The sequence below is a fragment of the Belliella filtrata genome (assembly GCF_022549775.1).
Taxonomy (GTDB): domain Bacteria; phylum Bacteroidota; class Bacteroidia; order Cytophagales; family Cyclobacteriaceae; genus Belliella; species Belliella filtrata.
Map to the genome: position 1 here is coordinate 1 of NZ_JAKZGP010000006.1, position 57671 is coordinate 57671.

At 37.1% G+C, this 57671-nt stretch carries 48 protein-coding genes (1 of these 48 running past the window's edge); 19 read left to right on the forward strand and 29 right to left on the reverse strand.

The features are described 5' to 3' along the window. The first annotated feature begins 376 nt into the window (after positions 1 to 376). The 4 genes from MM239_RS03965 to MM239_RS03980 all read left to right on the forward strand — a co-directional run bounded on the left by MM239_RS03965 (position 377) and on the right by MM239_RS03980 (position 3117). Entirely contained in the window at positions 377 to 1300 is a 924-nt protein-coding gene (locus tag MM239_RS03965; RefSeq protein ID WP_241346776.1) for a universal stress protein, read from the forward strand. 405 nt (positions 1301 to 1705) lie between these two features. Further along, a complete protein-coding gene (locus tag MM239_RS03970) occupies positions 1706 to 2254 on the forward strand; it encodes an RNA polymerase sigma factor (protein WP_241346778.1) in 549 nt (182 codons plus the stop codon). A gap of 32 nt (positions 2255 to 2286) precedes the next feature. Further along, the gene (locus MM239_RS03975) at positions 2287 to 2655 is read left to right on the forward strand and encodes a hypothetical protein (RefSeq protein ID WP_241346780.1); all 369 of its coding nucleotides are present in this window, start codon (positions 2287 to 2289) and stop codon (positions 2653 to 2655) included. Positions 2656 to 2667: 12 nt separating this feature from the next. Continuing rightward, positions 2668 to 3117 carry a hypothetical protein gene (locus tag MM239_RS03980; RefSeq protein WP_241346782.1) on the forward strand — a complete coding sequence of 150 codons (450 nt, stop codon included), beginning with the start codon at positions 2668 to 2670 and terminating at the stop codon, positions 3115 to 3117. Between the two features lie 176 nt (positions 3118 to 3293). On the opposite strand, the gene mscL is transcribed toward MM239_RS03980, so the two are convergent. Continuing rightward, on the reverse strand, positions 3294 to 3710 hold the full coding sequence (gene mscL, locus MM239_RS03985; protein WP_241346783.1) for a large-conductance mechanosensitive channel protein MscL: 417 nt from the start codon (positions 3708 to 3710) through the stop codon (positions 3294 to 3296). A gap of 237 nt (positions 3711 to 3947) precedes the next feature. Here mscL and MM239_RS03990 point away from each other — a divergent pair, with 237 nt between their 5' ends. Both MM239_RS03990 and pfkA read left to right on the forward strand, forming a co-directional pair. Then, a complete protein-coding gene (locus tag MM239_RS03990; protein ID WP_241346784.1) occupies positions 3948 to 4343 on the forward strand; it encodes a methylglyoxal synthase in 396 nt (131 codons plus the stop codon). Further along, entirely contained in the window at positions 4325 to 5311 is a 987-nt protein-coding gene (gene pfkA / locus MM239_RS03995; protein ID WP_241346785.1) for a 6-phosphofructokinase, read from the forward strand. The genes MM239_RS03990 and pfkA overlap by 19 nt, the downstream gene beginning before the upstream one ends. A gap of 120 nt (positions 5312 to 5431) precedes the next feature. Here the strand turns inward: pfkA and MM239_RS04000 are convergent, their stop codons facing one another. From MM239_RS04000 to MM239_RS04015, 4 genes are all read right to left on the reverse strand, one after another. Further along, entirely contained in the window at positions 5432 to 6982 is a 1551-nt protein-coding gene (locus MM239_RS04000) for an alpha-amylase family glycosyl hydrolase (RefSeq protein ID WP_241346786.1), read from the reverse strand. Between the two features lie 83 nt (positions 6983 to 7065). Further along, on the reverse strand, positions 7066 to 8127 hold the full coding sequence (gene fbaA, locus MM239_RS04005; RefSeq protein WP_241346788.1) for a class II fructose-bisphosphate aldolase: 1062 nt from the start codon (positions 8125 to 8127) through the stop codon (positions 7066 to 7068). Between the two features lie 21 nt (positions 8128 to 8148). Next, complete coding sequence (locus tag MM239_RS04010; RefSeq protein WP_241346790.1) at positions 8149 to 10944, reverse strand: alpha-amylase family glycosyl hydrolase; 2796 nt, start codon at positions 10942 to 10944, stop codon at positions 8149 to 8151. A 102-nt stretch (positions 10945 to 11046) separates the two neighbouring features. Next, complete coding sequence (locus MM239_RS04015; protein WP_241346792.1) at positions 11047 to 12096, reverse strand: SusE domain-containing protein; 1050 nt, start codon at positions 12094 to 12096, stop codon at positions 11047 to 11049. 350 nt (positions 12097 to 12446) lie between these two features. On the opposite strand from MM239_RS04015, the gene MM239_RS04020 reads away from it, so the two are divergent. The 3 genes from MM239_RS04020 (at position 12447) to MM239_RS04030 (ending at position 17481) form a co-directional block, all read left to right on the forward strand. Next, entirely contained in the window at positions 12447 to 13475 is a 1029-nt protein-coding gene (locus MM239_RS04020; RefSeq protein ID WP_241346794.1) for a LacI family DNA-binding transcriptional regulator, read from the forward strand. Between the two features lie 220 nt (positions 13476 to 13695). Beyond that, positions 13696 to 16113, forward strand: a complete 2418-nt coding sequence (locus MM239_RS04025; RefSeq protein ID WP_241346796.1) for a glycoside hydrolase family 31 protein — start codon at positions 13696 to 13698, stop codon at positions 16111 to 16113. 84 nt (positions 16114 to 16197) lie between these two features. Next, positions 16198 to 17481 carry an MFS transporter gene (locus MM239_RS04030; protein WP_241346797.1) on the forward strand — a complete coding sequence of 428 codons (1284 nt, stop codon included), beginning with the start codon at positions 16198 to 16200 and terminating at the stop codon, positions 17479 to 17481. Between the two features lie 164 nt (positions 17482 to 17645). On the opposite strand, the gene MM239_RS04035 is transcribed toward MM239_RS04030, so the two are convergent. Then, the gene (locus tag MM239_RS04035; RefSeq protein ID WP_241346799.1) at positions 17646 to 18605 is read right to left on the reverse strand and encodes a hypothetical protein; all 960 of its coding nucleotides are present in this window, start codon (positions 18603 to 18605) and stop codon (positions 17646 to 17648) included. 269 nt (positions 18606 to 18874) lie between these two features. Between MM239_RS04035 and MM239_RS04040 the strand changes: the two genes are divergently transcribed. Beyond that, positions 18875 to 19732: a type 2 periplasmic-binding domain-containing protein gene (locus tag MM239_RS04040; RefSeq protein WP_241346801.1), complete on the forward strand. Its 858-nt coding sequence runs from the start codon at positions 18875 to 18877 to the stop codon at positions 19730 to 19732. A gap of 35 nt (positions 19733 to 19767) precedes the next feature. Here MM239_RS04040 and MM239_RS04045 read toward each other — a convergent pair whose 3' ends face one another. The 7 genes from MM239_RS04045 to dnaG all read right to left on the reverse strand — a co-directional run bounded on the left by MM239_RS04045 (position 19768) and on the right by dnaG (position 27294). Beyond that, on the reverse strand, positions 19768 to 20766 hold the full coding sequence (locus MM239_RS04045; protein WP_241346803.1) for a hypothetical protein: 999 nt from the start codon (positions 20764 to 20766) through the stop codon (positions 19768 to 19770). 29 nt (positions 20767 to 20795) lie between these two features. After that, positions 20796 to 21935, reverse strand: coding sequence for a DUF4221 family protein (locus MM239_RS04050; RefSeq protein WP_241346805.1), 1140 nt, complete (start codon positions 21933 to 21935; stop codon positions 20796 to 20798). Positions 21936 to 21988: 53 nt separating this feature from the next. Then, positions 21989 to 22177, reverse strand: a complete 189-nt coding sequence (locus MM239_RS04055) for a hypothetical protein (RefSeq protein ID WP_241346808.1) — start codon at positions 22175 to 22177, stop codon at positions 21989 to 21991. A gap of 281 nt (positions 22178 to 22458) precedes the next feature. Then, positions 22459 to 23241 carry a 5'/3'-nucleotidase SurE gene (gene surE / locus MM239_RS04060; RefSeq protein ID WP_241346810.1) on the reverse strand — a complete coding sequence of 261 codons (783 nt, stop codon included), beginning with the start codon at positions 23239 to 23241 and terminating at the stop codon, positions 22459 to 22461. A gap of 5 nt (positions 23242 to 23246) precedes the next feature. After that, positions 23247 to 23879: a hypothetical protein gene (locus MM239_RS04065; protein ID WP_241346812.1), complete on the reverse strand. Its 633-nt coding sequence runs from the start codon at positions 23877 to 23879 to the stop codon at positions 23247 to 23249. Positions 23880 to 24041: 162 nt separating this feature from the next. Beyond that, positions 24042 to 25262, reverse strand: coding sequence for a bifunctional 3,4-dihydroxy-2-butanone-4-phosphate synthase/GTP cyclohydrolase II (locus MM239_RS04070; RefSeq protein ID WP_241346814.1), 1221 nt, complete (start codon positions 25260 to 25262; stop codon positions 24042 to 24044). A 79-nt stretch (positions 25263 to 25341) separates the two neighbouring features. Continuing rightward, positions 25342 to 27294, reverse strand: a complete 1953-nt coding sequence (gene dnaG / locus MM239_RS04075) for a DNA primase (RefSeq protein ID WP_241346816.1) — start codon at positions 27292 to 27294, stop codon at positions 25342 to 25344. Between the two features lie 386 nt (positions 27295 to 27680). Between dnaG and MM239_RS04080 the strand changes: the two genes are divergently transcribed. The 6 genes from MM239_RS04080 to MM239_RS04105 all read left to right on the forward strand — a co-directional run bounded on the left by MM239_RS04080 (position 27681) and on the right by MM239_RS04105 (position 35171). Then, the gene (locus tag MM239_RS04080; RefSeq protein WP_241346934.1) at positions 27681 to 28775 is read left to right on the forward strand and encodes an Mrp/NBP35 family ATP-binding protein; all 1095 of its coding nucleotides are present in this window, start codon (positions 27681 to 27683) and stop codon (positions 28773 to 28775) included. Between the two features lie 46 nt (positions 28776 to 28821). Next, positions 28822 to 29064 (forward strand): NifU family protein, encoded by a 243-nt coding sequence (locus MM239_RS04085; protein ID WP_241346818.1) that lies wholly within the window; start codon positions 28822 to 28824, stop codon positions 29062 to 29064. Positions 29065 to 29082: 18 nt separating this feature from the next. Continuing rightward, the gene (locus MM239_RS04090; RefSeq protein ID WP_241346820.1) at positions 29083 to 32154 is read left to right on the forward strand and encodes a T9SS-dependent choice-of-anchor J family protein; all 3072 of its coding nucleotides are present in this window, start codon (positions 29083 to 29085) and stop codon (positions 32152 to 32154) included. 103 nt (positions 32155 to 32257) lie between these two features. Next, entirely contained in the window at positions 32258 to 33034 is a 777-nt protein-coding gene (locus MM239_RS04095; protein ID WP_241346822.1) for a PASTA domain-containing protein, read from the forward strand. Further along, the gene (locus MM239_RS04100; RefSeq protein ID WP_241346824.1) at positions 33031 to 34866 is read left to right on the forward strand and encodes a T9SS type A sorting domain-containing protein; all 1836 of its coding nucleotides are present in this window, start codon (positions 33031 to 33033) and stop codon (positions 34864 to 34866) included. Before MM239_RS04095 ends, MM239_RS04100 begins: the two co-directional genes overlap by 4 nt. Positions 34867 to 34868: 2 nt before the next feature. After that, complete coding sequence (locus MM239_RS04105) at positions 34869 to 35171, forward strand: rhodanese-like domain-containing protein (RefSeq protein WP_241346826.1); 303 nt, start codon at positions 34869 to 34871, stop codon at positions 35169 to 35171. 197 nt (positions 35172 to 35368) lie between these two features. Here MM239_RS04105 and MM239_RS04110 read toward each other — a convergent pair whose 3' ends face one another. The 8 genes from MM239_RS04110 to MM239_RS04145 all read right to left on the reverse strand — a co-directional run bounded on the left by MM239_RS04110 (position 35369) and on the right by MM239_RS04145 (position 41280). Next, positions 35369 to 35929 (reverse strand): 1-acyl-sn-glycerol-3-phosphate acyltransferase, encoded by a 561-nt coding sequence (locus MM239_RS04110; protein ID WP_241346827.1) that lies wholly within the window; start codon positions 35927 to 35929, stop codon positions 35369 to 35371. 11 nt (positions 35930 to 35940) lie between these two features. After that, positions 35941 to 36726, reverse strand: coding sequence for a patatin-like phospholipase family protein (locus MM239_RS04115; protein ID WP_241346828.1), 786 nt, complete (start codon positions 36724 to 36726; stop codon positions 35941 to 35943). Continuing rightward, positions 36716 to 37561, reverse strand: a complete 846-nt coding sequence (locus MM239_RS04120; RefSeq protein ID WP_241346829.1) for an MBL fold metallo-hydrolase — start codon at positions 37559 to 37561, stop codon at positions 36716 to 36718. The genes MM239_RS04115 and MM239_RS04120 overlap by 11 nt, the downstream gene beginning before the upstream one ends. Positions 37562 to 37655: 94 nt before the next feature. Continuing rightward, positions 37656 to 38603: an acetyl-CoA carboxylase carboxyltransferase subunit alpha gene (locus MM239_RS04125; protein WP_241346830.1), complete on the reverse strand. Its 948-nt coding sequence runs from the start codon at positions 38601 to 38603 to the stop codon at positions 37656 to 37658. A 187-nt stretch (positions 38604 to 38790) separates the two neighbouring features. Further along, the gene (locus tag MM239_RS04130; RefSeq protein WP_241346832.1) at positions 38791 to 39012 is read right to left on the reverse strand and encodes a hypothetical protein; all 222 of its coding nucleotides are present in this window, start codon (positions 39010 to 39012) and stop codon (positions 38791 to 38793) included. A 36-nt stretch (positions 39013 to 39048) separates the two neighbouring features. After that, a complete protein-coding gene (locus tag MM239_RS04135; RefSeq protein WP_241346834.1) occupies positions 39049 to 39612 on the reverse strand; it encodes a porin family protein in 564 nt (187 codons plus the stop codon). A 70-nt stretch (positions 39613 to 39682) separates the two neighbouring features. After that, positions 39683 to 40252, reverse strand: a complete 570-nt coding sequence (locus MM239_RS04140) for a Crp/Fnr family transcriptional regulator (protein ID WP_241346836.1) — start codon at positions 40250 to 40252, stop codon at positions 39683 to 39685. A 110-nt stretch (positions 40253 to 40362) separates the two neighbouring features. Beyond that, a complete protein-coding gene (locus tag MM239_RS04145; RefSeq protein WP_241346837.1) occupies positions 40363 to 41280 on the reverse strand; it encodes a LysR family transcriptional regulator in 918 nt (305 codons plus the stop codon). 102 nt (positions 41281 to 41382) lie between these two features. Between MM239_RS04145 and MM239_RS04150 the strand changes: the two genes are divergently transcribed. The 3 genes from MM239_RS04150 (at position 41383) to MM239_RS04160 (ending at position 43454) form a co-directional block, all read left to right on the forward strand. After that, a complete protein-coding gene (locus tag MM239_RS04150; RefSeq protein ID WP_241346839.1) occupies positions 41383 to 41673 on the forward strand; it encodes a hypothetical protein in 291 nt (96 codons plus the stop codon). 42 nt (positions 41674 to 41715) lie between these two features. Beyond that, positions 41716 to 42681 (forward strand): sodium-dependent bicarbonate transport family permease, encoded by a 966-nt coding sequence (locus tag MM239_RS04155; RefSeq protein ID WP_241346841.1) that lies wholly within the window; start codon positions 41716 to 41718, stop codon positions 42679 to 42681. Positions 42682 to 42749: 68 nt separating this feature from the next. After that, complete coding sequence (locus MM239_RS04160; protein WP_241346843.1) at positions 42750 to 43454, forward strand: DUF2490 domain-containing protein; 705 nt, start codon at positions 42750 to 42752, stop codon at positions 43452 to 43454. 136 nt (positions 43455 to 43590) lie between these two features. Here MM239_RS04160 and bglX read toward each other — a convergent pair whose 3' ends face one another. The 8 genes from bglX to MM239_RS04200 all read right to left on the reverse strand — a co-directional run. Continuing rightward, on the reverse strand, positions 43591 to 45882 hold the full coding sequence (gene bglX, locus MM239_RS04165; RefSeq protein WP_241346844.1) for a beta-glucosidase BglX: 2292 nt from the start codon (positions 45880 to 45882) through the stop codon (positions 43591 to 43593). Between the two features lie 33 nt (positions 45883 to 45915). Then, positions 45916 to 47670: a family 43 glycosylhydrolase gene (locus MM239_RS04170; protein ID WP_241346846.1), complete on the reverse strand. Its 1755-nt coding sequence runs from the start codon at positions 47668 to 47670 to the stop codon at positions 45916 to 45918. Between the two features lie 7 nt (positions 47671 to 47677). Next, positions 47678 to 49039, reverse strand: coding sequence for a glucoamylase family protein (locus tag MM239_RS04175; protein ID WP_241346849.1), 1362 nt, complete (start codon positions 49037 to 49039; stop codon positions 47678 to 47680). A 10-nt stretch (positions 49040 to 49049) separates the two neighbouring features. Next, positions 49050 to 51023 (reverse strand): glucoamylase family protein, encoded by a 1974-nt coding sequence (locus MM239_RS04180; RefSeq protein WP_241346851.1) that lies wholly within the window; start codon positions 51021 to 51023, stop codon positions 49050 to 49052. Positions 51024 to 51105: 82 nt separating this feature from the next. Next, entirely contained in the window at positions 51106 to 52188 is a 1083-nt protein-coding gene (locus MM239_RS04185; RefSeq protein ID WP_241346853.1) for a LamG domain-containing protein, read from the reverse strand. A 30-nt stretch (positions 52189 to 52218) separates the two neighbouring features. Further along, positions 52219 to 53763: a RagB/SusD family nutrient uptake outer membrane protein gene (locus tag MM239_RS04190; protein WP_241346855.1), complete on the reverse strand. Its 1545-nt coding sequence runs from the start codon at positions 53761 to 53763 to the stop codon at positions 52219 to 52221. A 15-nt stretch (positions 53764 to 53778) separates the two neighbouring features. Then, positions 53779 to 57138 carry a SusC/RagA family TonB-linked outer membrane protein gene (locus tag MM239_RS04195; RefSeq protein WP_241346856.1) on the reverse strand — a complete coding sequence of 1120 codons (3360 nt, stop codon included), beginning with the start codon at positions 57136 to 57138 and terminating at the stop codon, positions 53779 to 53781. Positions 57139 to 57287: 149 nt separating this feature from the next. Continuing rightward, positions 57288 to 57671, reverse strand: partial view of a FecR family protein gene (locus MM239_RS04200; protein WP_241346857.1) — the final stretch only. 639 nt of this gene lie beyond the right edge of the window; the window shows 384 of its 1023 coding nt (coding positions 640-1023); the start codon falls outside the window, past its right edge; its stop codon occupies positions 57288 to 57290.

The following is a 57671-nucleotide window of genomic DNA, read 5'->3' on the forward strand; positions in this document are numbered from 1 at the left end:
TTATAAAACCTGTCCAGATCCCGTTGAAGTGCTGTTTTGAATGACATGATAAAAAATATTAATTTCCTGAGTGATAATTTTCTTTCCCTTGAGAACACCCCCTTACGGCCGTCTTTTGAACGGCTAATAAATGCTTCGGTGTCGAGCTCATTGTCAATATGTTTAGTTAGTTTTAGCCTGTAATCTTCCTTTTTTTCAGAATTAGAGTTACCCCCTATATACCCCTATAATTTACACATTTTTTTTATTAATTTGCTTAACTAAACGACATTGAATTATAATCATAAAGAGTCTTTAAAAACAAAATAATATTTTTCAAACCACAAGATTTCATCAATTAATTCAATAATTTTGCAGGATAATATTTTCGTTTGTCATGTATCAAATCAAAAAACTCATAGTTTGCCTCGATCAAAGTGCTTTGGACGATACTTTGGTTCGTTTTGCCTCATTTGTTGCTCAGGTAAATCAGACTAAAAAAATCTACTTTACCAATGTGATTAGGAATATGAATATTCCGAAAGAAGTGTTGGAGGAGTTCCCTAATTTGATTCAGAATATGGTGGATGAGCGCAAAGGAAAAATGAAAGATTTGGTAGCCAAACATTTTGGTAAACAAGATGGAATTGAGTTTTCATTTGTGGTCAAAGAAGGTCAGCTATCCAAGAAAATATTGAAACTAGCTCATGAAAAGTCGGCTGACATGATCATGGTTGGTAGAAAGGTAGAGTTACCAGGCACAGGCGTGCTTTCTCAGAGGCTCGCTAGAAGAGCAAGCTGTAGCCTCTTGATCATTCCAGAGCATGCAGTACCAAAAATTGACAAACTACTTGTACCGAGTGATTTTTCGGACTATTCCAAAGATGCCATGGAGGAAGCTATCATGATTGCAGAAAAATATGGCGGCAAAGCCAAAATTTACTGTCAAAATGTATTTTCTATCCCTTCAGGATATCATTTTACAGGAAAATCATACGAAGAATTTGCATCTATCATGGAAATGCATGCAGAAATCAACTACAAGAAGTTCATCAGGAAAATAGATACCAAAGGTATTCATATCAAACCTCTCTATACCAAGGATGAAGATGATGATCCTGTTGAAGATATTCTTGGTAAAGCTGCAGAAATAAAAGCTGACGGCATCATCATTGGTGCCAAAGGAAGAACAGCTGCCACTGCCCTATTTATCGGCAGTCTGGCGGAGCGATTGATCCAAATGAACGATAGCATCCCACTTTTAGTCACACGACCTAAGGGAAAGAATGCTGGGATTTTGGATTATATTTTGGAGATTTGATAGTAGTCCCGATAGCTATCGAGATTAGATTTTAAATTTTAGAAATTGTTGATAGAAATCGGAAATAGATTATAGATTCAATTTTCTATTTTAGACCTGCTCGGTTTTTCATCAGATTGCGAATGTGCGAATTAACTACACTTTCCCAATACATAGGAAAAGCTTGGCAGGTCTTATGAGATTAAGTAAATACCCTTATTTTTTAATTGAGTGGAAATAGATTGATTTCATTTCAAGTATTCTCCATCTCATCAGGAATACAAAAACAATGTGTAACTATGTGCCTATGTGGTAAAAATCAAAATCGTTATCACAGCTACTAGTTTCAAGCCCTATTTGAGAGCGTAATTTCATTTTTTCACACGCATTTTTAAACTTATTGGTAACTTGGCTGTCTAACTACCAATGATGTCACTTAGCGATCTCACCATTCTTAACATGATCAAAGACCCTAATCAACGTGAAAAGGGTTATCGAGCACTGGTGGAAACCTACCAAAGACGAGTTTACAGCATCATTCGAAAGATGGTCATTATACATGAAGATGCTGATGATATCTTGCAAAACACCTTTATAAAGGCGTTTCGGAACATCAATTCTTTTCAAAGCAATTCTTCTCTTTATACTTGGTTATACAGGATTGCCGTCAATGAGAGTTTAAATTTCCTTGAAAAGAAAAAAAGAAGGTACTTCTTTCCTGTAGAAGATCATGAAGAAGCAATGAAAAGCTATATCGACCAATCACCCTTGATCGATGGAGATGAAATACAGAGGATCTTGCAAAAGTCGCTTCTAAAGTTACCCGAGAAGCAAAGGTTGGTCTTCAATTTAAAATATTATGAAGACTTGAGTTACGAAGAAATCAGTAAAATCACAAATACATCAGTAGGTGCACTCAAAGCGAGCTACCATCATGCTGTGAAAAAAATTGAAAGTGATTTGAAAATAGAATAAACCATTGAGCAAATCCATTGTCTAAAGCAATTATGATGAATAACATTCCCAAGCAAAACATCTATAAGGTTCCTGATGCTTACTTCGATAAGCTCACTGATGATATCTTATCTAAAAACAACGACAGAAAATCAAGAATGATTTGGGCTAGAAGCATGGCTGCTTCTACAGCACTCATCTTAAGTGTAGGTTTGTACCTTTTCAATAGTGACATCAATAGTCCTGAAAACTTCCAAGATAAAATGAATAGTGACATCAATCTTTATATCAATTCGGGTTATTGGTCTGCTGAAGATGCACTTTCACTTACTGAAAATCCAAATGATATTCTAGACCAAATCATTTCAGAGGAATGGAGTGCTTACTCAAATGATGATTTGGAAAGTGAATTCTGGTATTAAAACAAAATAAACATGAAGACTTCAAGATATCTATTGATCCTTATGATGCTATGTTTTTCAAGCTTAGCTTTAGCACAGAGAGATCAAAACCAAAGATTTGATAAAGAAAAGTTTGAAACTGCCCGTGTAGCATTCATCACAAATAGACTAGACTTGAAAACAGATCAAGCCGAAAAGTTTTGGCCTATTTTCAATAAATTCAACGACGATAGGGAAAGTATCATGACCAAATTGTCAGAAATAAGTAAAGAATCCGAAGGAAATATTTCTGAGAATGATGCCAAAAGCCTCATTAATAAAAGACTTGAACTACAAGAAGAGCTTTTGAAATTAGATCAGAAATTCATGTCTGAGGTTACAAAAGTCATCACGAACAAACAGGCTTTGGCCTTAGGTGGAATCAGTCGAGATTTTGCACGACAAATCTACCGCATGAATAATCAAAGGGGAAGAGGAAATTAATTCGGTTTTACTCTTTGAAACTGTTTTTGATTATAAAAAGTGCTCACTTTTTTAACAATGGTAAAGCCTTTCTTTTAATATCAGTAAATTCATAAATGAATGCTTTAGATATTCAAAGAAAGGCTTTTTGGCTATTCTTAAATAAGATAATTACCAGTTATTCTATGCTTTTTATCTTATTGCTTCTTAAGCAAATCACGAATTTCTTCAAGTAAGATTTCCGATTTTGGAGGTGTAACTGGAATTACTGGCACAGGTTCTTTTTTCTTTTTGGTCAAATTAATCCCTTTGATTACCAAAAAGATAACGAATGCAATAATAATAAAATCTACAACATGTTGTATAAAGTTACCATAACTTAATACAACTTCTGCCATTTCGCGTCCTTCTTCTGTGACATAAGCATCTCGCAAAACTACCGAAAGATCTTTGAAGTCAACCCCACCAATAAGCACTCCTATAGGAGGCATGATAATATCATTTACAAAGGAAGAAACGATCCTTCCAAAAGCGCCGCCTATGATAACAGCAATAGCTAAATCAAGGACATTTCCTCTTACAGCAAATTCCTTGAATTCTTTTAACATTCCCATAGAATAAATTGAATAGGTTGATAATTTTTAAATAATATTTCAAATATAATTTTTTTATACATCTATCTTCTGAAATTCTCAATTATTTTCAAAGAATGGAGATAATATTTTTATGCATCACATCACTAAAAAAAGTTATTTGACAACAATATGAAAAATGTAAAAATACATTCTTGTTAAATTTGAAATCCTTTTTACAAAATTTCATAACTTTGAAGCAAACCTATTAAATCACTTATGAAAATTGCATTGATTGCACATGATGGGAAAAAAGCCGACATGGTTCACTTCCTTTCTGGATTTAAAGAAGAATTACATCAAACCGAAATTAACCTGTTTGCCACAGGAACGACTGGTTCACATATAGAAAGAGCAGGCTTTAAAGTAACCAAACTGCTTTCAGGCCCATTGGGTGGTGATGCACAGATCGCTTCCATGGCGGCTCAAAAAGAGTTAGATTTGGTGATTTTTTTTAGAGATCCTTTAGATAAACACCCTCACGAACCGGATGTACAGATGCTAATGAGAATATGTGATGTGCACAATATTCCATTGGCGACCAATCCAGCTGCTGCTGAGATGATTTTTAAATATTTGACAAACTCAAAAGAGACATGGAACCAAAGACAATAAAAAGAATTGGAGTATTAACTTCTGGTGGTGATGCACCAGGAATGAATGCAGCGATAAGAGCTGTAGTAAGAGCTGGATTTTATTATAACCTTGAAATGTACGGTATCTACAGAGGATATGAAGGTATGATCAATGATGAAATCAAAAAGCTTGAAACAAAAAATATTGCACACGTTTTGGAAAGAGGTGGTACATTTCTAAAATCTGCAAGAAGTGCGGAGTTCAGGACACCAGAGGGTAGACAGAAAGCCTACGATAATCTTCAAAAGCATGGCATAGATGCCTTAGTAGTTATTGGTGGGGATGGTTCTTTGACAGGAGCCCATTTATTCTTTCAAGAATTTGGCATACCCGCTATAGGCCTACCAGGGACTATAGACAATGACCTTTCAGGAACTGACAGTACTATTGGTTTCGACACTGCATGTAATACGGCTATTCAAGCAATTGATAAAATTAGAGATACAGCTACTTCCCATGACAGATTATTCTTTGTAGAAGTAATGGGAAGAGATGCGGGCTTTATAGCCATCAATGCAGGAATTGGAAGTGCAGCGGCGGCTACATTGATCCCTGAAAAGAAAATGCCAATCGAAAGATTAGTTGAAAGATTGAAAGCAAGGAAGAAAGCAATGAAACAATCTAACATAGTGATCGTCGCTGAAGGTGGTAAAAGTGGTGGAGCTGCTGAGATTGCTGACAAAATCAAAAAACAGCTTCCTTCTTATGATATTAAGGTCACTATTCTTGGACACTTACAGCGTGGTGGTTCACCATCTTCTTTTGATAGGGTATTGGCAAGTAAGCTTGGTGTTGCAGCTGTGGAAGGATTGATGCAAGGCAAATACGATGTCATGGCTGGGGTGATAAACAATAAAATCGTCTATACTCCTATCACAAAAGCCATTGTAGATGATAAAGAAGTAGATGAGGATGATTTTAGAATTGCTAAGATTCTATCAACATAAAAAGTTTAGCTTAATTTAATTTGATAAGCTTTTATATTTCGAATTAAAATAAGGTGTATAAAAACAAAACCACTTCATGAGAAGTGGTTTTGTTTTTATAAGTGTGCTTACTCTACTCCACTATTTTGAAATTATTAATGTAGAATATCCGGGCAATCTCATTTGACCATTTTCTAAACTACCTGAAGCGTAACTATAAATCATATTTTCAAATTCTTCAGGTGCTTCCATTTTTTGTTCTTGATCACTTAGATTGTGAATTACAAGAAACCTTTCACCATCATGCTCTCTGTAATAAACCATCAACTCAGAAGGCACATCATTGTCAAAAAGATCCAGACTCCCAAGAGCAAGAGGCTTATTTGTATTTCTCAGCTTGATAATTTCTTTATAATGATTAAAATAGCTAGTGCTCATTGATTTTTGAATAGCCAAAGGAGTAACCATTTCATCAATAGCATATTTAGGCTCTATCCAAGTAGTTCTTCCTTTGTCATTAGCCTTGATATCCCAAAGAAATGGCTCTCTAATATGTTCATCTGGTTTATCTCCTAGCATTCCTATTTCTTCACCATAGTAAATGTACGGAGCTCCAGGCATTGTCATCAGTATGTTTATAGCTTGCTTGTATTTTTTAGGATTCTGATTTAAAGAGTTTAACAACCGAGGCTGATCATGATTTGAAGAGAATGTGGCATCGATAAAATCATCCGTAATACTTCCATAGAAGTCCAAAATACCCTTTTGCTTTTCCACAAGAAGCTTCCCATTTACTTTTTCATATGCTTCAAGTAAGGTATAATGGAAATCAAAGTTGAACAATGCTGGAAGACCAGGTAAATATGGAGCCACGACTTCCTGCATGTCATACACCTCTCCTACTAAATATATATCTGGTTTGATTTTGGTCATTTCTGCACGAAACTCTTTCCAAAACTCATGGTTATCTTCTGGCCTATCATCTGGAAATATATGCTTGGCAGCGTCCAACCTAAAGCCATCAACTCCAACTTCTTCAAGCCAAAACTTTCCAATATCATAAATCTCTTGACGCACTTTGGGGTTGTCAAAATTCAAATCTGGCATTCCACCGTAAAAAAATCCATAATAAAAATCATCACCATGCCCTGGATCGTGCCATTGCCTGATATTATCGCTATCTAAAGTAATCGTTTTCTTATTCAAAAATTCAGCAATTGTATCCTTCTGAGCCCATACATAATAGTCTCTGTAGGGGTTATCTCTTCCCTTTTGAGACTCTTGGAACCAAGGATGCTCTGTACTTGTGTGATTGATGATCATATCGATCACAATCTTGATGTCTTTTTTATGCGCTTCTTTGATTAATTTTTTGAAATCATCTAATGTACCATAGTCTGGATGGATTTCCTTATAATCAGTCACGTCATACTTATGATAGCTTGGAGAAGGCATGATCGGCATAAACCAGATTGCATTCGCTCCAAGTTCTTTCACATGCTCCAGTTTTTTGGTTACTCCAGCGATATCTCCAATACCATCACCATCTGAATCATAGAACGACTGAATAAAAATCTCATAAGTAATACCAGCATGTGGCCAATGATTTTCTAAAGAATTACTTGTCTCTGAAGTACAAGAAAATATAGTCATTAATAATAGTGAAATTGGAATTATGATATTGATCTTCATTGTAAACAATTTAAATAAAAACGCTTCAAAAAAAGAAAAAGTCACAACTTGGTGACTTTTCCCTGTTTTGAAGTAGATTATTATTAATTTCTATTGACAGCATTGAGCATATCAAAAGCAACTTCTAGTCTTTGAATAAAGTTTTCCTCACCTTTCCTCAACCAAACTCTTGGGTCATAGAATTTCTTATTTGGACTATCTTCTCCATTTGGATTCCCCAATTGACTTTGTAGGAATCCTTCGTTTGATTTGTAAAACTTCAGAATACCCTCCCAGAATGCCCACTGCATATCCGTGTCAATATTCATTTTGATAGATCCATAGCTATTAGCTTCTCTGATCTCTTCTACAGATGAACCTGATCCTCCATGGAATACAAAGAACAAAGGCTTACCTGAAGTTCCATATTTCTCATTGATGAAGTCTTGAGAATTTTTCAAAATCTCTGGTCTCAATGATACATTACCTGGCTTATATACTCCATGAACATTTCCAAATGCTGCTGCAATGGTAAACAAGTCACCTACTTGCTTCAAGTTTTCATATGCATACGCAACTTCTTCCGGCTGAGTGTAAAGTTTTGAGCTGTCTACATCCGAATTATCTACACCGTCTTCTTCACCACCAGTGACACCAAGCTCAATTTCAATAGCCATTTGAAGTTTATGGAATTCTTTGTAGTATTTCACGGAAGTTTCGATATTTTCTTCTAGAGACTCCTCTGAAAGATCTAGCATATGAGAGCTGTACAATGGTCTTTTGTATGCCTCATAGTATGCTTTTCCTTCAACTAACATGCCGTCTATCCATGGCAATAATTTCTTTGCAGCATGGTCTGTATGAAGTATCACTGGAACACCATAAGCTTCCGCCATTTTGTGCACGTGTAATGCGCCTGAAATAGCACCAGCTACACTGGCTTGTTGTTTGTCATTAGCGAGACCTTTACCTGCATAAAACTGTGCCCCTCCATTAGAAAACTGTATAATCACCGGAGAATTAACTTTTTTAGCAGTTTCTAAAACACCGTTAATCGTACTTGTATTTATTACGTTTACTGCTGGTAAAGCAAATTCATTTTCTTTAGCATAAGACAAAAGGTCTTTTAGCTCTTCACCATACTTAACTCCTGGTTTGAATTTCATCTTTTTGATTTAATGGTTTGTTTAATTTTTAATAAACCGTCTTCTAATGATCTGACGGCCATTATAAAGCTCAAAGATATAAAGACCTGCTTTAAAATCCCTTATTTCAAGCTCTAAAATATTCGAATCTACATCGGAAGCACCAGAAAGAAGCTCTTTACCAGTAACATCTACTACTCTAAAATCAAATTTTCCTACTTCAACTCCAGATTGAACAAATAATTTATCTGAACTTGGATTAGGATAAATATTACATTTCAAATCATTTATTGCTTCATTATCTATTGAGGTGATGATATCTTCCAAAATATCTCCTTCGGGCATCTCGATCTTTTGGTTAGTATACAGCAGGAACTGATTTGGCCTTAGGTTAGTATGGAATTCACCTGAACTTACCATGATTTCTTCACCAGTAAAATAATTATACCATGTGCCATTACTAGGAAAATTCAATGTTACATTATTTACGGAACTTGTCCCAAAATTCCCATAAAGTACCATTTGCATTTCTTCTCCTATAGAGGTAATTGACTTCACTGACTCCTCTAAACTCAAAGCAACTTCTATAGGTGTGTTAAACAGATCATGTTCCTGCTTTAAGTTCATCATTGCCTTGTAGAGGTTAAACAGCCGTGACCTGTGAGAATTATTTAGATATTCCCATCTAGTTGGTTTTATTCCCAACCTGTCATTGTTGAGTTCAAGATCGTATCCAAACTCCTCAAACTGCCAAAGCATTTTGGGACCAGGTATTGCAAAGAAAAAAGTAGCCATCAATTGATTCCTATTTACTGCATGATTGATTTGTCTAAAATCTATTGGAGACCTTCGACCATGGATCAATGATTCCCAAATGGTTCTTTCCTCATCATGACTTTCCATATAGCTGACCAAGTAATTCTTGTCCCAGCCCCTTGTTTGAAAATATCCCCAATCGAAATTCCTGGAGTTACCTTTAGCCATTTCTCTAAAATCATGGTTTAGATTTCCCCAGAACATCAAACCATGGTTTGCCAATTCTTTTTCCTCTTCATTATCAGCAAAGTGTTCCAAGATCACATATGCATCTGGAAAATCAGCCTTGATTTGATCATAGATATACTTCCAAATTGCAATTCTTGATTCATCTTTTTGACTCCAAAAACCAACATCATTGCCAGAGTTCACTTGTGTAAAACCTTTGCTCAAATCAAATCTGTAACCATCGAACTTATATTCAGACATCCAGTAATGATTAACAGTATCCACAAATGCCTTGGTATAAGTGCTTTCATGGTTGAAATCATACCCTACATTGAATGGATGCTTTGCTTCTCTATTGAACCATGGATTATCTAATGTAGGCGCTCCATAATCGCCATCATTATACAATCTCACCATAGGACTTTGACCAAAAGCATGATTGAGCACCATATCAAGAATGACCACCATGTCTCTTTTATGTGCCTCATCAATAAGCTCTTTTAACTCATTTTTGGTACCGTAATATTTATCGGGAGCAAAGAAAAATGATGGATTATATCCCCAAGAAAGATTTCCTTCAAACTCTTTGATAGGCATCAACTCTATAGCATTGATCCCTAAGCCTTTGAGATAATCCAAGCGCTCTATTACTGCTTGATAATTCCTTCTTTCATCAAAATCTCTAACTAATAGCTCGTAAACTATCAATTCTTCAGGCTTAGGTTTGTTATAATCTAGATATTTCCATTGATAGGGCTCTTGACCCGTCTGCAAATAAGAAGCTTGAAAGCTAGTCTTTTCCTGCGGATAAGGTAAAAGCCCTAGATACCTATTTTGATCTATAATCTCTTGGTCATGAAATGGGTCCGATACCTTGTCAGTATAAGGATCTCCAATTCTAAGCTTACCATCAACTAAGTATTGGAAAATATATTCCTTCCCTTTTTCCAAGCCTGTAATTCTTGCCCAAAACTTTTCCCTATCTGGTGTTTGGAACATTTGATAATCAGGATGTATTTGCCAATCATTGAAGTCTCCAATCACAAATACATTCCTCTTCAAGGGAGCTTCCAATACCAAAACTACTTCTGTGTCAGATATGTAATTGATACCCTTTAAGGCACCTGAAGGTAATGCAGCTAATGGACTTTGATCAACAACATTTATCAATAATTCTTTACTCACCTCCTCTGTTCCTAGTTCTGCCTTGGCTGTTATTGAAAACGAACCTACGGAATTGCCTTCAAATATATATGATAATTGATCTGCTTGGGTTGCTATAGCAACTACTTGGTCGTCTACTGAGATACTTAGACTTGCAATTTCTGAAGAAACTACAGTCACTTCTTGGCTATCGCCTAATTCTAAAAGAAGAGAAGAAACACTTGGGTTAGCTATAAAAACATCAAAACCTTGACTCAAATCTATAAAGAAATCACCATTGGTATCACTTTTCCCTTCTCTACTGCCATCCGCATTCCTAAATACCAGTCCTAAACGATAAATAACATCCTCTGAATCCTTCTCAAATAGGGTACTTGGGTTTAATTCCCATTCCCAAAGATCATCTTCTCCTTCCACCCTAGTCATTCTAGCATCAGGATTCGATGTACCCCACTGAAAAGGTACAATCTCCCATGTCGTAGAACTCGCACCCTGAATGACTGCTCCTATATGAATATATACTGCATCAGCACCTATCAGACCTGAGGTGCCTTGTGAAGCATCGTAGATGATCTTGATATTCTGATCTGCGCGGGGAAATGCTGGCTGCGTTGTGATTTGAGCAATGATCTGGTTTTGAAAACCAAAAAACAGTACAAAAAACAAAACTTGAGTAAACCTATTATACATTACATTTTGGAAATGAGGAGGTTGAAAGTGAACTACATTGGTGATGAATTAAAAAAAGAAAAGTACTGGATATACCAGTACTTTCTTTGAAGCGCTTTACCGCTAATTCTTTGTTATTGAATATCTAATTTCCCAAGGCGTCTTCATGTCAAGAATTATTGTATAGTTCCCCGCCTCAGCTACTGGAATATCATCCCCGTCAATTTCAAGGACACCGTCTTCATCTGTCATTCCAAAGTTATCATCCCAAGAAACATCTTCTGTTCTAAACTTAAAGTTCCCTACCGCTAGATCAATGGTAATAGTAAGCACATTTTCATCTCTATCAAAGGACATAGGCGTTTCTGTATTCCAGCCTCCTGGAGTAGCATCACCGATAATACCCCAAGTTCCTATTCTCTCAAGTTCATACGTTAGATTTTCCAAATCTGCTTTTACTCTGTAGGTTCCAAATCCATCTGCAATATCCAAATTTCCTCCTCCTTCTGCCAAAGAGTTTGCACTGGCTCCCAAACCATAATCAGGGAAATCATCCCAAGCAGGACCTGTAATAAATTTAAACTCTCCGGTTCCAGAAAGTATATGAACAAAGCCCTCATAAACATCATCAGATCCCTCAGAATAAATAATTGTGAAGTTATTTTCTGGATTCCAACCTTGATAATCCCCTGGTATTCTCAATGAAGGGAACTCTATTTGAGTTGGGTAAGTGGTAACTGAAATAGTAGTCACCGGCCCTGTAACACTGGGTAGGCTTTCACGAGCAGGGTCAGCTAAAACCCTAAACTCTAAATTACCAGCTACTTCTGGTTCAAGACCTTTAGCTACTGCTCTCCTATTCAAATCATTTATATTAACCTCAACTGTGGTCAAAGTATCAGATCCCACAGCCACTGGAGCAGCAAAATTATTCCCAACAGCATCTATTTGTATCGTATAGGTAACTAAACCTGCTTCAACTCCGAAGTCTCCTGGAGTAATATTAAAAACTAATACATCGTCCGAATTTTCACTCAAAAGTACCAAATTACTTGGCGGACTCGCCAAGGATGCTCCAGATTGGTTTATAAGCCTAGGCTCATCAATTGTTTCACAAGACCACATTAATGGTAATGTAAAAATGAATAACATTAGTTTGGTAATAATTCTCATTGGTAGATTGATTTTAGGTGTTTATTGTTAATTTCAACATTAATATATTAACATTTTGAATAAGTATAATGCAAACTCCTTGTTTGAAAAGAAAATCTAATCATAAGTACTCAATATGAAAACTTAACTATATTATACAAATTGGTATTACAGAACAAATATTATTTTTAAAAACTATCTTAATTATTTTATGCAATCGTCACCGCAAACGATTGCAATAAATATATTTTTATGAAAAGTTGAATATTCAGTATTGTCTTATCTCAAAATCATATGCAATTTTTATCTAAACATGGCATTTGAATTTTTGATTTTCATTACCTTTAAAATATTAGAATAATATAATTTTCATGAAACTAGGTCAAGCCACCATTAAGGATATAGCAAAAGCGCTAAATGTTTCCGCTTCTACTGTATCCAGAGCACTAAAAGATTACCCAGGAATTAGCAATGAAACCAAAAAGAAAGTAAAGGAACTTGCCGAGCACCTCAATTACCGACCAAATGCTGTAGCTCTTAGCCTAAGAAAGAGTAAATCAAATACCATTGGGGTAATTATACCAGAAGTGGTTCATTTCTTCTTTTCTACTGTAATCAGTGGAATTGAAGAAGTTGCATTTGCCAATGGATATAATGTGGTCTTATGTCAGACAAATGAAAAATTTGCAAGAGAACTCTCTAGCATCGAAACCATGCTCGATAATCAAATCGATGGTCTTTTGATTAGTTATTCCAAAGAAACTGAGGATTTCAATCATTTTCAAAAACTTATAGATTTAAATTTCCCAATAGTTTTTTTTGATAGAGTTCCAGAAATACCCAATACCGTAAATGTCATAGTAAATGATTTTCAAGGTGCATATGATGCTACAAAACACCTTATTGATCAAGGATATAAAAACTTTGCACACCTAGCTGGGCCAAAGAACCTTACCATTAGTAAGAAGAGAATGGAGGGATACAAAGAAGCTTTGGAAGATCATAAAATTGATATTAACCCAGAGTGGATGTTTCATTGTCCAGAGGGAAGTAAAGAAGAAAGTATTCGAATCATAAAAACGCTATATCAAAAAGGTGGGGAATTACCAGATGCTATTTTTGCTAGTAATGATATTGCCGCAGCAGGTGCCATGGTCGCCCTCAAAGATTTAGGCTATCAAATACCCGCTCAAGTTGGAGTTGTTGGGTTTTCAAATTGGCAATTTTGCTCCATGATAGACCCTCCCTTGTCCACAATAGCTCAGCCAGGATTCAAAATGGGAGAGATCGCTACTAGCCTTCTGTTGACTTGCATAGCTGAGAAAGACACCTCTAATAAAGAGGGTAAAACCGTCATTCTAGATACAGAACTACTCATCCGACAGTCCTCCCAAAAATAGGATATGATTTTTTTTAATATTTCTTGTACTAATTTATGCAAACGATTGAATACCGCTTGATTATCAAAATTAAAGGTTTGTTTGTACACTAAGTTGCTTTAAAAACACATACTACATTCACTGTACTTTTTTACTTTGATTTTCATTTATAAATTTATGAGAAATCAGTACTCAAACTAGATGCTGATTGCTCATAAATTCTAGCACTTAATCATTGCAAATGGAAAACTCTTCTAATCATTCCCAAAATGCTCACGTCGGTAATGTGAAAACTATCACTTACCAAAAAAATTCAATTTCAGGAACGACAGATACCGCATATTTTAAAATCTCAGTTTTTTCAACGGAAGTTATAAGGGTTCAAGTGAATAAGTTCTCACAATTTTATCCGAACCCATACAGTGTGATAAAAGATCAAAATATTGACACCAACATCGAAATCAAAAAATCTGATGGACAGTCGATTATTGCAACAGACAAATTAGAAGTTGTCATTAATCATCAACCTTTTCATATCAAATTCAATGATCAATCTGGCCAGATCCTCAATGAGGATGATGAATCCTTTTCTATTTCTTGGCTCGGAACTGAAGTCACCAACTATAAAAAACTACAACCAAATGAGAAATTTATAGGCCTTGGAGAAAAGACAGGCAACTTAGACAGATCTGGGGCAGCTTATACAAACTGGAATACTGATTATTTTGCTTACGGGGTTGGCGATGATCCTCTCTATATGTCTATCCCCTTTTACATGGGAGTATTAGAAAACCGTGCCTATGGAATATTTTTTGACAATACCCACAAATCCATTTTTAATTTTGGCGCTTCAAATAGGCGCTTCATGTACTACTCAGCAGATGATGGGGACATGGATTACTATTTTATTCATGATGATTCAGTAGCTGATATTATATCTCACTATACTTCTTTGACCGGACGCATGGAGTTGCCTCCAAAGTGGGCACTTGGATTTCAACAGTGTAGGTATTCTTACTACCCAGAATCAGAGGTATTGACGCTAGCCAATACGTTTAGAGATAAGAAAATGCCCGCTGATGTCATCTATTTGGATATTCATCATATGGAAAAATACAAGGTATTCACCTTTGATGGTGAGAAATTTCCAAATCCTCAACAAATGATTCAAAGTCTTAAAGAAAAAGGCTTTAGGGTAGTTGTAATTATGGACCCGGGCATCAAAGTTGAGAAAGGTTACGATCCATATGATGATGGTAAAGCTAACGACCTCTTTATTAAGTTTCCTGATGGAGAAGATTATGAAGGCCAAGTTTGGCCAGGATGGTGTACATTCCCAGATTTCACCATGGAGAAAACAAGAAAATGGTGGGGAGAAAAGATGAAATTCTACAAAGATGCAGGAGTAGACGGGTATTGGACCGATATGAATGAGCCCGCTTCATGGGGTCAATTTACTCCAAATCTTATAAATTTTGATTATGAAGGAGAACAAGTAAGTCATAGAAAGGCAAGAAATATCTACGGCATGCAAATGGCTAAAGCAGCAAAAGAAGGTAGCGAAAAGCAAAACCCTAAAGAAAGGCCTTTTGTCCTCACAAGAGCTGGTTTCTCTGGAGTTCAGCGGTATGCAGCGGCATGGACCGGTGACAATGTCTCCACTGATGCTCACATGCTAGCAGGCATCAGGTTAGTGAATAGTTTAGGAATAAGCGGTGTATCATTTGCAGGTTACGACATTGGAGGGTTTGCAGGTGAAGCAAGCAAGGGTTTGTTTGCCAGATGGATGAGTATCGCGGCATTTGCTCCACTTTTCAGGGCACATTCTATGATCAACTCAAATGATGCCGAGCCATGGGCATTTGGAGAAGAAGTAGAAGAAATTTCGAGAAATTACATGAAGCTTAGGTATCAACTTTTACCGACAATCTACAGTTATTTTTATAAAAGTGCCATGACAGGGCAATCAATTGCCACAAGTTTAGCTATTCCATATAGCTTTGATAAAAAAATATACTCAGGTGCTTACCAAAATCAATACCTATTTTGTGATAGCTTTCTTATCGCACCAGTAGAAAGCTTCAAAGAGATTACAAAAGTATATTTACCAGAGGGAGATTGGTATTACTTTTATGATGATAAAAAATATATAGGAAAAAATGAGATATATGTAGATTGTCCTTTAAGCTATTTACCAGTTTTTGTGAAAGCTGGAGCTGTCTTCACCATGCAATCTTCCATACAGCATACAGCAGATCAAAATGATGGTCACCTTCATGTTCATGTATATGCTGGAAAAGTTGAGCAAAATTTTGTGCATTATGAAGATGATGGCATTTCTTTATCACATTTGAAAGGTGAATATCTAAAAAGAAATATCATTTGGAACTCCGCAAAGAAAAAATTACACTTCGAATCAACAGAAGGAAATTACGTTTCAGATTTCCACACGATAGTGATTCATTTGCATGGATTCAGCGATAGCGATATCCAAATTGATCAACAATCCTATACAACTCATCTAGGTGATTTTGCTTTTTTAGACAAACTCACTGATTTTGACCCCCTACCTGATCATAGTCATCCACACTTGAAAATTAAAGAATTGATATCTTTTACAATTCCATATCAAGCTGAGGACTTCACTATTCAATTTTAGTTTACTCATAACAATTAACAACCCACCCAAAAGATGCATGTAGAAGGAAATAAACCAAAGCTTAGCTTTTGGCAAATTTGGAATATGAGTTTCGGGTTTCTGGGAATTCAATTTGGATTTGCCCTTCAAGGCGGATTTATGTCAAGGATATTCCAGACCCTTGGAGCTGAAAAAGATGCGATTCCCATGCTATGGATTGCTGCGCCACTGACAGGACTAATCGTACAACCGATCGTAGGCTATCTAAGTGATCGCACTTGGCATCCCATTCTTGGAAGACGAAGACCATTTTTCTTCATTGGTGCTGTACTTAGCACATTGGCTTTGTTTTTTGCACCTTATTCCAGTGCATTATGGATGGCCGTAGGCTCGCTATGGATACTTGATGCTTCCATCAATATCAGTATGGAACCATTTAGAGCCTTGGTGGCAGACAAGCTACCTGATAGTCAACGCTCTTATGGATTTGTAGTACAAACCTTAATTATTGGGATTGGTACTTGGATAGCAAGCAATTTGCCTTGGTTTATGACTCAGTTAGGAGTTTCAAATACTGCAGGCCCAGGTGTTATACCTGATTCTGTCAAGTTTGCATTTGGAATAGGTGCATTTGTATTGTTTTCAAGTATTTTGATTACCATTCTGACGACCAAAGAATACCCACCAGAGAACCTGGAAGCTTTTCAAGAAGAAAAAGAGAAAAATCGCGGATTTTTGTATGGAGTATTTGAAATTTTCAAGAATATCGTTAGCATGCCCAAAGTTATGTTCCAGTTGGGGCTTGTTCAATTCTTCTCATGGTTTGCCTTTTTTACCATGTGGAGTTTTGCAACTCCTGCCATTACCGAGCATATCTTTGGTGCCACAGACCCCACTTCCTTAGCTTACAATAATGCAGCAGACAGTGTTGGAAATTATCTTGGCACTTATGGTTTGACGTCTATGTTTTTTGCGCTGACCCTAGCCATGATTACGAGTAAAATCAAAATTAACCGAAAACTAGTCCATATGCTTAGTCTCATTGCTGGCGGGATTGGATTTATAAGTATATATTATGTAAAAGAAGCATGGATGCTTCACATAAGCTTCTCTTTAGTAGGTATTGCTTGGGCAAGTATACTTTCCATGCCTTATGCCATGCTCTCCAGCTCTGTAAATCCTAAAAAAATGGGTGTTTTCATGGGGATTTTTAACATGTTCATCGTACTTCCTCAGATTCTTGCTGCCTTAGGAGGTATCAATTTCTTATACAAACTTTTGTTTGGCGAAAATGTAGTATTTACGATGGTTTTGGCTGGTACATCTTTGTTCATAGCAGGTCTTTGTACCTTATTGATTACGAACAAAGCTGTGACTCATGATGGGTAAAAAGTCAACTACTAATGTTTAAAAAAATTATTTACACCCTTTGTGAAGGTTGAAAATCAGCATTCGGTCTTTAAATTTTGATTGTATGATACGTTAATGGTATGCTTAATTATAAACACGCCATTGACGTATCTATTTAAATAATAATATCCAATACATAAGTTTTAATCCTCTACTATTTCATCAATTTGATACATTCCTGTAGGACTAATCTCTATCCACCTACCTTCAATTTCCTTGATTTCAGAGGTACTTTTACTTTTAATGGTAAGCTTATAAGAAACTTTTCTTTTTCTCATTTCTATACTAGTCGAGAATACTGAGTTCCCAGCTGGAGCATCCAAAGTTGTAAGTTGATTTGACAAGTATGGTGCAGTAGCAGGTTCTTTACTGTAATTACTTTGAACCCCTGAAAAATAAATATTCCCTTCATGTATTTCTGATGGCACTTCCACTTCTATAGATTCACTTTCAAACCAAACAAAGGCATCGGGACTATCACTTTCAAAATACGAATTTATCAGAACATCCACCCCATTGAATGGAGAGACTTCAACTTGACGAGGTTCCAAAAAGTCAAAATAGTAGCGAAACAAATCATTTCTAATGTATAATGAATCCTCATCATTTTCGCCAAGATAAAACTCAATTTGCTCAAATTGATAACCTGCCGACACTTCTTGATCAACAAAAATCCTCCGATTTTGATTCTCATTTTTAAGTGTTACGATAAATCCAAAATGTTGACCAGAGGCATTTTCATTTAGCATAATTTCAAAGACACCAGGGGTTTCATGTCTTATTTCAAAGCCAACTTTTGATCCTGTAAAAACCACATAGCCAAGTCCATCTAAAGCTAACAGCCGGTTTTCTAACAAAATTTCATCATTTAAATCAAAAGCATCTCCAAAAAGCCTATGCATTCCATCTAAACTTTCGATACTCATGATTTTCCAACCTTCAGCCCCTAAATCCACTACTTCTATCCCTCCTTCACCTACATATTCAAGATGGACATCAGACACATCTTCTAATGATTCATCATCTGTAACACAAGCTGTAAGCATAAAAATAGTAATACAAATTACCTTAAGACTAAAAGGTATATAACGTAAATTTTTCATTTGAAAGAATTTTAGAGTTGGGAGGTATTGAAATGTAATTATACATAAAATTAAGATTAGTCAATAAATTCTATAAGTTTTTGATTATAATTAGACATAAAACTCATAATATTTAATATTTTTTCAATGTATTATTAAATTTATTAGAGTTACTTTTTGATTAAAGGTTCCTTTCCCAGTGATGTCAATTCATTGGTTAAACTGGTTGGTATTGATCAATTCCATCAGTTTCATTTTAAAATTTTGCAGAATTTGACTTAGATTTACACATGCAAAAAATCAAAATCACTGGAGTTCCTGAGCATTTTAATTATCCTTGGATCAAAGTTATAGAAGAGCAGCCTTTTTTGGATGAAGGTTTTGAACTTGAATGGATAGAAGAATCAAGAGGTTCAGGTGCGATGAACAAAGCATTGAGAGAGGGTAGTACAGACCTAGCATTGGTGCTCACAGAGAGCTTTATCAAGGATCGAATAGAAGGAAACCCAAGTAAAATCATAGGGCTGCACATTGCATCTCCCCTTACATGGGGAGTCCATATTTCTGCAAAATCTCAAGAAGAATCTCTCGTAGAGCTGAGTAATGCTCCCTTTCTCATCAGCCGATATGGATCAGGTTCACACCTGATGGCATTCCTATTGGCTCAGCGAGAAGCCTGGAATACTGACAAGCTAAATTTTGAAGTTATTGACAACCTTGAAGGTGCTAAGAAGGCTTTTGAAAATGAAGCGCCGAAAATGTTCCTTTGGGAAAAATATACAACCAAGCCACTTGTAGACGCCGGACTTTTCAAGAGAGTTGGGGAAATTCCCACACCATGGCCTTGTTTTGTAATTGTAGCTACTGAACATATCATAGAAAAACAACAGCACTTACTCATCAAGTTGAGGAATCTAGTTTATGCTTATGCGGACGAGATGGTTAAAAACCCTAATTTTGCTTCACTTATCGCCCAAAATTACGGGCTCCAAGAAGTAGATGTAGTCGCTTGGCTAAGTCAGACAAAATGGGCCACTAGCCCATCAATTGAAAAATCAGAACTTATACAGACTATGAAAATACTTTCTGATCTAAACCTTATTAGTGAACCGACAAGTTATGAGCAACTTGTAGCAGATTTATTGTAGAATCTATTTAGCACATGTAGAGCATTGTTTAAAAACTATAAAGGCCTAATAAAAAACTCATAATAATCATCTTCTATGGAGTACCCTATGATGTGCCCTTGACTGTCAAAACTAACTGGATATTTTGTTTGAAATTCAAAATAATCATTCTTGTTCTCACTGATACTTTGGACTAAATATGGGCTTTCGACATCGCTAGAAACAAGTTGACTTACAATGTTCCTAGAAACTTTATCAGCAAAGATTTGGATATGGCTGTCAGCAATAAATTCTGCTCTTTCTAATTTTGACAATTTTGAATATTCAAATCCTGAGCCCAAAAATTCCTTCGGTTTTTGATAGGTCCTGTTAATACTCTTTTCAAAACTCTCTATTTCGTAGTTTAAATTATTAAGATCCAAAACACCAAATTCATTTGAGTAAGGCATTAAAACATATAATTCGTTATTTCTCACATGAAATGCCAACCTATTAACGTTATCATCAGTACGGCCCACAAAGATTTCCATATATTTATCAGAACCAATTTTACCTTTGATTATTTTATACTCCTTTGGGCTTGTCTCCATTATAGAGGAACATGCAAAATAACAGGTGCCATTTTTATCCACAGAAATTGTTTTGCATCTGTATTTTTCAGGTAAAATATGTTTCAAGCTAATTTCATCAATTACCTCGCCCATATAACTATACTTCGCAAACAGCCCATTGTCTTTTGCCAAATAAAAATAATCTTGAAAAATAAAAATCTCTTCTGGTATTCCACCAATAATTGTTCTAGTATTAGGTTTAATCAACTCTTTTTGCCAAACTTCCTCATTCTCACTTATTATATACAAACTTTGACCTTCCAAGCTAAACTGATTTAATGCTATAAATTTCCCATTATTGTACTTTACTTTAGAAAATTTTCCAGAAATTTTATTCTTAGATACTTTGAGGGTTTTATCCACATTTTTATTGAGCTGTTCTTCTACAGAATTGCACGCAAATATTCCAATTAGGATGTAAATAAAAAGACTTGCTTTAATCATGAATTATTATTTTGCAGGTTTATAAAATTTTATCTTATCTGATACAATTCATATAAGATTTTATTTTCTTTTAAGTCAGGATTCAAACCATTTGAAAGAGGTAGATAAAATCCTTTTTCTCCTACAAAACTTTGGGTTGGTTTATACATTTTTGAGGGAAAGTATTTTTCAGAAATAACATTAAAATTTTTGTCCAACACCATAATTACAAATGGAAAGAAGTCAAATCTATGAATCCCTGGAATTTCTTCAACTTTAACTTTGGGTTTGACAAAATATATCCTGTAATAGCAGTCCCTATACTTATCATATTTTATGCTATAATATAGATTAGACCCCATAGCATCATTTGGAAATGAAAATTCAGCAAAATCCAATTTTGAAGGTCTCAACTTACTTTTGACGTAATAACTTTCTCTTGATTGGTGTTCAAAATCAAATACAAACAAAGAATCTAATAAGTCCCATGAATATACCCAATTATCATTTTCACCTAAAACTCTAGAAACTGAACAACTCGGACTATTCCATGTCTTATTCCAAAAGATTGGAGGAAAACCAGAAGCTTTTTCAAAAGAAATACTTAGACTATCTAATCCAAACCTACCAGCATGTAACACATTTTTGTGAAAATTATCTGGGTTCTGATTATCTTCAAGTGGATAACTTATAAAATGAAGCTTATTATTTTTAAAATAAGTCGGATTTTTAGGAATTGAAACATGGTTTACAAGGTCTTTTGCGGATTGCTCCTTTATCCCAGGGAAATAAGAATTTTGGACTTCACCAGAAGAATCTATCAATATTGAACCTCTAAAAGTCCCCCTCTTATACAGAAAAACAGAATCTGAATTGACATAAGTAAAACCTTGAACATAACCCAAGCCAAAAGGACCGTCCATTGGGATTGGAATAGTTTTAACCTTTTCACCGATGTCTAAATCATAGAAATCTAATGAGTTATTCACTTGGTTGATTACGGCCAAACACTCTTTATTTTGCCAGTTTACTACTTCATAATAATAAAAATTGTAATCTGTCTTATCATCCAAATTAATTACAAATTGTTCTTTCAGTATAAGTTCGCTTTCATAGTCAAGTTTTTCTTCGACATTTTTACAAGAAATAATCAATAGAAAAAGTAAACTAAAATTTTTGGGATTTAGCATTTTATTGAAACTAGAGGTAAGCGACAATAAATAGATATTGCCGCTTTAATAATTTAAACTGCAATTTTACAAGTAGTGCTACAATCTTTACAAGAACCATCACCTTGATCTTCTGAAAGTACAATAATATATCCATCATCATCAATATCACTCACTTCTTTGTAACCTGGACAAGCAGCATTTGCATAAAATCCAAAGCAAAATAAGCATGCCATCAAAACACTAAACATAATCTTTTTCATTACAATTTTTGTTTAATTAAATAATTGATTAATAAAACAATAAGAGTGCGTCCACTAATAAAGTCAATTATAAGTAATAAACAAGTTTTTAGTTGGAAAAATTTTATTTAGTTAAACAAAATAAATTGCTTTTCATAAAACATGGTATATCCATAATAACAAAGGTTGTCAGAAAAATTGGTGATTATTCATAGAAAAACAATTGTTAAATCAATTAAATTCAAGCTTGCAAAATCACCAATAAAACAAAAAAGACGAGCCTTTCGACCCGTCCTTTTGTTTTAGAACTTCTCCCAGTCCCAATCCTCATTCATCAGCTTTATAGCATGGTGAGCGGTCAAATCATACTGACAGGGAACAATGGATACAAAATTGTTGGCGATTGCCCATTCATCATTATCTTCTCCTTTATCAAAATTGACAAAGTTACCTGCCATCCAGAAATATTTTCGTCCATTTGGATCGTACCTTTCTGAGAATTCTTCTTGCCATTTGGCATGTGCTTGGCGGCAGATCTTCACTCCTTTGATAGGCTCATTTCTTTTTGGAGGAAAGTTGACATTCAATGCCACCCCTTTGGACATCCCATGATCCAGCACTTGTTTGGCTATTTTATAGACATATTCTTCTACATGACTGAAATCTGCATTGGAAGAGTAATCACAAAGGCTGAAACCAATAGAAGGATATCCTTCCAAAGCTCCCTCGATAGCAGCAGACATGGTTCCTGAATACAGTACAGAAATTGAAGTATTGCTTCCGTGGTTGATGCCACTGACGATCAAGTCTACTTTTCTGTCTTTAAGAACATAATGTTTGGCTAATTTAACACAATCTGCAGGGGTTCCACTTGATTTATATGCAAGTACATCGTCAAAAATATCTTCTTCAGATAGCCTAAGTGTTTCACCAATGGTAATGGCATGTCCCATTCCTGACTGAGGACTATCTGGTGCGACTACCACCACGTCCCCTAATTTTTTCATTACATTTACTAATACTCTTATTCCTTTAGAAGTGATTCCATCATCATTAGATACTAGAATCAAGGGTCTTTTTGACATAAAATTTATTTTATTTGATTGTAATAGGCTGTGATGCGAAGTAGGTCTCCTCGCTTATCATGGGCTAGCCTGTTTTTTCTCATATATAACTTTACTTCATCTTCTCTATCATCAAAAAAGTCCATCAAGTCCTTTTTCTTTTGAGAGTACTTTTGGATTTTACCATCCTTGAAAAAGAAAAAATTGAATGCTAAGCGATGACCTCCCATCATAGGACCACCCCACATTGGGTTCATCATCATGGGACCATACATGCCCATTCCTCTATTATCTGTAGCTATATACTCTCTACAAAGCAATGCAATATCATCACCTTGGGTCAGGACTTCAAAGAAAACAGGGGTCTCATAATCGGTGGTTTGTGCGTAGGGTAAGGAATAAAATGTCCTAATTCCTCCATATACTTCATCATAAATTTCAAATTGAGTCACATTCGAAGCACCAAAAGTCTGTACACTTTCTCTTTGCAGCTGCACCACGTTATTGTCCAAATCGTACATCAACAAGCCTGATACGGCCTGACCGTCTGTGGTAGAAATTTGACCCCTATGCCATACTTGGGAAGGAAACTTATTTTGTGCATTTACATAAATCGAAATCGCACAGCTTAAAAATAGAAGTATATATGCCTTTTTCATGATTGCTGTTACTTTGGTCTAACTTAAAGAATAACGAATTTCAATTGAATTTGGTTGAAATGAAATGCATAAAATTAATGTCCAAACTTAGAATAAAGAATTGAACCAGAAGCTAAATTAAAAAATCCCCTCATTTTCAGAGAGGATTTTTCATTCATTTCTTTATTTCTTAAGAATACTGTGCCCCATTTTATCTCTCTTAGTTTGGAGATACTTCTCGTTGTGAGGATTGGTTTGAATCTCAATCGGCAATTGCTCTACGATTTCTAAACCATAACCTAATAGGCCTACTCTTTTGGTTGGGTTATTAGTAATCAGCTTTATTTTGCTGATATTTAAATCTCTCAAAATCTGTGCACCGACTCCATAGTCTCTTTTATCTTCAGGGAAACCTAAAGCCAAGTTAGCTTGAACAGTATCCATGCCTTGCTCTTGCAGTTTATAAGCCTTCAGTTTGTTGATCAAGCCTATCCCTCTTCCTTCCTGATTCATGTAAAGTACAACTCCCTTTCCTTCTTTCTCTACCATTTCGAGTGCCCTATGCAACTGTGGGCCACAGTCGCATCTGCAAGAACCAAAAATATCTCCTGTCACACATGAAGAGTGAACGCGAACCATCACTGGCTCATCTGGTTCCCAAGTTCCTTTGATGAGTGCCATGTGAATATCCTCTGTATTGGTCTGACGAAAAGCAATCAGCTCAAAATCTCCAAAGGTCGTTGGCATAGCTACACCAATTTCTCTTTTGATTAGTGATTCGTTTTTAAGTCTATAAGCAATCAAATCTTTGATTGAAACCAATTTCAAATTAAATCTTTTGGCCACTTCAACAAGATCTGGAAGCCTTGCCATAGTTCCATCTTCATTCATGATTTCTACTAGCACTCCAGCAGGCTGTAGTCCTGCGAGCCTCGAAAAATCTATAGAAGCTTCCGTATGCCCCGCTCTCCTCAATACACCTCCCCTTTTAGCTTTAAGAGGAAAAATGTGACCTGGTTTACCTAATTCATCTGGATGTATAGAATCATCTACCAGTGCCCTGATTGTCTTGGCTCTATCACTTGCTGAAATACCAGTCGTACATCCATGACCTACTAAGTCAACAGAAACTGTAAATGGCGTTTCAAAAGCTGCTGTATTGCTACCAACCATCAACTGTAGTCCTAGTTTTTCGCAACGATCCTCTATCAATGGCGCACATATCAACCCTCTTCCATGAGTAGCCATAAAGTTGATGATTTCAGGGGTCACCTTCTCCGCAGCACAAACAAAGTCACCTTCGTTTTCTCTATCTTCATCATCTACTACGATGATCACTTCTCCATTTCTAATGGCTTCTATTGCTTCCTCAATGGAATCTAATTGGTAGGGTAAGGATGTCATTTTTGAAGTATACTTTCTTTCGGACTGCAAAATTACGAGATTTATCCCTGAAAAACGCCTTCTTTCTATTTTAAGTTTCTTAATTGCTGATTACAATGCCTAACTGTTTGTCTATCTCTACTTGATATCGCTTCAATTCCATGTAAACACGCAGCTTTTCATCCATTGCCCCTGCATCTTCATTTTGATCCTGTGCTGACTTTATTTTGATCCTTGCTTCTTCAAGCATCTTTTTCACTACTTTTTGCTTTAGTCTTAGGATATTATCATAGACAGATTTGGCAAGATCATCTGCTTCTGTCGTTGTGAAAATTTGAAAACGCTCTTGCCAAAGTTTCGAAATCTCATGCTTCTTGGTGATCATGTTGATCACTTCCTGCTTGACTTCTCTGTCGTTTGATTCTAGAAAATATTGAGGTTGGGGCAAGATCCCCTTAGAAAGTGCCTGTTTGTAAATCCCTAAAATTTTATTGAAAACAGGTATACTAAATTCCAAATCTTCAGTCTCTTGTAGTAAATACTCACACACACTTAGCTCATCAGAAACCATTTCAAAGCCATAGTTGACCAGCATCCTCATCATCTCACGCTCTTGTGCTTCAAGTTGGGTGGAATATGGTACTTTTTCCTCTTCTGTAGGAAGAAAAAGATCCACTGGTGGAGCAAAATCAGGTTGATCTTGCTGATCTCTTTGTTCTCTGAAATATTGATCTTTTTGAACCTTGAGTAAGATCTTATTCAATTCAACATGAATGATCTCCTCATCTATTTCAAGTAATTTGGATGATTGTCTTATGTAGACCGATCGAATGATTGAATCAGGGATTTTGGACAAGCTAAGAATTACCGAGCGAATCAACTCAGCCCTTTTTACTGGATCTGTTGCTGCTTCTTCTGCAAAAAGTGAAATTTTGAATGCAATAAAATCCTGAGCACTATCACTCAAATAACCCGCAAATACTTGAGAACCTACTTTTCGGGAATAACTGTCTGGATCATCTCCATTCGGAAAAACAACAGCCTTTACATTCAATCCCCCTTCCAAAAGCATGTCAATCCCTCTCAAAGACGCTTTAATCCCCGCAGCATCTCCATCAAAAAGTACAGTGACATTATCCGTGAATCTTTTGATGACTTTGATCTGATTTTCAGTCAAGGATGTTCCAGAAGAAGCAACCACATTTTCGATTCCCGCCAAATGCATCGAAATCACATCTGTGTAACCCTCTACCAAGTAGCAATTATCCTTCTCTCGTATGGATTTCTTTGCCTGAAACATACCGTAGAGGACATCACTCTTATGATATACTTCTGTCTCAGGTGAATTTATGTATTTAGGTTGCTTCTTATCTTGGGTCAAAATCCTAGCACCAAACCCAATGGGTTTTCCTCCAAGATTGTGAATTGTGAAAGTTACCCTACCTCTAAATCGATCATAAATCCGACTTGGATCTCCTTCTTTCTGCAAGACTAGGCCAGCTTTTAGTAAAATATCTTCAGAATGACCCGCTGCTTTGGCAGCTGTGAGCAAATGATCCCAACCATCCAAAGTATACCCAAGATCAAACTTATCAATGATAGCTTGATTGAATCCCCTCTCTTTAAAATAACTCAGTCCTATAGCTCGACCTTCTTCGGTCTGAAGGTTTTTCACAAAAAAATCCTTGGCATAATTCAGCACAATATAAAGACTCTCTCTTTCATTGTAAGCTTGTACATCTTCTGGAGTGACTGCCTTGTCTTCCTCTACTTCGATTCCATATTTTTGTGCAAGATGCCTGATCGCTTCGTTGAATCCCACTCCTTCGATATCCATCACAAACTGTATAGGATCACCAGCTTTCCCACAACCAAAGCATTTGTATATTTGCTTTGCAGGAGAGACTGAAAACGATGGAGACTTTTCATTGTGAAAAGGACAACAAGCCCATAAGTTTTGTCCTTTCTTTTTCAAAGGCACATAATCATTCACAACGTCTTCTATATCCGCTCTATCTCTTACTTTATCTGCTGTTGCTCTACTGACTACCATGCTTTACCCAATTCAAAGTTCAAATATAACAAGTATTCAGGCATAAGTGATGAGAAGGTTTGGGATTTTAGATTTTAGAAAGCATGAATGAAAAAGGATGAGGGAGGAATACACTAAAACCAAATAAAGTGGAAACATGCCTACAGCGCAAAGGAGGAAATATTCCACATATCCTGGGGGAACCTATCCATCATTCTTAGTTCTATGTGTCGCGTCTTTGTTTCTTGTTTCTAATTTCTCGTCTCTCATTTCTAATCTAGCTTTTCGTCTCTCGCTTCTCGTCTCCCGTCTCTTTTTTATTGAGTTTTGTTGAACCTTAATGCATGTTAAAGGTTTTATTTAGAACATTTATAGATTAACTTGCGCACAAATTGAAAAAGCAGTTCATGACGATTACAAAAGAGCAAATACTTAGTGCACTATCCAAAGTAGAAGATCCAGATTTGAAAAAAGATCTTGTGACTTTAGGAATGATTCAAAATATACAAATTGAAGGGAATAATGTAAGCTTCAAGGTGGTTTTGACAACCCCTGCTTGTCCACTCAAAGAAGTGATCAAAAACAATTGTGTAGAGGCGATTGAAGACGAAATTGGAAAGGATATTTCCCTTGACATTATCATGACATCTCAAGTGACTACCACCAGAGACAATACGCCTTTACTTCCTAATGTAAAAAACATTATTGCAATAGCATCTGGAAAAGGAGGAGTTGGTAAATCTACGACTGCTAGCAATCTAGCAGTAGCGCTTGCTAATTCTGGAGCAAAAGTTGGGTTAATAGATGCTGATATATCGGGTCCATCTGTACCTACAATGTTCAATGTGGAAGCCGAGCAACCTGCTGTCAAACAAGAAAATGGCAAAAACATCATCATTCCTATAGAGCAATATGGTGTTAAATTAATGTCTATTGGTTTTTTGACACCATCAGATTCCGCAGTAGTATGGAGAGGCCCAATGGCTAGCTCTGCCTTAAAGCAATTTATTGCTGATGTAGAATGGGGAGATTTGGATTATCTATTGATAGATTTACCTCCTGGTACATCCGATATTCACCTTACAATGGTACAAACAATACCAGTAACAGGTGCTGTAATTGTCACTACTCCACAGAAAGTGGCTTTAGCAGATGCTACCAAAGGACTATCGATGTTCAGACAGGCTCAAATAAATGTTCCTATCTTAGGTGTTGTTGAAAATATGGCTTATTTTACACCAGAAGAATTACCAAACAATAAGTATTATCTATTTGGTAAAGAAGGTGGCAGAAGGCTGGCTGATAAGTTTGAAGTTCCCTTTTTAGGCGAAATTCCAATCGTACAAAGTATCAGAGAAAGTGGTGATACTGGATTTCCGGCTGTGATGAAAGCTGGAATTACAGAAAAAGCTTTCTCGGAATTAGCAGAATCGGTAGCACGTCAAGTTGCCATACGAAATGCAGAAAAAAGTAAAACTACAGTAGTTCACGTTAATGAATAAAAAAATCATTATGCTTAATCAAAAGCATAATTGACAAAATAACAATATGGAAATGAATGATAAGATAGAACATGCTTTAGATAGTATTAGACCGTATCTTGAAGCTGATGGAGGTAATGTGAAAGTTGTAGAATTGACTGATGATATGGTTCTGAGGTTAGAGCTAACGGGAGCATGTAGCTCATGCCCTATGTCTTCAATGACATTAAAGGCAGGAGTTGAAGAAGCAATCAAAAAGGCTATTCCGGAGATTGTGAAGGTAGAAGCTATCAATATTACAATGGCTTAAGATTTATAAAAATTTCGCATGATAAGAACATCTAACCGAATGAGGGTAAACTTTTGTTTTACCCTTTTCTTCTTTATTTTAAGTTTTTCCATCAAGGCACAAAGTTTTTTTGGTCAGCCGCTTCAGCATATTCATGATGAAAAATGTGCTCATACCTATTTTGAAAAATTACAAGAAGAAGCACTCGGTGTGTATGGTTCTAAGGATTATTTCGAATCTTGGATCAATGGAAAGATCGAAGAGGTCGCAAAATCACCAAGAATTCAAAGCAGAACTCAAAATGACGTAAGGTTAATCCCTGTTGTAGTCCATGTAATACACAATGGCACACCAGTGGGGCAAGGCACCAACATTCCTGTTTCGCAGATTGAATCTCAAATCAGGATTCTAAATGAAGATTTCAGAAGACAAAATCTAGACAGAAACCAAACCCCTAGTGAGTTTCTGAATATAGCTGCTGATGCAAATATAGAGTTTGTGCTTGCCAAAGTTGATCCAAGAGGGCTTCCTACAGACGGTATTGTAAGGGTGCAAGGCACTAAGAGTGTATATGACCAAACAGATGCAGCATTGATTTCAGAGCTTTCTAGCTGGCCACAGGAAGACTACCTTAACATGTGGGTAATCCCTCTACAACAACCTTTTATAGGTTATGCCACGTTTCCAGTTTCAGATTTGCCCGGGCTAAACTTTGTCCCAACTCAAAGAGAACTAGACGGAGTAACAGTGGATTACAGGTATTTTGGAGAAGGAGGAAATGCCGTAGCAGGTTCACGAGGAAGAACAGCAACCCATGAAGTAGGTCACTTTTTAGGACTAAGACACATTTGGGGAGATGCTCAAAATCCAGCCAATGGATGTGATGTAGATGACTTTGTAGAAGACACCCCAAATCAACAAACAGCAAACAACTCTTGTAGAATCAATAACCCTATCTTTTCTTGTGGAAGTAGAGACATGACTGAAAATTACATGGATTATAGTCCTGATGCTTGTATGAATTTGTTCACGCAAGGACAAGTCAACAGGATGAATGCTGTCCTTGAATTCAGTCCAAGAAGAGGTTCTCTAATAAATAATTTTGCTACTCAAGACCCTAACCCTCCTGGACTCGATCTTTCTTTAGAAAGAATCATCAATCCTCAGGACCTTATTTGTGAAAACACAATAGTTCCGACATTGGAAATCCTTAACAGAGGTACAAGTCCTGTAACTTCAGCTGTTATTGAAATTAGATTGAACGGAGCTTTGATACAAAGTCGAAATTTCACCTTGAACTTAGCCATTGGTGATATGATCACCGTTGATTTCAACCCTATTACATTAAATGGAAATGGCCAAGATGAGTTTCAAGCTATCATTACTCAGGTCAACGGTCAAGAATCTGATGAGAATCCCACTAACAATACATTAAGCAGTACCCCTGTTTTACAGGCAGCCTTATCCCTACCCTATTCCATTAACCTATCCACTGGAACAGACAATTGGCTCATTAGAAATCCTGACAGTTCATTGACATGGGAGAGAATATCACTTCCTATCTCTGGAACATCTCAGAACTTGATGAGAATTAGAAATTATGATTATGAGGCTCAAGGAGCATTAGATTTCTTTATTTCTCCCTCTATCAATCTCAATGATTTTCCTAACGCTCAATTGACCTTCAACATGGCTCATGCTCCTTATAATGCCGCAGGGTTTTCTGATGCTATGTTTATTGCTGTGTCAACTGACTGTGGAAATACTTTTAATATCCTTGATGCCCCATACAGCAAAGAAAGCTTTCAGCTTCAGACCTCAGATGCAATTATTGAAGAATTCATTCCAACTTCAAATGCTCAGTTTAGAAGAGAAATTGTAAATCTGGAGGCATACAATGATTTTGACAATGTGAGAATTGCTTTCATTGCCAGAAATGGTTATGGGAATAATATATACTTGAAAGATATTGAAGTTCTCACAGAAGAGACTTACAGGTACAAATTGGACCTTATAAGGCTGCTTAGTCCAGGACCGATTAATAATGGTACACAAAGTGAAGAAGTACTTCAGGTTTTCAATTCAGGAAATTTGACCGTAAACTCTTTTACGCTTGATAGACAAACTAATAATAGTATAACGCAAACTTTAATAGGGACTGGATTTAATATTAGTCCAAATGAATCTTTGAACTTAGAGATAGATAATTCCCTAAATACCAATGGCACATCTAGACTCTCATATGAAATCAAGTTTCCAAATTTTGATCAAAACCCTAACAATAAGTCTTCATTGATTCAATTCAATGTGAGAAACACCAATACTGTCACTGTGCCATGGAGACAAAACTTTAATAATTCGACAGTTTTGGAGCCTTGGACAAGCATTAATGTAAATAGTAATCAAAATAGCTGGGAAATATTGCCTCTTCAAAGTGAAACTCAAAACAACCTTATCAGACTAAGAAGTGATAACGCTAGTGATGAAAACTGGGTAGGATCCCCCATTTTCAACCTTTCATCTAGCAGGCAAGCCAGTATTTTCTATAGTCTTGCAGCAAGCAATCAGTCTCCCAATACAGTTTTCAAAATCATGGGAAGCTTGGATGGAGGAGTGAACTATACTGAATTGGGAAGGAAAACTGGTGATGAAATCAACACACTCGCTTCTGGAGTTGTGAATCCAAATACTAGCACTCATTTTTCGAGAGAGTTTATAGATTTGAGTTCGCTCGCAGGAAGTGGAAGAACGAATGTAAGAATTGCATTTGTAGCAGAAAATGGAAGCCCGAGCAATGATCCAATCTACATTGATGACATTGAGCTATTTTTATCAGCGAATCCTGACCCTGTTGATCCAGGTCTTGGAAACACAATAATCTACCCTAATCCAGCAAGAGATGTGTTCAATGTGACATTTAACTTAAGAAGTAATGAGCAAGTAAATATTCAGGTAATCTCATCTACTGGCGCAATAGTGCAAGATATTGACTACCCTAATACTTTGAACCAAACATATACATTCAGTACACAATTATTTTCTAAAGGTGTATTTATTGTGAAAATTACAAGTAATTCAATAACAGAAACTCGCAAACTGATTATCCATTAGAAATACTTGCACCTATCATTTATTAGATCAAAAGGGCACATTTATTGGAGAAGGTTAAATATAATTTTACCTTTATACGTTAGCTTAAAAAAAATCTATCTTCATGAGTAAAATCAAAGATTCCATTAAAAAAGTTGGGATACATTTACTGATAATATTCGGGGTGGTCACCCTATTTTCATTTTTATTTTTAAAGGTATTTTTACCTTCTTACACTAATCATGGTCAGACGGTATCAGTACCAGATTTAGAAGGCTTTGGGCATGATGAATTAGAAAGTTACCTGAAAAACAGGAATTTGCAGTACGAGGTTGAGTTAGACAGTGGCTTCAATGCTGACCTACCTTCCTTGACCGTATTGAAACAAATCCCAAAAGCAGGAAGTCAAGTAAAATCTGGAAGAAAGATTTATGTAACCCTTAATTCAAAAAATGCACCAATGATCAAAATGCCAAACTTGGTGCATAGTCAATTAAAGAATGTTCAAGAAATCTTGGCTAACATAGGCTTAGTAAGAGGAGAGATAAAGTATGTTCCAGACATTGGAAACAATGTGGTATTGGAGCAAAAGTATAGAGGCAGAAATATCGCAGAAGGATTCGAAATCCCAAAAGGTTCACAAATCGATTTGGTTGTAGGAGATGGATTAGGAAATCAAATCCTTGATGTACCTAACCTCATCGGCATGGATGAAGTTGATGCGGAATTCCTCATTATAGGCTCTGGCTTGAGAATGGGTAGAATCAATTACGTAACCACAGACTCTGTCCCTCAAGGCACAATTGTTAGACAAATACCTCCAGCTGGAGCTGAAGTAAAAACAGGAGAACCTTTGGATCTATGGATATCTGAAATATCAAAAGAAAGAGACTTTGAATGACAAAGCTGAAATCAATCCTTATTTTTTCACTAGTACTACTTTTTCAAAGTATAGGTGATGCCTTTGCACAGTTCAAACAACTCGGTCTTCCACAACAAGAGAATAAAAATCAGTCTCATACAGCTAGGACCCGTGAGGATGTGGTTTTAACCTTGCCCTTTTGGGATGACTTTAGTACCAGAGGAATTGACGATTCCAAATGGATAAATGAAGGTGCTTCACATTCAATTACTGTTGCCAATGCAGCTCCAACTATCGGTGTAGCCATATTGGATGGTATAGCTGCCAATGGTCAACCATATGCTGACAGTCCACTCACACAAGGTGTAGCTGACCAACTTAGCTCACATATGATTGATTTGAGTGACTTAAGTGACTCAGAAGAGCAAACAGTTTTTCTAAGCTTTTATTGGCAACCAGCTGGTAAAGCAGAAATGCCAGATGCAAATGATTTTTTGATTTTGGAATTTTTGAATACCAATGGAGATTGGATGGAAGTATGGAGGCAGAATGGAGAACTGGAAGCCAATAGACTGTTTTTTACACATGAAATTATCCAAGTGACGCAAGACTACTTTCACGAGGCATTTCAATTTCGTTTTCAATCAAGAGGTAGACTTTCGGGTCCTTTTGATGCATGGTTGATAGACTATGTTTATCTGAATAAAAACAGAAATTCCCAAGACTTAAATAGGTTTGATAGGGCACTGACACAAGCCAACTCTCCTATTTTTAATCAATACAGTGCCATTCCGCTATTTGAACTTGAGGCTAATCCAGAGACATATTTTAATGCCACAGGAAATGAGTTCAAAAATCTAGAGAATAGGTTTAGAGCCATGGAGTATTCCATAGAGATCAGAGAAAAGGATTCACAGACAGTATTACAAAGAATCAATAACAATACGCCAATCAACCCAGTACCATTGGCACTTGAAAGAAGATCGCTTTCCTCAAACCCTATTCCCACCTTGGAACTACCAGAAGAAGAGTCAGACCTTGAGGTTATCACTTATTTGAGTACTGGTGATCGATCACTATATCAGCTGATAGCTGGAGACAGTGTGTTTTTTCCAGAAGTAGATCTTAGGGTAAATGATACTGTACGAACCTCTGTCCCGATTCGGGATTTTTTCGCCTATGACGATGGTGAGCTAGACTACTCTGCTGGGATCAATCAAAGGTCGGGAATGCTAGCTGTACGTTTTGAAAAAATCGAAGAAGCATTTCTCAAAGGAGTGAGCATCAATTTCACAAATTTCCAGCAGTTCGGTAGAGGGATAGACATCATGGTATGGACTGATTTGAATCAAGAGCCAATTTACGTTTTTGAAGCTGTTATTCCTGCTAAAGAAAATCTTGAAGAATTTAGCTATTTTGAATTCGAGGAAAACATTCAGCTTCCTGAAGAATTCTACATTGGGTATATGCAATTTTCTAATGAATTCATATATGTTGGACTAGACAAAAACAGAGACAGTGGTGACCAAATATACTACAACGTAACAGGAAGCTGGCAGCAAAATGAATTTGTAGAAGGCTCTTTAATGATTCGCCCACACCTTAGTCAATCACCACCTTTTGAATCAGGTGAAATAGGTCCAAGTAGTCGTATCAAGATATTTCCAAATCCTGTCACTGAATTTGTGAAAATCGAAGGTGAATTTGAGTTGATCAGTATCATAGATCAGTATGGTCGAACAATAAATGTGCAAATGGAGGAAGTGGAAAAGGGTAAAATTCTTAATTTTGCAAATCAAATGAGAGGAATATACTTGATCAATGTATATGAACAAGGAAAACCTCAGTCTTATAGAATAATCGTAAAATAATCATGGAAGATATTCAAGTCGAAGAGTTAAAAGAAAGGTTAGACAAGCAAGAAAGCTTTGTATTCATTGATGTAAGAGAAGAATGGGAATACGAAGAGGATAATTTAGGTGCCTTAAATATTCCATTAGGTACTTTGCCACACCAGCTAGACGAAATTAATCAGTACAAAAATCAAGAGATCATCATTCATTGCAGATCTGGTGCAAGAAGCGGAAATGCTAAAAAGTTTCTAGAAACCAAAGGATTTTCCAAAGTTAGAAATGTGATCGGTGGAATCAATGCTTTCAGGGCACTGGAAGATTGAGGTTAGATTAGCAATAATCATTATTATCAATATAATGATCATAGAAAATATATAATTATTTGCTTTATCGCATAACGCTATAAAGAATTATAAAAAAATCCCAAAACTTCAAAAAAAGCTAGTTTTGGGATTTTTTTTATCACAACAATATATAAATTTAAATATAGTTATATGATATCGTTCATAATGTAAGTTAACTACCTAATTCCTTGATCAGGATATTTCCCAGTGACATTGCGACCAAAGGCTTTCATTTCTTCGATCTGGGCATCCATATTCCCGTCAGGCATGATAATAGGACCGATCCCAGCTTCTTTCTTTTTATAGTCCAAATACCCGACTACTATAGGTACATTAGCTCCCAAAGCGATATGGTAGAACCCAGACTTCCATCTAGGCGCATAACTCCTTGTACCCTCCGGAGTAACCATCATCACTAATTCATCTGAGTCTTTTAGTAGATTTATCATCAACTCTGTATAAGTTTGCTTTCTTTTGCCAGCAGTTTTCTTTCTGTCTATAGCTAATCCTCCCAAACCTTTGATCAGCCATCCTAGTGGCCCCACCATCACCTCTTTTTTGATGGTAAACTTGACAGGAACATCCATTAGATAAAAAGCAGCTCTTGCATAAAGTAAATCCCAATTACTTGTGTGGGGTATGGCAATCAAAACAGCCTTTTTCATTGATTTTGGCCAAGTAGAAACAAATTTCCACCCAGTCAACCAAAATACTATTCTAGAAAGGAACTTCATCATATCAGTTAATATTACGCTAATTTTCCCAAATCACGAAAATCTTCGTGTTCTTCAATAAATTTCAATGCAGCTTGATAGCCTGCGTCATAGATTTCACCTGCTTTTTTGATATCAAAGACGCCATACTTAGCTAGCCCCTTTGGTTCAATAAAAAAGTCGCACTTATTTTTTCGACTGTATACATTATAATTCATTGACATGATTACTGTCCGTTCAATCAAATTTTTGATGTTGGTAATGTTATGTTCTTCAGGGAGATGGTTACAATTTACGCCAATTATCACATCACAGACACCTTCATGTGGTTCTACTGGCATGTTGTTCAAGACCCCACCATCTACATAATAGCGGCCATCTATCTCTATTGGGTCAAACATCCCAGGAATGCATGATGAAGCCATCACAGCCTTAATTAATGGTCCTTTTGAAAAATAGACCACTTTTCCCCTTTTGATATCAGTAGCTGCCACGGTAAGAGGGATGCTTAGTGAAGCAAAATCATCTTCAGTAAAGTACTTCTCAAACAACGCTACTACCGTATCCATTCGGAAGATTCCTGTCCAGCTTATTGCTGGACGCATAAATTTAAAATAATTGGTAGACACTATGGCATCAAAAATCTCATCTGCCTTGTATCCTTTACAATACATAGCACCTGCTATGGCTCCAGCACTGCTTCCACTCACTTGGTCTGGTTTGATACCGAACTCATCCAGTGCTTTGATCACTCCCAAGTGTGCAATTCCTCTGATGCCTCCACCAGAGAAAGCTAAGCCTATACGCTGTTTAGATTTCATCAAGTCTGAATGTTTGATCCAATCTTACACCTTTATCTGTCATCTTCACTGTACAGCACTCATTCACAGCATCATGCTCAAGAAATATGATATATTCCTTTTCAGCAGCTTCTATTAAAAACTTTTGCTTTTCATCCAATGTCAACAAAGGTCTGGTATCATACCCCATCACGTAGGGTAAAGGAATATGCCCTACAGAGGGTAATAAGTCTGCAGCAAATACGATTGTTCTTCCTTTGTAATTGATCTTAGGGATCATTTGCTTATCCGTGTGTCCATCTACAGTAAAGAAATCAAAACCCTCAATAAAATTCCCACTTTCTATATCGAGAAATTCTAACTGTCCACTTTGCTGCATTGGCAATATATTTTCCTTTAGAAAGGAAGCTTTTTCTCTAGCATTCGGCTCAGTAGCCCAATCCCAATGGTCTTTGTTTGACCAATATTTTGCATTTTGAAATACTGTCACTAAATCATTACCACTATCATTCTTATACTTCACTCCTCCACCACAATGGTCAAAATGCAAATGTGTTAAAAAATTATCCGTAATATCTGCGAAATCTAGTCCTGCCTTATGAAGTGAGGATTTCAATGAATCATCTCCATGCAAATAGTAATGGGAGAAAAATTTAGCATCTTGCTTGTCACCTATACCATTATCAATGAGGACTACCCTATCCCCTACTGACACGAGCAATGATCTCATGGCCCATGTACATAGATTGTTTTCATCAGAAGGATTGGTTCTTGACCAAAGTGACTTAGGAACTACTCCAAACATCGCTCCCCCATCTAATTTAAAAAAACCTGTATTGATTACCTGTAAGTTCATATTTGTTCTGATTGGTGCAAACAAAAATCCCACAATAACTACCTTGAAGCAAATACTATCTGACAGTTATTATGGGATCATGATATCTAAATTCCTATTCTACGAAAACGCCCATGTCACAGAATTTATCTATTCTTTGGTCGATTCTTTTTTCTGGTTTTATTTTATCCAATTCTTTCAAGGCATCCAAAATGGTTGTTTTGATTGTCTTTGCCATTAGCTTCATGTCTTTATGTGCTCCACCAAGAGGCTCACTGATGATACCATCTACTAGGCCATTTTTTTGCATGTCAGTAGCCGTAAGCTTTAAAGCTTCAGCAGCCTGCTCCTTATAATCCCAACTTCTCCAAAGGATTGAAGAACATGATTCTGGAGAAATCACAGAATACCAAGTGTTCTCAAGCATCAAAACCTTATCTCCTATAGCTATACCCAAAGCTCCTCCTGATGCACCCTCACCGATGATGATACAAATAACTGGTACTTTAAGCATGAACATTTCCTTGATGTTTCTAGCAATGGCTTCGCCTTGGCCTCTTTCCTCTGCTTCCAAACCAGGAAAGGCTCCAGGAGTGTCTATCAAAGTAACGATTGGCTTACCAAACTTTTCTGCCATCTTCATCAAGCGAAGTGCTTTTCTATAACCTTCTGGATTTGCCATACCAAAGTTCCTTTCTTGGCGCTGCTTGGTATTTCTACCTTTTTGCTGACCGATAAACATCACCGATCTACCATCCAAATCACCTAATCCACCAATCATGGCTTTATCATCTTTGACAGACCTGTCACCATGAAGTTCGATAAAGTCATTGGTCATTTCATAAATGTAATCCAATGCATAAGGTCTATCGGCATGTCTAGAAAGCTGAACTCGCTGCCATCTAGTCAAATTTTGGAAAGTTTCTTTTTTCAAAGTTTGTATCTTTTCTTCCAATGACTGAATATCAGCAGACAAATCAATGTTTCTTCCTTTAGCCAAGTCCTTCATTTCCTGCAACTTGGTCTCAAGATCAGCAATTGGTTTTTCAAATTCTAATACCATATGTAGCGTTTTTGACAAAGACAAAGATAAAAATATTCTGGCTAAGAAAAACACTTTTATCTAACACACTGAAAGCTAGCAGTATTTTTTTGATATCCCTACCTCAATCCGATAGCACGCTCATTTGTTTGATCATGCGCTTAACTGACTTGCAAATACTTTATTCAAGTATAGTTTTTAAAATCCTTTAGTATTCTAGGACAGAACAATCAAAACCCTTACTTTGAAGTAGGCTTTCAACCGCTGATAATGTTATTTTAGAATCTGTTGCTACACGAAAAATCTTATCACAGTCCTCCAAGTCAAAATTCCATTCTATATTTTTTAATACTTTGTTCAACTCATCTTTGAGTGATTTAACTTGATCCAAAGTGCTTACACTCGTTTTATAAACTTCAATCGATGCCATTCTTTTATTCATTTTCCCTAAAAAAGTCTTACAACCCTAATGTAAACGATAACTAAATCCTATAGAAAACACACTGTTTTTCAGGTGCATACCATCAAGAAGATTGCTTAACCCTCTGCTCCACCTGAAGCCCAAATACCAATCAGGAGCCAACTTGTATCCTATTCCCACATTGGCTAACCAATCAATCGTGTCAAAATCATGAATTACTTGATCTCCGACTTCTATTTTTCCAGAATTTATTGTCAAAATCCCAACTTGGGGGCCTAACTCTAGATAAAAATCCCTATGCTCCCATTTTAGAAGTAATGGAATATTGATATAGGCTATATTAAACCTTCCTTTGACTTTATCTTCTGCACCTTGAAGTGACCATACAACTTCTGTTTGCAATTTGAAATTTTCCTTAATTTTGAAATTTTGATATAAGCCAAATGAATAGCCTACCTTCTTGTCTCTATCAGGTATTGCGTCAAAACCTATTAGCTCTGAGAAATTGATGCTTCCCTTTATACCCATTTGATACTTTGATCCTTCTTGAGCATTGAGGGTAGTACATTGTATTAATGCAAAAAAGATTACTAGATATATTACTTTCATGGTGATTGGTTTTTATCCGATGCAAACATACATCTGCAGCAAAACCAATCATTTGATCTATGTCACAAAATCATTTAGCCCTGATCCGACTTAATGTCTCTCTACTTATTCCCAAATATGATGCAATAAATGTTAGAGGTACTCTTCTCAAAACTTGAGGTTGATAGGCTATCAAAGCATCATACTTCTCTTTTGCGGATTTGAGGTGCGTGTAAAACAGTCTATCTTCAAGAAATTGAGCATATTCATTAATTACAGGATAGATAAAATTGGTGATTTCCGGAAATATTTTCATCAATTCCTTAATTCTCATCATATCAAATGAAAGTAAAATACTATCTTCCAAAAGCTCCACTGTCTCTCTGGACGGTAGACCATCATGATTTCTCAGAGAACCTATAAATTCACCTTCAAAAGAAAACCAAGTATGAACTTCTAAACCATTATGTAAATAATAGCTACGTGCCGCACCTTCTATGATCAGGTATGCAAATTGACCAATTTGATTTTCTTTAAGAACAATTTGCTTTTTTGGATACCTCAAGACTTTTAATACCAATTGAAATTCAGAAAATACTTTTTCATTTGATTTAACATCGACTGATTTTAAAAAATTTGAAATGATGTCACTGTCTGTCATTTTTCATTGAAATTTATAGATTTCTTATACTTCCCCTACCTAAACATAATCAAAACTTAGCATTTTTTTCTTCAAATTTGATTTCAACCAGAAGAAATATAGTAAGAATATCAAAGTAAATCTGAAAAAAATGTATCCAGAATTCTTGATTTTTGAGCGTTTAGGTATTCAAGATAGGCTTTTGGTACTGGCATATGTTGCTTGCCTTTCAGCCATACCAACCTCCATTTGGTCGTAATCGGTAAGCCCTTGATTGGAATGATTTTTAGGTTTCCTGATTGAAGTTCATTTTTAATTCCAATGATAGGCATGATTGAGTATCCCAACCCTGCAAGAACTGCCTGCTTGACCGCTTCATTGGTTGTAAGTTCCATTTTCTTTTGAACATCTATGCTATTACCTTCAATGAATCTTTCCATGGTCTGCCTAGTGCCGGATCCTTTTTCTCTAAAAATCAATGGCAATTCCTTGAAAATATCTTCATTATAACTTCCAATTTCCAAAGATGAGCGACTATCTCCTACCAAAAACAAATCATTATCCAATAAATCTATGTATTCCAATTTCATATCATTTGGCAAAATGGATATCAATGCAAAGTCAACCTCATTATGCTGCAAGCACTCTAGGACTTTTCGCTTATTTGTCACATCTATAGTCAATTCCACACCCTTGTGCATCTTTATAAAATCTCCTAAAAAATAAGGCATTACATATTTTCCAGTCGAAACGACAGCAATTTTTAGTTTGCCTGCAAGCTGACCTTTGAAAGCCAAAGTCTTCTCTTCTATGGAATGGATCTGGTCAAATATCGGCTTTACCAATTTGGCAATTTCATAGCCAAACTCAGTGATATGAATATTCCTACCTAGCACCTCCGTTAATGGAATTTCAAATTGCTCTTGAAAATTTTTTAATTGTATTGATACAGCTGGCTGGGTCAGGTGTAATTCTTCAGCAGCTTTTGTGATAGAGCATGTTTCTACCACTTTGAGAAATACCAACAATTGATGTAATGTATAATTCATAAATTATTTTTATGATTTCGATAATAAAGTTAAATAAAAATTAATGAAAAATTTAAATCTATTTTGCCCGACAATTAAAGTAAGATTATAAACGCCAAGAAAATGAAAAAGAAAAGAGATTTTAAATTAATAGAGGGAGCATTTAATGGGGAAGAAGCAAAGGAAATTCTAAATCAATTGTTCAGTGATAAAATAAATTTTCATGTCAAAAAAAGCTTCAATTCAAGTGTTAAATATGGTACTAAAGACTTGCAATCAGAGGAAAGAATTAAGTTTTTAAAAAAAGAAATTAACGATATAAACACATTTTTTGAAGCGGGTGATTCATCCGATTCAATCTATCTTATTGAGGCTAAAGTCACAGTAAAATCTCTAAATGAATCCTCCAACTAGCATCTTTAACGCTACAGTTCAAATAATTTAAGCAACTAGAAAATGAACTTCAACCTGCTTGTTGAAAACTTAACAAACCCAGCATTGATGTTTTTTGTACTGGGTCTGATTGCGGTATTGGTCAAAAGTGACTTAGAAATTCCAGCAAATTCTTCCAAATTTATATCTCTGTACTTATTGTTTGCCATTGGTTTCAAAGGCGGTCAAGAGTTGGCACATGAAACTTTCACCATGGAAATAGCTTGGACTATTCTCTTCGGACTATTAATAGCTTCGGCAATTCCTGTTTATACTTTTTTCATATTGAAGCGAAAATTAAGCATTTACGATTCAGGAGCTGTAGCAGCAGCATATGGCTCGATTAGTGCCGTCACATTTGTCACTGCTGTTAGTTATTTGGAAATACAGCAAATGTCCCTACATGGACATATGGTTGCTATCATGGCATTGATGGAGGCACCAGCAATCGTGATAGGCTTACTTTTGATATCTACCTTTGAGAAAGGCAGTCTACAGATGGAAAAGGTGAAGAAACGGACAGTAATAAAGCATTCATTTACCAATGGAAGCGTGATATTAATCTTAGGAAGTCTTGTGATCGGTTTTTTAGCCTCTGATGCACAAGCAGAAGGGATAAAGCCTTTCACAAATGATATTTTCAAAGGATTTTTAGCAATTTTCCTACTTGATATGGGTATCATAAGCGGAAGAAAATTAGGCTCATTTTTTTCCTATGGTTGGTTCCCGATCATCTTTGCTGTAGTGATTCCTTTAATAAATGGCTCAATGGTAGCCTTCATGAGCGGATTAGTCACAGATGATATATCCAATAGGTTTATGTTGGCAATACTGTCTGCTAGTGCCTCATATATTGCAGTTCCAGCCGCCATGAAAATGACAGTTCCCAAGGCAAATCCAGGCTTATTCCTACCCATGGCTTTGGCCGTCACCTTCCCTATCAATATTACCATAGGTATGCCAATATACCTCCTGATTGCATCATACTAAGCTGATTTTGATTTAGCCTTATTTCAAATTTTCAGGAAATTTCGCCTATAAAATGTTAATTTCGTTCAATGATGAAATTGACACCTCTACTACTACTTTTAATAATTATTTTCTCTCAAGCAAATGCTCAGAATGAAACAACAAGTTTTTACTGGACAAGATATTATCAAGAATTGACAAAGGGAGATTTTAAATTAGAGACAGAAGTGGATAATAGAAGATACTTTTCACTTCATTCTCAAAGGCAATTTATCACTCGAACGACTTTCTTATATGAAATTGTTGCAGGTTTAAATGCTGGTTTGGGTTTATCTTATGCTAGAGAACTAAATAAACAAAGTAATCTTTTCATACCAGAATGGAGACCACATCAGCAGGTTGAGTTTGACCATGGAAATCGAAAACTTCATTTTAATCATCGATTGAGAACAGAACAAATGTTTATCAGAAAAGCATACAACGAGATATTAACAGATGAATACAATTTTACATTTAGGATAAGGTATAGGCTGTTAGCAACTGTAGATTTGATAAAAAAAGAGGAAAGCAAGGGATATTTAGGTGTTCAGTTTAGAACTGAATCATTTTTCACAAAAGATTCTAAATGGAAAATGAGTGAATATAGATTCTATGGTGGAACTATTTTTCAACCCTTCGAAAATACAGCTTTTGAACTAGGCTATATGTGGCTTCACCAACTCAATAAGGATCAAAAAGATAATCTTTGGAATGTATTTAGACTTACCATTCGACATTATCTAAAACTAAGTTGATCAAAATTTGGCCGTTGAAGTTTCAAGCTTCTTGTGATGCTGACTTGAATTCTTATGCAAAAAATTCAGCTTAGGAAAGACCACTTAACGTATAAAAAAGGAGATCTACTTTTGAGACCTCCTTTTTTTATGAATCTTATTTCCAAATTACCTTGGTAGATTTGACTTCTTGAGCGTTGCCACCCACCATGATTTCGAATTCACCAGGTTCAAATACAAATTCTGTATTGAAATTATAAAACTTCAAAGCTTCCTGATCCAACTCGAAAGTTACAGTCTTTGACTCTCCAGCTTTGAGAAAAACTTTTTCAAAACCTTTAAGCTCCTTAACTGGTCTTGTGATAGAAGCTACCAAATCTCTTACATAAAGCTGGACTACTTCGGCACCATCTACCTTTCCAGTGTTCTTTAATTCAACACTTATCTCCAATTTTTGATCTCCTTCAAGGGAAGTACCATTCAATCTGATATCACTGTATTCGAATGTGGTGTAACTCAACCCGAAACCAAATGGAAACAAAGGTTCGTTTGATACATCTAAATAGTTAGACCTGAATTTCTGAAACCATTCTCCTTCTGGCAAAGGTCTTCCAGTATTTTTATGATTGTAGAAAATTGGCACCTGTCCGACGTTCTGAGGGAAAGTAGCGGTCAGCTTACCCGATGGATTCACATCTCCAAACAATACATCTGCAATGGCATCCCCAGCTTCACTTCCTGCAAACCATACATTCAAAATAGAAGGGACATTTTCAGCCTCCCACTTCATTGCCAAAGGACGGCCAGTGAACAATACCATAACCACAGGCTTACCAGTTGCTAAAAGTGCCTTCATCAAGTCTCTCTGGCTTTTAGGGATCTCAATATCAGAGCGGCTGGATGCCTCTCCACTCATCTCTGCCGACTCTCCCATAGCAGCAACAATCACATCAGCTTTTCTAGCAGCAGCTACAGCTTCTTGAATCATAACTTCGGCTGACCTATCATCTCTGTAGGTAGGCTTTCCGAATATACTCACTCGAGATTCTAAGACTTCGTCCTCTGTGATATTTGCACCTCTAGCATAGATGATGTTAGCTTTATCACCTACCGCATTCTCCAAACCTTGCCTCAAAGAAATTGCCTGATCAAATTTTCCAGCTACACTCCATGTTCCCGCCATGTTCTCTTTGTTATCCCCCATCGGGCCGATCACAGCAATGGTTCCTTTTTTCTCAATAGGTAAAACATCACCTTCATTTTTCATCAAGACAAAAGTCTCTGCGGCTATTTTTCTTGCCACTTTTCTGTGCTCTGCATTGAAGACATCTCTTTTTGAACGCTCTGGATCTGCATACCTGTAAGGGTCTTCGAATAAACCTAGTTTGAATTTAGCGATCAAAATCCTTCGTACTGCCTCATTGATTTCAGCTTCTGAGACCCTGCCTTCATCAAGAGATTTTTGAAGGGTAGTCAAGAACCCTTCACCTACCATGTCCATGTCAACACCAGCATTCAACGCCAAAGCTGACACATCCTGTAAATCTCCCATACCATGATCGATCATTTCATTGATAGCAGTATAGTCTGTAACCACAAACCCATCAAATCCCCACTGATCTCTAAGTAGCTCAGTCATCAACCACTTATTACCACTAGCTGGAATTCCATCTATATCATTGAACGAAGTCATCACTGTACCTACTCCCGCCTCTACAGCAGCTCTGTATGGAAGCATGTACTCATTAAACATACGCTGCCTGCTCATGTCTACAGAATTGTAATCTCTTCCTGCTTCGGGTGCACCATATAGGGCAAAATGCTTCACACAAGCCATAATAGTATTTTCCAAGGTCAAATCATCCCCTTGGTATCCCTTCACCATCGCCTTGGCTATCTGAGCTCCAAGGTAAGGATCTTCTCCATTTCCTTCCGATACCCTACCCCATCTAGGATCCCTAGACACGTCTACCATAGGTGAAAAAGTCCAGTTGATACCATCAGCACTCGCTTCTACCGCTGCGATTCTGGCAGACTTCTCTATGAGTTCCATATCCCAACTGGCCGATAGGCCTAAAGGAATAGGAAATAATGTCTCATAACCATGAATCACATCCATCCCAAACAATAGTGGAATTTTTAGCCTGCTTTCTTCCACTGCTATTCGCTGTACTTCTCGAATTTTTGTGGCTGATTTCAAGTTGAAAAGCCCACCAACTTTTCCTTCTTTAATCTTTTCTGCTATATTAGAACTCTCTGCTTGACCTGTAGTGATGTCTCCAGCAGCTGGAAGATTGAGTTGCCCTAGCTTTTCCTCTAAAGTCATCAAGGACAAGACAGAATCCGCTTTTGCTGTAAAGTCTACCTCACCTGCATGGTTACCTTTTTCAGAACAACTTGACAATATCACTCCCATTGCTATTGCCAACATGTATGTGTACCTAATCATATGCTTATACTTTAATTTTTCCTTTTAGCGCTTTTAATTTACCCTAACTACTTCCGATCTCTTAGAAACACCATTTTCATTGAAAGATTCGATTGTGAAATAGTAGGTTTGGTCTACTGTTAAACTCTTTAGATCCAATTCATTTTTTCCATAAACCATCCATGAGTTATACAATTTATCTGGAGCTATTCCCCAAAGTATGTTGTAACCTTGTGCATCGGAGTCAGCCTTCCAAGTGATCATGGCGTCTCTAGGGTCTTGAGCTCTATTTACTTTGAAATCCCTAACCATACCAGGCACTTTTCCTTGACCTATACCGAATACCCTTAACCCTGAAATAGCTAAATGAGGTGTTGGGACATGAACATGTTCATACCTTACATACCTGTACTTCTTAGCCATCGGTAAGACTACATAATCGTTTGGTGTATCTTTGAAGCTTTTCTCTTTATCTATGATCAGCTCCCATTCTTGTTTGTCGTGAGATCCATAAACCTTGTATCTATGGTACATGCCAGGAATCCTACCGTACATGTTAGATTCATGGTCATGATAGTTTATCTGAATGGCATAAATCATACTTTCTTGCAACAAGTCAATCTCTATCCATTGGTCTTTTTTTGCATCATCAGCAAGCCAAAAAGTCTTGACATTTTCATCCACCATATGGTTTGGAGCATAAGTCCCAACCTTGGAAGATGCTTGAACGGGCTTATTGTAAGATAAGAGCATCCATCCTGTGAATTCTCCATTTTTGGACAATGCTGAGGGTGCATAATGCGGGTAATCGCCAAAATACGTATCTGTATACATCAAGCCATCCTTGTCAAAAAATGTTGGAAACATGGCTATTCTTCTTTCCCAATTGACATTGACAGATACAGCATTACTTCCAAAGTGCCAATAAGCATTTCCCGGGCCTATTACAGTACTTCCGTGACCAGCTCCATTCATAAATCCACCAGGCTTGTAAGAGATTGGATTGTTTGGTGCATACTCATAAGGTCCAAGCGGGTCATCACTGATGTACACCCCGTCTCCATATACATTAAACTCTGTGCCTGGAGCTGCATATTGCATGTAATACTTTCCGTTGTGCTTAGTCAGCCAGGGGCCTTCCATGTATCCACCTAAGACTGTATCAGCATGATTTTCACCAAAACGCTCCCATCCATGCTTTTCCATATCCAAATTAAAAAGCTCGAAAGTCTCCTCCGAAGGCCTGAACCTTTTCTTCATATCCAACTTCTTAGCTCTTATGGGATATTTATTGGATGATCCCCAGAACACGTAAGCTTGTTCATCCTCATCAATAAAGATATGGGGATCTTGAAGGTTGTTGATAATACCAGGAACTGCTTTCCAGTCTCCTATTTTAGGATTGTCTGTGTACAATACACTCATACTTCCAGAAGGATTTCCAGAGACATAAAGTACTGAATCTTTGTAATTATGAGCTGTGGGTGCATTGGATCCTTCAAAGTACCACTTTTCAGGCTCAATAAAAGTCCAATTGGTCAAGTCTGAGGAATGCCAATAGCCCATTGATCTGGTAACGAACATGTAATACTCTCCCCTAAACTCAACCACGGCAGGATCAGCTCCAGAGCGGTATGATTTGTCTTGATGAGAATTATAAATCATGTAGGTGTAGTCCAGATTGATCGGATTACAGTAGGTAGATTGGGCGCTGGATTGAAGAATAGTCAAGTTAAAATTGACTAAAAATACGACCAAGAAACTTATACGAACTTTCAATTTATTAAACATACCCATGAGGTCTATCATTTCAACCTTAATTAGAATAGTGTGGACTCGAAAATCCTAGCTTGTCCAATCCTTCTTTCACCTCTGGAGAAGTCATAAATAAATCCCACAACAAACCAGTTCTGTGATTCTCAATCATCACGACAATAGGCCCCTGATCTATGGCTAAGTACCTCTGTGGAAACCAATCTTCCTGAACACTGAAAGCATCATAAAACCCATACTTCCCAAATAGCTTATCACCATAAGTTTCATACCAATACCTCATGGCTTCCATACTGTGCTCTGGAGTATATGGAAATGATGATAAAGCAGCCGTTGGAGAAATTACACCTTTGTCACTATTGTCTCCTGGAGCATGCGCCGCATATCCTTTTACAGAATAGCTTGCAGTAAGGCCCCAAGAGTGAGGACCATACCCTTCAAAATTGTTGGGGTTCTCTAAACACCAAGCGCGATTGGCTAGTGTATGGTTGACATTGTGTCTCCAATAGTCAGCATATTGGTCTTTCAGTCCTCTTGGATCCAATGCCAAGTATGAATAATGTGCCCAAAACAAAGGCCCTCCCAATTCTTTTGCACCATTATGATTCAATTCCAACAAATGGCCAAAAGGCTCACTTTCTCCTTTGATCGCTCCATCACGTGCCCATCCTTTGTGGTAATAAGATGCATCAACAGGATATGTCGGAGATGATGCTGCCAAAATGTATGCGATCATCGTTTCATCATAGCCTTTTAAGCCATGGTTTCTTTTAAATTCATATTGTGGAGACCAGTGCCAAAGCATAACCTCTTCTTTTTCATTCCTGTACCACGACCACTCCATGGCTTCGTATAGCTTGGTGATTTTATTCGCCATAGCTTGCTCCTCTTCATTTCCGTCCTTGAAATATTGTCTTACTGTAAGTAATCCCTGTATCAAAAATGCAGACTCTACCACATCTCCTCCATCATCGTCATAGCCAAAAGGTTTCACTTTGCCTGTTTCTCCATGAATCCAATGAGACCATATGCCATGAAACCTATCGGCCTTTTCTAAGTAATCTACAATATGGTTCAACCTTTCAAAGCCTTCCTTTCTGGTAATAAATCCCCTTTCGATGCCCACCAAGATCGCCATAACACCAAAGCCTGAACCACCTGTAGTAATTACATTTCGGTCATTTTCTGGGTACTCCCCATCCAAATGAATTCGCTCTCTAGCCAATAAAGAAGTAGGCTCAGCACCATCCCAGAAATACTGGAATGTACGGTATTGAACCAAAGTCATCAGTGAATCATCTGATATTTTAGTCTCTTCTACTTCTGTGGTGGTATTGTTTTCTCTTTGTCCGCAGGAAACCATCCATACAAACATCGCTAGGATTATAGTGCTGAATATTCTCATATTTTTTTTATTAATAGGTGAATCCTAATTTATTCAATCCTTGCCTTACTTGCTGATCTTGCATCAGCAAGTCCCAAAGCAAGGCTGTTCTGTAGTTTTCGATCATCAATACAATCGGACCTTGATCTATGGCCAAATAAGAAGTCGCAAACCAATCTTCTGTCTGATTAAAAGCATCATAGAAGCCGTATTCTCCCCAAAGTCTATCTCCTAGTTTATAGTAGAAAAACTCCATGGCTGCAATGGATTCTTCTGGCGTGTAAGGAATGGAAGACAAGGCCGCTGTAGGGGTGATCACCCCTCGGTCATTTGTTGGTGAATGTGCCGAATATCCAGCATGATTATCACTTGCTGTTAGCCCCCAAGAATTGTCTCGATATCCAGCAAAACCTAATGGATTGGTCACACAATACATCCTATTGATCAATGTATGATTTATTCCTTGAGTCCAATAATTGGCATATTGATCCACCATGTTTCTAGGGTCTAGACCTAAAAATGAATAATGGGAAAAGAATAAAGACCCACCATAATTCACTCCCAATGGTAGTGGTATATTATAAAATGTGTTTCCATTTCTCATTCCTCCGTTTCTTGCCCAGCCATTGTCATAGACAACTTTTTCAATGGGATATGTAGGAGAAGCTGCGGCCAATACGTAGGCAATCAAAGATTCATTATACCCGCTTATCTGAAGATTCATAGCCCACTGATGTTCTGGTGACCAATGCCAATAAAGCACATTCTGGTTGCCACGGGTGTACCAAGACCACTCAACTTCTTCCCAAAGCTTGGTGATCTTGTCTATGATTATTTTTTCTTCTGGTGACTGTTCATTTAGGTACTGCCTTACCGTCAAAAGCCCTTGTACCATCAATGCTGTCTCGACCAAATCTCCTCCATTGTCAAACTGCGAAAATGGCAACATTTTTCCCGTATTACCATCTATCCAGTGAGACCATGCTCCATGAAACCTGTCTGCTGTTTCCAAAAAATCAACTATTCTTCTCCATCTTTCTACCCCCTGCTGTCGAGAAATAAAACCTCGCTCAATCCCAACGATTATCGTCATCACGCCAAATCCAGAGCCACCTACTGTCACCAAGTTTCCAGAAGTATTCCTTTCTCTGGTCATTCCACTCCCTGGATGTGCAAAGTCCCAAAAATATTTAAATGTCTGTTGCTGAACTTTAGTCAAAAGTTCTTCTGTAGGAATTCTAGGAAATTTATCTTGCGCTGAAGGCAAGGTAAATAAATCTCTAGTCTGCCGCTCTTTAGTATCTCCATCAGGCCCTGTTATACCTGACGCTATTGTTAGGGTGTATTTGGAAAAATCTCTTAATGGCGCATTACTTCTAAATTCTAGCTTGCCGTCTTCTAATACTGAAAAAGTCAAGCTTACGTTCGTAGGTCCTGTGACACGAATTTTACTTGCAAAGTTTTGATTTTGGTCAATAGCACTCGTAAATGATATGTTACCGATCAAGTTCAATGGAACATCTAGTATCCTATTGGAGTGCACTGGATTACTATCCACTAAGGCTACTGCTACCACTTCTAACCCTGCTCTTGAAGTAGAAAAATTAAGCTCATATGCGGTGACTTGCTCTCCGCTTGCTCCTCTAAAGGAATTGAAACGAACCTGATATCTTGTATTAGATTCAAGAAGTCCTTGTGGGAAAATTACTAATTCTCTGTTTTGTGCAATAAGGCTATGCGAAAAATCAACAGCGACATTTCCTCCATCACCAATTTTTCTAAACTCTATTCCACCTTGAATACTCGCAGGATCTAATGCTGAAGAAAACCTAAAAGTCAAAGGCTGATCTAAAGGAACATCTTGATAAATGTCATTGACCAATTCTGGTGAGTTGCCTCCCACAGAGAAAGATGTTACGTTGATAGTAGGGAGCTCTTTCTCTTCGCTACATCCCGAAAAAATAAGGATAAAGCATATCAGCCAATGTAGATTCGTGATTTTCATATTCAAGATAGGTGAAATTTAATAAAAAATGGGAGGGTCGGTTTTACCTTTCCCTCCCATACATTCCAATAAATAGGTGTAACTATGGACGCTCAGCATCCATAATTTCCTGAATCTTTTCTTGTGTCAAAGACACATTGAAAATTCTCAATTCATCGATCAAACTTTGAGTAGCCAAGTGATTCCAACCTGTAAACCTTGGTGCTCCTGAGCCAATGGATAGTACATCACAACCTTCCCAATCTATTCCCGCGAAAGCTCCTTGACTTACTACCTGTCCATTGACATATACTGCTGCATTACTTCCTGAAATAGTAATTGCAATATGTGCCCACTCGTCAGCTGCTGGATTGATGTCAGCAGCTGCACCGCCATCAAACCAGTTTTCACCTGATCCATTACCAAGGTTCATTTTGATCCTTTGGTTAGCTCCAGCAGCCTCTCTAAATAACCTCATCCCTCTAGTTCTTAAGTTTTGACTATTTGGATTAGCCGTGTCAGGAGGTCCCATTACCAAAATCCCTGCTCTATCGGGAGTTGCATTTACTTTATACCAGAATACCGCTGAGAACTCTTGATTTCTCAAGTTGTCTGTCGGGAAAGTCAGGTATCCACTGCTGCTACCTCTATATGCTCTACCAATCACGCCATCAGCAAATCCAGGTGAGCCGTTTATAGTAGCTTCTCTTACCCTTACAAGTTCCATATAATCTCCGTCAAATGGAAGGTAGAATACCTCTCCATCATAGACTGGAGTATAGGGCTCGACTTTTTCAAAGTTTACAGTCTGTGTAGTAGTCTTACCTGAAGTATCTCTAGCCTCTATTACAAGTGTATGCTCGCCGTTTCCAAGCTCTTCATACCTGTGAGTCTTCACCAGTCTTCTATAGTCTAGGAATTCATTCACTGTCAATATCTCAGTACCGTTCAATCTTATAACTACCGATTCTATTTCTATATCATCTTTGACTTCAAAGTTGATATTCAATGGAGTAACGTCTTCAGCTACCCTGATCAAAGTACCTTGAAGTGGAAAGTTGATAGTTATAGAAGGCGGATCTACATCTGTACCAGGTGCTACTGGCACAATATCATCCGTATATGTCCCATCGCAACCAAAGGCGATTAGCCCTAGTGCAAAGAGTGTATATTTTAAATTTTTCATAATGATTTCAATTTAAAAGATTGGTAATGATCAACCTTGTGGTGTTTCATTAGATAATTGAGGCAAGATATCAATCTGCTCCAATGGATAAGGTAAGAACCTGTGGATTGCTGGCTGGAAATTTCTTCCTCCAAAGTTCAACTCACTAGTCCTGTCGTGTCTAATCAAATCGTAGAACCTGATCCCCCACTCCATACCAAATTCTGCAAATTTCTCATCCAATACGGTATCAATAGTTACCGAGGTAACTGGGTTCAAACCTGCACGGCTTCTAACTTGATTGACTGCATCCAAAGCAGAAAGTCCAGATGAACTTGCGCCACTTACTACTGCTTCTGCATGCATCAACAAGATTTCAGAATACCTGATCACTGTCATATTCTTGTTGCTACCATAAGAAAATCTACCTTGAGTAAGCTGAGTACTAGGAAGGTAGTGCTTACCGCTTAGGAAGTTGTACCTCGGGTGATTGTTGAACACATCTCCTTCAGGAGTTGAATTGGTAATCCAAGTAGGTAGCGGTGCATAGTTTGGATCTGATGCGATCTCTGCGATACCATCAGGTGTAAATAGAACAGTGGTCTCTAGACGAGTACGCTCATTCCTATCCAGCATAAACTTGATGTACTTTGGAGTAGGTGCCCAGAAACCCCATCCAGTAGAAGCACCTGTTCTTGCGGGAGTCCAGCTAGAAGGGCCAAAGAATGGGAAGTTATAATTTACAGCTGTCCCAGTTGCAGTTCCAAAATCTGAATATTGGAATTCAAACACGTTCTCTCTGCTCAATTTCCCAGGAATTTTGAATAGCTGATAGTAATCTGACTCAAGAGCAAAGACATTAGAGGAAATGATTTGACTCGTTGCATCAACTACCCCTTGCCAATTTTTCAACTCAAGGTTTGCTTGTGCTTTGATCGCTAATGCAGTATACCTTGTAATACCACCTCTGATGTCTGATCTTTGGTTTGGATGTACGTTGGGCAGCATTGGGATAGCTTCATCCATCTGAGCAGAAATGTAAGTCATCACTTCTTCGAAGTTTGACAATTCTACATTGAATAATGCTGAAGGTTGAGAACTCTCTGGAATCAAAACAGAACCCCAAAGCTTAGCCAAAAACATCAACTCAAAAGACTTCATAACTTTGATCTCTGCAATATATTGCTCCGCTGTACTAGCAAGTGCTCCAGCCTCTTGGTATTTTCTAATCTCTTCCATGGCACCATTCCAATACAAGATGTCCGTGTATAGGTTTAGCCAAGATGAGTTATACAACCAGAAGCTTCTATCATACCTGAATAAATCAGTCTCAATCAAAGGGTTCTGATCTCCAGCAGGAATCACATCATCTCCTCTTGTTGCAATGGTCGGGAAGGTTTCCCACTGAAGGTTATAAAGCTCTGCATAAGCACCATATAGCATCAAGATCATATTCTCTGTCTGTGTGTAATCTGTCTCTTCTGCAATGGCTTGATTTTCCAAAGGCTGATCCAGAAAATCACCACATGAACTCAGACCCAAGCTCAAGGCCAAGATCATCGCAAGTCCAGTTTTTATAATTTTGAAATTTTTCATGATTTACCTCCTTAATTAAAACTTAACATTTAAACCAACAGTGTAAATCGCTGGGATTGGATAAACCTCACGGTCAATACCATTTGCTACCTCAGGATTGAAACCATTGTAGTTGAATAGGGTCAATGGACGCTCCGCTGTTACAGAAATTCTCGTTTCTGGGAAAGTTTTGCCAAAAAGCGGCTTATCCTTGATAGTATATGCCATTCTTACGTTTTGGATACGGAAATATGAGCCATCCTCAATGAAGTAAGTACTCATGTTCTGATTCCATCCTTTTCTAAGGCCGGCAGCAGAAGGGTATTGATTTGAAGTACCTTCCCCTCTCCACATGTTTTCAGCCAGATCAGCATCTATATTGGTATCATTGGTGAAGATGATCTCACCTCTTTTCCTATTCAAAATGCTAAATCCTGATTGACCTTGGAACAATGCCGAGAAATCCCAATTCTTGTATCTGAAGCCCGCATTGAATCCATAGGTCAGGGTCGGCAAATATGATCCCAGAACTTTTCTATCTTCATCATTGATGATTCCATCACCATTAAGATCTTTGAAGATCAAATCACCAGGCTGAAGGTTATTTTCTGCAATAAATGCTTCATTATATCCACTATTAGTGATATCAGCTTGATTTTGGAATACACCTATGACTTCATAGCCATAGAATGCAGAGATGGGTTGACCTATGATAGACCTCTGACGGAACTCTGCCGATCCACCATCTAAGTATTCTGGTCCTCCAAGACTCAACACACTATTCTTCAATGTTGCAAAATTACCTGAGATAAAGTAAGAGAAGTCGTTGGTCACTTGATCATCCCAACCCAGGCTTACTTCCACACCTGTATTCCTGATCTCACCAACACTTCTTCTCTCAGAAGCTCTAAATACTGGTGGAATCACCTGAACTGCCAAGTTTCTGGTATCTCTTACAAAGTAATCCGCATCTAAGCTTAGCCTATCTCTTAAGAATCTTGCATTGATACCAAAGTTAGTTTCCACGGTCGTTTCCCACCTATCGATCAGATCAAAAGTTGGGTTTAATCTTCTACCTATGATAAATGCATTATTCAATGCAACATTGTTATCTTGTAATACAGGACGACCTACTGAAGGACTAATTCCATCATTACCTAACTGTCCCCAAGAAGCCCTGAACTTCAAGAAGTCTACTGCATCTACATTGAAAAAGCTTTCCGAAGATAGTACCCAACCAGCTCCGAAAGTGGCAAAGTTACCCCACTTCTCTTGGAACTTGTTGTTACCATCTCTTCTGAAAGTGGCATATAATAAGTATCTATCGTCGTAGTTATAAGCCAATCTTCCGAAGAAAGAAAGGTAATTTAACTTATAACCTCCATCTCCAATATCATTTTCATTATAATTGGTTGCATTTGCAAGGTACCAAAATTGCTCATTTCCCCACATTGGCTCAGGATTCAGACCTTGACCTGAAGCAAACAAGTTCTCTCCATACTCTGTTCTGAAAGATTGCCCCAAAACAGTAGTAAAAGTATGCTTTCCAAATCCATCTGTGTAAGTCAAGAAATTATCCATGATCTGATTGTAAGACACTGCACTACTTCTTCTGATATTTGATTGATTTTGTGTAATCCCATCATTAAAAGCAAAATTAACACCCCTTACATTTACCAAATCAACGTTGTAATTGTAAGCAGTTTTGAATTGAAGCTTGTTTGGAATCAGTTCAAAATCAGCATAAAAATTACCCATAACTTTAGATACATGGTTTCTGCTATCAGAATATAGCAAGCTGTAGAAAGGGTTTTGATTACCTCTGTATCCTAGCTGCTGTGCATTGGCCAATCTTGGTGCATCTGCTCCTGTATTCAACTCATCAAAAACAGGAAGAATCGGTACAGCAAAGTAAGACCTGAACCAAGCACTGTTGCTCGCATTGTATTGTCTGGCAGTACTCAAGTTTACATTAGCACCTACTGTCAACCAGTCTCTTACATCAGAATCAACCTTTACCCTGAAGTTTAATCGCTTATACTCATTTCTAGCTTCATTGAGAAGACCATTTTGATCAAAATAGCTACCACCGATAGAGTACCTGGTTTTTTCACCACCTCCGTTGAAAGTCAAAGAGTGATTTTGAATAGCTGCAGGACTCATCACTTCTGAATACCAATCTGTATTCACATCTGGTAAGCTGGGGTCAATTCTACTTCTACCATATCTTTGTATTGCGGCATCTATAAAGGCAATATCCGCCGCGCTTCCAGTTTCGTTGATATACCTTACAAATTGCTGTGCATTAGCCATTTTCAACACATTCTGAGGATTCTGTATACCTACATAGCCATCATAAATGATTTCAGGCTTTTGATTGTATTTCCCAGATTTTGTTTCGATCAATACCACACCATTTGCAGCTCTCACACCGTAAATTGCTGCCGCTGAAGCATCTTTTAAAATATTGATGTTTTCGATATCTCCGGGGCTAAGGAAATCGATATTGCTAAAAAACATCCCATCTACTACATACAGTGGCGCTCCTTCTCCTTGGAATGAACCAACACCCCTAACCCTCACTGTTGGGGAAGCACCTGGTGCTCCGTTAGAAACGATCTGCACACCTGCTACCCTACCTTGCAAGGATTGCATGGCTTGAGCATTTGGGGTCTTTACGATATCTTCTGTCTTTACAGTAGCAATAGAAGAAGTCAAATCCTTTTCTCTCTGCGTACCATAACCTACTACTACAAATTCCTCAAGCGTTTTTTGGTCTTCTTCTAAAGTGACATTGATTACTTCTGAATTTCCTACAGTGACACGTTTCATTTCCATGCCTACAAAAGAAAACTGAAGCACTTGACCTTCTTGTGCTGTTATAGCATAATTTCCATCGATATCAGTTACTGTTCCGCTCGTTGCTCCTTGTACGACAACTGTTACACCTGGAAGAGGCTCTCCTTGTGAGTCTGTAACTTTACCTCTTATCCTGATCTCTTCTGCAACAGATACTAAGTAAGTAGTAGTTCTATCACTCTTCTTTACATCGATGCTGTTGTTGATCTGTCTAAAAGACACAGCAGCCTGCTGAGCAGCTTCTGCTAAATAAGACTCCACCGTCCCTGATGATTGGGTAAGTTTGATAGGAGTAGATAGCTTAACGTCTCTCTTGTCGTAAGCAAAAACATAAGGTGTTTTGCTTTCTACAAGATTAAAGAATTGCTCTAGGGTAAGCGCACCTTGTTTCATTTGAATATTTACTTGATCTACAGGCTTGTACTGGCCATTTGCAGATGTCGTAGTTACAAAATTCAAGGTCAATAACTGTAATGCTATACAGTATGCAAAATACTTCGATAGCTTATACATGACTTTAGTTAAATTTATTTTCATATTTCAATCGGTTTATTGTATTGAATTACTTGTATATCGACCAAGAGTGTGGTTCTTTATTTTTTAACTCTTTTGTCGAAAAAATTACTCAACAGACTAACCTGCCCATTGAATACCTGATTACCTCATTAATTTTGTTTTTCCATAAGCTAGAAGGTTATTGTTACTTGTTTATCATTGATTTCGAATTTAAAGTCTTCTATAAAAGACATGCTTTTGAGGACCACCTCAAGGGATTGATTGGCATATTCGCCAGAAAACTTCCACTTCTTTGCGGTTCTATTATTCAAATTGATCTGAACGCCATACCATGACTCTAATTTTTCTATAACTTGATCAAGGTTATCATGCTCAAAAACTAACTTCCCATCTTTCCAACCAATAATGGAATCAGGATTAAAGGAGGAAATTTTAAAACTATCTTGGCCATCTTCAAAATCAAGTTTTTGAAACGGCATTAGTACTTGATTTTTAATATTTGAAAATTCTTCAGATACACTCACACTTCCTGTCACAAGTGCTACGACGGTCTT

Coding starts and splice junctions, on each gene's coding strand:
- MM239_RS03965 (WP_241346776.1), top strand. CDS start 377: ATGTATCAAATCAAAAAACTCATAGTTTGCCTCGATCAAAGTGCTTTG.
- MM239_RS03970 (WP_241346778.1), top strand. CDS start 1,706: ATGATGTCACTTAGCGATCTCACCATTCTTAACATGATCAAAGACCCT.
- MM239_RS03975 (WP_241346780.1), top strand. CDS start 2,287: ATGATGAATAACATTCCCAAGCAAAACATCTATAAGGTTCCTGATGCT.
- MM239_RS03980 (WP_241346782.1), top strand. CDS start 2,668: ATGAAGACTTCAAGATATCTATTGATCCTTATGATGCTATGTTTTTCA.
- mscL (WP_241346783.1), bottom strand. CDS start 3,710: ATGGGAATGTTAAAAGAATTCAAGGAATTTGCTGTAAGAGGAAATGTC.
- MM239_RS03990 (WP_241346784.1), top strand. CDS start 3,948: ATGAAAATTGCATTGATTGCACATGATGGGAAAAAAGCCGACATGGTT.
- pfkA (WP_241346785.1), top strand. CDS start 4,325: ATGGAACCAAAGACAATAAAAAGAATTGGAGTATTAACTTCTGGTGGT.
- MM239_RS04000 (WP_241346786.1), bottom strand. CDS start 6,982: ATGAAGATCAATATCATAATTCCAATTTCACTATTATTAATGACTATA.
- fbaA (WP_241346788.1), bottom strand. CDS start 8,127: ATGAAATTCAAACCAGGAGTTAAGTATGGTGAAGAGCTAAAAGACCTT.
- MM239_RS04010 (WP_241346790.1), bottom strand. CDS start 10,944: ATGTATAATAGGTTTACTCAAGTTTTGTTTTTTGTACTGTTTTTTGGT.
- MM239_RS04015 (WP_241346792.1), bottom strand. CDS start 12,096: ATGAGAATTATTACCAAACTAATGTTATTCATTTTTACATTACCATTA.
- MM239_RS04020 (WP_241346794.1), top strand. CDS start 12,447: ATGAAACTAGGTCAAGCCACCATTAAGGATATAGCAAAAGCGCTAAAT.
- MM239_RS04025 (WP_241346796.1), top strand. CDS start 13,696: ATGGAAAACTCTTCTAATCATTCCCAAAATGCTCACGTCGGTAATGTG.
- MM239_RS04030 (WP_241346797.1), top strand. CDS start 16,198: ATGAGTTTCGGGTTTCTGGGAATTCAATTTGGATTTGCCCTTCAAGGC.
- MM239_RS04035 (WP_241346799.1), bottom strand. CDS start 18,605: ATGAAAAATTTACGTTATATACCTTTTAGTCTTAAGGTAATTTGTATT.
- MM239_RS04040 (WP_241346801.1), top strand. CDS start 18,875: ATGCAAAAAATCAAAATCACTGGAGTTCCTGAGCATTTTAATTATCCT.
- MM239_RS04045 (WP_241346803.1), bottom strand. CDS start 20,766: ATGATTAAAGCAAGTCTTTTTATTTACATCCTAATTGGAATATTTGCG.
- MM239_RS04050 (WP_241346805.1), bottom strand. CDS start 21,935: ATGCTAAATCCCAAAAATTTTAGTTTACTTTTTCTATTGATTATTTCT.
- MM239_RS04055 (WP_241346808.1), bottom strand. CDS start 22,177: ATGAAAAAGATTATGTTTAGTGTTTTGATGGCATGCTTATTTTGCTTT.
- surE (WP_241346810.1), bottom strand. CDS start 23,241: ATGTCAAAAAGACCCTTGATTCTAGTATCTAATGATGATGGAATCACT.
- MM239_RS04065 (WP_241346812.1), bottom strand. CDS start 23,879: ATGAAAAAGGCATATATACTTCTATTTTTAAGCTGTGCGATTTCGATT.
- MM239_RS04070 (WP_241346814.1), bottom strand. CDS start 25,262: ATGACATCCTTACCCTACCAATTAGATTCCATTGAGGAAGCAATAGAA.
- dnaG (WP_241346816.1), bottom strand. CDS start 27,294: ATGGTAGTCAGTAGAGCAACAGCAGATAAAGTAAGAGATAGAGCGGAT.
- MM239_RS04080 (WP_241346934.1), top strand. CDS start 27,681: ATGACGATTACAAAAGAGCAAATACTTAGTGCACTATCCAAAGTAGAA.
- MM239_RS04085 (WP_241346818.1), top strand. CDS start 28,822: ATGGAAATGAATGATAAGATAGAACATGCTTTAGATAGTATTAGACCG.
- MM239_RS04090 (WP_241346820.1), top strand. CDS start 29,083: ATGATAAGAACATCTAACCGAATGAGGGTAAACTTTTGTTTTACCCTT.
- MM239_RS04095 (WP_241346822.1), top strand. CDS start 32,258: ATGAGTAAAATCAAAGATTCCATTAAAAAAGTTGGGATACATTTACTG.
- MM239_RS04100 (WP_241346824.1), top strand. CDS start 33,031: ATGACAAAGCTGAAATCAATCCTTATTTTTTCACTAGTACTACTTTTT.
- MM239_RS04105 (WP_241346826.1), top strand. CDS start 34,869: ATGGAAGATATTCAAGTCGAAGAGTTAAAAGAAAGGTTAGACAAGCAA.
- MM239_RS04110 (WP_241346827.1), bottom strand. CDS start 35,929: ATGATGAAGTTCCTTTCTAGAATAGTATTTTGGTTGACTGGGTGGAAA.
- MM239_RS04115 (WP_241346828.1), bottom strand. CDS start 36,726: ATGAAATCTAAACAGCGTATAGGCTTAGCTTTCTCTGGTGGAGGCATC.
- MM239_RS04120 (WP_241346829.1), bottom strand. CDS start 37,561: ATGAACTTACAGGTAATCAATACAGGTTTTTTTAAATTAGATGGGGGA.
- MM239_RS04125 (WP_241346830.1), bottom strand. CDS start 38,603: ATGGTATTAGAATTTGAAAAACCAATTGCTGATCTTGAGACCAAGTTG.
- MM239_RS04130 (WP_241346832.1), bottom strand. CDS start 39,012: ATGGCATCGATTGAAGTTTATAAAACGAGTGTAAGCACTTTGGATCAA.
- MM239_RS04135 (WP_241346834.1), bottom strand. CDS start 39,612: ATGAAAGTAATATATCTAGTAATCTTTTTTGCATTAATACAATGTACT.
- MM239_RS04140 (WP_241346836.1), bottom strand. CDS start 40,252: ATGACAGACAGTGACATCATTTCAAATTTTTTAAAATCAGTCGATGTT.
- MM239_RS04145 (WP_241346837.1), bottom strand. CDS start 41,280: ATGAATTATACATTACATCAATTGTTGGTATTTCTCAAAGTGGTAGAA.
- MM239_RS04150 (WP_241346839.1), top strand. CDS start 41,383: ATGAAAAAGAAAAGAGATTTTAAATTAATAGAGGGAGCATTTAATGGG.
- MM239_RS04155 (WP_241346841.1), top strand. CDS start 41,716: ATGAACTTCAACCTGCTTGTTGAAAACTTAACAAACCCAGCATTGATG.
- MM239_RS04160 (WP_241346843.1), top strand. CDS start 42,750: ATGATGAAATTGACACCTCTACTACTACTTTTAATAATTATTTTCTCT.
- bglX (WP_241346844.1), bottom strand. CDS start 45,882: ATGATTAGGTACACATACATGTTGGCAATAGCAATGGGAGTGATATTG.
- MM239_RS04170 (WP_241346846.1), bottom strand. CDS start 47,670: ATGATAGACCTCATGGGTATGTTTAATAAATTGAAAGTTCGTATAAGT.
- MM239_RS04175 (WP_241346849.1), bottom strand. CDS start 49,039: ATGAGAATATTCAGCACTATAATCCTAGCGATGTTTGTATGGATGGTT.
- MM239_RS04180 (WP_241346851.1), bottom strand. CDS start 51,023: ATGAAAATCACGAATCTACATTGGCTGATATGCTTTATCCTTATTTTT.
- MM239_RS04185 (WP_241346853.1), bottom strand. CDS start 52,188: ATGAAAAATTTAAAATATACACTCTTTGCACTAGGGCTAATCGCCTTT.
- MM239_RS04190 (WP_241346855.1), bottom strand. CDS start 53,763: ATGAAAAATTTCAAAATTATAAAAACTGGACTTGCGATGATCTTGGCC.
- MM239_RS04195 (WP_241346856.1), bottom strand. CDS start 57,138: ATGAAAATAAATTTAACTAAAGTCATGTATAAGCTATCGAAGTATTTT.